Origin of the sequence: Gemmata palustris, from assembly GCF_017939745.1 — a bacterium.
In the GTDB taxonomy this organism is placed as follows: Bacteria; Planctomycetota; Planctomycetia; order Gemmatales; family Gemmataceae; genus Gemmata; species Gemmata palustris.
The window spans coordinates 7,474,437-7,532,107 of the sequence record NZ_JAGKQQ010000001.1 but is presented as its reverse complement, the minus strand read 5'-3'; the positions used below and the strand labels follow the sequence as shown (position 1 = coordinate 7,532,107).

Here is a 57,671-nt window from a genome sequence, read left to right as displayed (position 1 = left end):
CCGACCCTCGACCCCTTCGGGCACCAGCTTCCCGTTCGTCGGTTGACCGGAGCCGCCCCCGCCACCCTGCTGGTAGCGGTCCGCGCTGCCGGCCATCATCGCCCCGAGCGAACCCATTCCGCGGTACTGTTTGAACGACCGCCCGCGGTACAAAATGAGTTGCCCCGGGCTCTCGGCCAGCCCCGCGAACAACCCACCGATCATGCACGAGAACGCGCCCGCGGCGAGCGCCTTCGTGATGTCGCCGCTGTACCGGATCCCGCCGTCCGCGATAACGGGGATGCCCGTTCCGGCCAGCCCCTTCACCACGTTCGCGATCGCCGACATCTGGGGCACGCCCACGCCCGACACGATCCGCGTGGTGCAAATCGACCCCGGCCCGATCCCGCACTTCACGCCATCGGCCCCGGCGTCGGCCAGCGCCCGGGCGCCCTCGACCGTGGCGACGTTCCCGGCGATCACGTCGATCGCGTGCCGCTTTTTCAGCTCGCGCACGGTCTCGACCACGTTGCGGCTGTGGCCGTGGGCGGAATCGACCACCAGCACGTCCACCCCGGCCTCGATCAGCGACGCGGCCCGCTCGAAGTCGCGGACCCCGATCGCGGCACCGACCTTCAGCCGCCCCCGCGCGTCCTTCGCCGCGTTCGGGAACTTTTGCGTCTTGTCGATGTCCTTGATCGTGATCAATCCCTTCAGTCTGAATTGATCGTCTACGAGGAGCAATTTCTCCACCTTATTTTTCGTGAGCAGCTTTTCGGCCGCGTCGAGCGTGGTGTTCTCCGGGGCCGTCACGAGGTTCTTTTTCGTCATCACCTCTTCGAGTTTCTGCTCGTTGTCGTCGAGAAACTTGAGATCGCGCCGCGTGAGAATGCCCTTCAGTACGCCGTTCACGGTGATCGGCACGCCGCTGATGTGGTGATCCTCCATGATCTTGCGCGCGTGGCCGACCGTGTCGTCCGGCGGGAGCGTGATCGGATCGGTGATGATCCCGTTCTCGCTCCGCTTGACTTTGTCCACCTCGCGGGTCTGGAACGCGATCGTGAGGTTCTTGTGAATGATCCCGATGCCGCCCTCTTGGGCCAGCGCGATCGCCAGTTCGCTCTCGGTGACCGTGTCCATCGGGCTGGAAATGATCGGAATGTTAATCCGCACGTTCCGGGTCAGTTGGGTGCGGACGTCGGTGTCCTTCGGCACGAGGTCGCTGTACCCCGGTTCCAGCAGCACGTCATCGAATGTAATTCCCTGATACGCAATGCGGTCCTGCATGGCGGCTCCGTGGCGAAGGCGCGAAATGGTGGTGGTTTGGGATTATAGGGAGTTGAGTCAAACCGCGTCGGCGAAACTGCGCCGCGGGTGGTTGAAGGGAATCCCACCCGCAAGAGTAGCGGGTAGTCGGGCACCTGCTCGCGAAAGACGCGTTGCTCGACGGTGCTGTAGGTGAACCCCGCCCGCAAGGGCGGTGGGTACGTGACACAGCGCTCGGGTACCACAGCGTTCCCAGCGGGAGCCCGCCGCCCTTGCGGGCGGGTTCACCTGCGGGCACTCACCCTTGTTTCGGTGTGAGCACCAGGAGCATCGGTCCGTCCGAGACGACCACGCCGCCGACCGTTTCTTTTGTAACCGCAAACGCCTTCGCGTCCTTGACCGGAATGGGGTTGCGCACGCGCACGAGGATGGTTCCGTCGGGCTGCACATCAAATACCCCGCCGTCCACCGGCTCTTTCTTGGCGCGCCCGCCGTCCACGATCCAGAGCTGGTACTGTTCCCGGGTCGGGTCGAGGGGCGGAAGTCCGCGAACTTCGAGGTACCCTTCCTGTTTCGCCGCGCTCCACACGACTTCGCCGGTCGCACCGGCTTTCTCACCCGCGAACTTCTCCGCCTTCGCCACGGCATCCTTGACGAGCCGGTCACGTTTCCCGGCCAAGTCTTCGGGCCACTGGGTGTAAACGAGCACCCCGGCCAGGCACGCGGCCACGGCCCAGCCCGCCCAAATCGCCCACGCGGGCCGGGACCGGCTCGGTCGAGCCGGCGCGGGAGCGGCCGGAATAAATGCTGCGGCCGCGAGCTCGAGCCGCTCGGCCAAATGCGCGGGAAGCGGTTCCGGCGGCCCGCTGAGAGCCAGGTGAATCGCGGCCGCGGCGCGCTCGAGGGAATCCGGGTCTTCGTTCGGGAGCGCGGCGAGGAGCGCGTCCAGTTCCGTCACCTCGCCCGGGTTCAATCCCTGGGTGGCTTCGAGAGCGAGGAGTTCGTCCAGTCGATCGGGCCGGGGGTCGGTGTTCACAGCGCCCCTCCCCCGGCCGTCAGCCGCTCGCGCACGCGGATCAGTCCGCGGCGAATGTGTGTCTTCACGGTGCCGACCGGGAGCCCGGTCGCGGCGGCGATCGCTTCGTGCGTGAGCCCCTGGTACACAGCGAGTTGGATCACGCGGCGCTCGTCTTCGCGCAGTTCGCCGAGAACGGCGGCGGCTTTCGCGGCCTCTTCCTCGATGTCGATGCGCGCGACCACGGTCGGCTCCGCCGGTTCGTCGGCCAGTGTTTGCGCGGTCGGCGCGCGGCCGGTCCGTCGTTTCCGGTCGATCAACCGGCGGCGTGCGATCATAGTGATGTACGTGGGCTCGGACGAACGGGAGGGATCGTACCGGGCCGCATTCTTCCACAGCTCGATGAACACGTCTTGTACGGCGTCTTCGGCGTCAGAGGGGTTGCCCAGGAACCGCCGCGCCAGGGACCACACCAGCCCGCCGTAGCGGGCGATGCAGTCCGGCACGGCGGCCGGGTCGCCGGCCGCGATCCGCGGGAGCACGCAGTCCGTCACCAGTTCCGCCCCCTCGCTCGCGGCGCGCTGTACGCGACACCATTCGTCACGCGCGTGCCAGCGGATGCACGAAACGACGCGGCCCGTGACCGGAGCCACGGGCCGCGTCTTAATTCTTCGTTATAGGCAAACGGGACAGTTAGTACGCGGCTTCTCCACTGAAGCCGAATCCCTTACCGCCCGCACCAAACTGGCCCCCCTGACCGAAACCAATCTGTCCGAACTGACCAAATTGACCAATCTGCCCCCCCTGACCGAACTGACCAAATTGGCCCTGGCCAAATTGTCCGAGTTGGCCAAAAGCGCCTTGACCGAACTGACCCAACTGACCACCTTGACCGAAGCCAATCTGTCCAAACTGCCCGAATTGACCGAGCTGACCGCTTTGCCCGAACTGACCGAGTTGGCCGCTAAATCCCATCTGACCAAACTGACCAAACTGACCACTAACACCAGCCTGGCCGAACTGACCACTAACACCAGCCTGGCCGAACTGACCATTAAAACCAGTCTGACCGAACTGGCCAAAACCGCCGGTCCCGCTCCCCAGATAGCTTCCGATCGTTGGGAACATCACGATCGCCCCGCTGGTCCCACCACCCGTGTTACCGCTCTGTCCGAACTGACCCAACTGCCCATTTTGGCCGAGCTGACCGAACTGACCCAGTTGACCACCCGTACCGAACTGGCCGTTCTGACCGAACTGACCGCTCTGTCCGAACTGACCCAACTGCCCATTTTGGCCGAGCTGACCAGTGAAACCATTCGTATTCCCGCCGAACGCACCGTTGTTTCCCGTGTTTCCCGCGTTCCCAGTGTTGCCGACGTTCCCGTTATTCCCCTGACTGTTCCCTTGGTTATTTCCCGGGTTCCCCCCCCCAGGACGCCACATGCCCGGCGGCACGTAGGGGTAACTGACGGGGGATCGGTACCGGCCGCCCGGCGGTTGCGCTTTGAGGACGCCCGATAGGGGCAACAGGGCGAGAGCGCCCAGACCAAACGCCAACCAAGCTAACCGTTGTTGGAGAGATCCGAACATGACACCCCCCTCGCCTCAATGAAGATAATCCGCGGAAGTCTGCGTTCACTCACCGGACGCGGCGGTCCCACGCGCCCGGTGAGTGAACGCAGGTGCCCGAAGCGATTACTTCACTCGGGCACCCACCTTGGGTACTAAATGCGCCGATCCGACGGACTTGCGCGAGTGTTCGGGAATTCCTTCCGATTCCGTGCGCGCGAATATCGAGCAGTGGAAAATCGGTGGGAAGCGAAGTGGTTTCTTGAAGTGATTCCGCCTGCTGACACAGCGCACCACGGGTGCTTTACGATCCAGTAGCAGCAATCTCGGAAAATGAACGGACATAGCGCGTAATAAAAAGCCGCCCCGGAATAATCCGGGGCGGCGCAGGTAATCCAGAACAAATCTCAAAAGACAATACGGGTTAGTACGCCGCTTCTCCACTGAACCCGAATCCCTTACCGCCACCACCGCCAAAGCCGCCACCACCGAAGCCACCCTGGATACCGCCACCGCCAAAGCCACCGCCGCCAAAGCCGCCACCACCGAAGCCACCCTGGATACCACCACCACCGAAGCCGCCACCACCGAAGCCGCCCTGAATACCACCGCCACCGAAGCCGCCCTGAATACCACCGCCGCCGAAGCCACCCTGGATACCACCACCACCGAAGCCACCCTGAATACCACCGCCGCCGAAGCCGCCCTGGATACCACCACCGCCGAAGCCACCCTGGATACCACCGCCACCGCCAAAGCCACCCTGAATACCACCACCGCCGAAGCCACCACCACCAAAGCCGCCACCGATACCGCCACCACCACCACCTAGGTAGCTACCGATCGTCGGGAACTGCGAAATGTTACCTCCAATACCACCGATACCGCCGCCACCAAAGCCACCACCGATGCCACCGCCGCCAAAGCCGCCGCCGCCCTGAATACCACCGCCGCCGAAGCCGCCGCCCTGAATACCACCGCCGAAGCCGCCGCCCTGAATACCACCACCGCCAAAGCCGCCACCGCCGAAACCACCCTGAATACCGCCACCGCCGAAGCCGCCGCCCTGAATACCACCGCCGAAGCCGCCGCCGCCCTGAATACCACCGCCGAAGCCGCCGCCGCCCTGAATACCACCGCCGAAGCCGCCGCCACCCTGAATGCCACCACCCTGGATACCGCCACCCTGAATGCCGCCACCCTGGATGCCGCCACCCTGGTTATTCCCCTGAACACCGCCCAGAATGCTTCCCTGAATAGACCCTTGAGGGCGCCACGCACCCTGCGGTACGTAGGAGAAACTGGTGGGAGCGCGGTAGCGGCCGTTCGGCGGTTGCGCTTAAGGACTTGCGTCAGTGGCAAAAGAGCAAGAACGGATAAGCCAAAAGTCGCCCACACCAGGGAACGGTACAGCGAACGGACCATGTTCCGCCTCGATAGAGGTGTTCCGCGCGAGTCGTATCCGCCGGGAATCGCGGTGAAAACTCCCGGAGAATGATTGCCGTGAATTGCGTTCGCAATCCGGCGCCCACTGCGAGCCGACACCACAAAACTCACTCCCCGAGCCGCGCGCTTGAAAGCGCGAATGCGCAGCTCGGGGAGTGTGTATTGATCGGTGAAATCACCGACCGACTGAGGCGTCTATGGGAGTGTAACGGGAAACTCCAGAAATGGTTTGCATTTCTTTAGGATTCCGCTCGAATTTCCCGTGCGGCTCTACCCCAGGCTCCCCGACCTGGCTACTCGATTCGGAGACTCATCATGAGTGGTTCGCTCCGTTTCCGCTGGCGCGCGACGCAGGGCGCGATACTTGGGCTGCTCATCGCAATTATCGTTGCAATTGCCCCGTTCGGCACAACGCAACCTGTCTCCGCGCAACCACCCGCGGACAACTCCCGACCGAGTTACGGTACGTTCCGCACGACGCGGCACTCTTCCTGTACGCGGACGCCGCCAAAATCTGGACCCACGAAGCGACCAAGAGTTTCCGCGGCGCGGACAAGACCACGTTCGGCACTCGAAGACGCCGCAACCAAAGTGTCCGGCATGAAAATCACCGACCTGAAAACGGTCGTGTTGTTCTTCCCGAGCGTGAAGCAGCCGCAGGACAGCGACAAAGCCGGATTCGTCCTCACCTTTACCAAAGCGTTCGACAAAAGAAACTGGAAGACGGCCTCGCGGAACTGTTCCTCAAGAACGCGAAAACCAAAGTGTCCGCCCCGGACGAAAAGACGGCGCTGGTTCTCGTGGGGCTCGACGACGAGTACGCGAAGCCGCGCTTGCCCGCGGACGACGGCCCACTCATCGGCCATTAAAGCCGCGGCGAGCGGCAAACACACGCTCGTCGTGGGCACCACGTTCGCCAGTCTGCCGGACGAAATCAGAAAGGACGATCTCCCGGCCCAGGTGCGCGCGTTCCAGCCGATCTTCCAAGCCACCGCTCACGGCCACCCTCGACCTCGGCAAGTCCCTCGATCTCAACGTTCGCGTGAAGACCAAGCGCGGCCCAGGCCGTGGACGCGGAGAAGGCCCTCGCCGCGCTCTCGAAGCTACTCGGCGACGAACTCACGGGTGAACTACCGAACCTCGAAAAGGCGCGGCCGACAACGCGGGCCTGAAAGACGTGGTGAAGGTGCTGAAGGCGACCGTGACGGCCGCGAAAGGCGCGAAGTTCGAGGTGGACGACACCGAAGCCCGCATGACCGCGACGCTCCCGCTCACGGATCTTCCGCTCGCCACGGCTTACGGGGCCGCGGTTCAGGCGTTCCAACAACGAGCTGCCGTCAGCCAGTCGGCCAACAACCTGAAGCAGATCGGGCTGGCCATGCACAACTACCACGACACGAACAATGCGTTCCCGCCGGCCGCGGTGTGTGACAAGAAGGGCAAGCCGCAACTGAGCTGGCGCGTCCTCATCCTGCCGTACATCGAGCAAGACGCCCTTTAAAGGAGTTCAAGCTCGACGAGCCGTGGGACAGCGAGCACAACAAGAAGCTCATCGCCAAAATGCCCAAGGTGTACGCAATACCGGGCAAGTCGAAGCCGGGCGGCACGGACACGTACTACCGCGTGTTCGTCGGCAACGGGCCGGGTTCGACTGGCTCATGGGCACACCCATCGTCGGAATCACCGACGGCACCTCGAACACGTTCATGTGCGTAACCGCCGCGACCGCGGTGCCGTGGACCAAGCCGGACGAACTGGAATTCGACCCGGAAAGGACAACGGCAAGTTGATCGGGATGGTGGTGAACGGTAAGGCCCAGGTCACCATGTTCGACGGCTCGGTCCGCACGCTCTCGAAGCTGGCGGCGAAGGAAACGATCAACGCCCTCATTACCCGCAACGGCGGCGAAGTGGTCGGCGATTTCTAACCTCAACAACTCGGCGAACGGTCGGTGTCAGCCGGCCGGTGTGGGCTCTGCGGTTCGCTCGACCGAGCGGAGCCCACACCGGCCGGCTGACACCGACCGCTCATCCCATCCCCAAAGGAGCACCCTGAAATGCGATTCGCACTCCGAGCCGGCGGCTTCGCCGTCGTCGCGGCGCTGGCCGCCGCAGTCACGCTGTTGCAGCCCGGCGCGGCCCCGCAATCGAGCGCCCTCTCCGCCGCACAACCGGGCGACCTCCCGACGGACCTCGCACTCGTCCCGGCCGACGCGGTCGGGTTCGTCCACGTCCGGCTCGCGGAATTGTGGAAGAACGAGGTGATGGACGGGTTCCGCAAGACGTGGGAAAAAGCCGGCCCGAAGGCCCTCGCCGCGCTCGACACGCAGTTCGTACCCGCGCCTTCGACGATCGCGCGCGGCACCGCGTTCGTGATGCTGGACGACAAGAAGAAGCCGCAAGCGGTCGGCATTCTGGCGTTCTCCGCTGCGTTCGACCCAGCGCAGGTTGTGAAGATGTACCTGCCCAACAACACCACCGAGAAGGTGGGCGCGAAGACGGTGTACCGCACCCCGGACCACGAGATGGAGATGTACTTCCCCGACAACAAACACATCGTCGTCGGCTACGGCGGGTCACTCAACTACTACCTCTCCAAAGAACCCGCGAAGGACGGGCCGCTCGCACCGGCGATCAAGCTGGCCGCGTCCGGTAAGGCCGTGGTCGCGTCGGCCGACATCTCCGCGCTGCCGATTCCGCCGGACGCGCTCAAGGACGTCCCGCCCGAGGGCCGCGCGATCCTGCAGGCGAAGCAGCTCACGATCGCGATCGACCTCGGCGCCGACGCCCGGTTCGACGTGCGCGCGACCTACGCAGACGTCGCCGCCGCTCAGGACGCCGAGAAAGCCGTTAAAGCGCTGGCCGACCTGGGCCGCAAAGAACTGGCGAAGTCGAAAAAGGAACTGGAAGACAAACTCTACGACCCGAAGATCAAGGCCCCGCGCCCGCCGGGCGATCTCCCCGAGGCACTGGCCACGGTGTTCGGGCTCGGTGCGATCAACCGGCTCGACGAGATCCTCACCGACCCGAAGTTCATCACCCGCGACAAGGCGGAACTCGCACTGGCGGTGCCGCTGCCCAAGGAACTGCTCGTCGTCGGCAGCGGGTTCGTCGCACTCGGGGCCGCGCTCGTGGTTCCCGCGGTGCAGAAGGTGCGCGAGGCCGCGGCGCGCATGAAGAGTTCCAACAACCTGAAGCAGATCGGGCTCGCGATCCACAACTACGAGTCCGCCAACGGCCACCTGCCACACGACATCCTGGACAAGAACGGGAAGCCGATCCTGAGTTGGCGCGTCGCGATCCTGCCGTACATCGAGCAAGCCAACCTCTACAACCAGTTCAAACTCGACGAGCCGTGGGACAGCGCCAACAACAAGCCGCTCTCGCAGGCCATGATTAAAACCTTCGTCTCGCCGAACGGCGCCTTTCCCGATAAGCCCGAATTCGGGCTCACCCACTATCGCGCCGTGAGCGGCCCGGGCGCCGCGTTCGAGCCGAGCAAGAAACTCAAACTCGCCGATTTTACCGACGGGCTCTCGAACACGATCATGGTTATCGAGACCGCCGACGCGGTGCCGTGGGCGAAGCCGAGCGATTACACGTTCGACCCGAAGAAAGCACTCCCGAAGATCAATCCGGTGGGCGGTCAAAAGGTCTTTCAGGCGCTCTTCGGCGATGGCTCTGTCCGCGCGATCAGCACGTCGGTCGCCGAGAAGACGCTTAAGGCGTTCTTCACCCGCGACGGCGGCGAGGTCATCAACGAGAAGGATTAGCCCGACTTCCGAGTTACGAGCCGTGACCGCGAGGGAGCGGGAGACGTCCAGGGTTCTCGATGGTCACGGCTAGCACGGGAGGCCGCAGCCCCGCTCCCTCGCGGTCGCGGCTCGTAAAACGTTGCCGCTGGGTAAGAAGTGTTCGCTTTGCGGACGCCTCGGTATCGGCTAAACTTTGTGGAAGCCCGCGGCCCCGGTCGCGGGCTTCGCTCGATTTGCGAGTGCCCTCCGAACGAGTCCCACCCCATGCACTTCCCCCTTTCGCGCCGCGAAATGCTCCTCCGTACCGCCAACGGGTTCGGCGCCGCCGCGCTCGCAGCCCTACTGGAGCAAGACGGGCGCGCCGTTGATGCGGCCCGGTCCCCCAACGACCCGTTCGCCCCGAAGAAGCCCCACTTCGCGGCAAAAGCGAAGTCGGTCATCTTCCTGTTCATGGACGGTGGGCCGAGCCAGGTCGACACGTTCGACCCCAAGCCGGCGCTCGAAAAGTACCACGGGAAACCGTTCCCCACGAAGGTGGAACCGACGCAGTTCAACAACGTCGGCAACACGCTCGCCAGCCCGTGGAAGTTCAAGAAGTACGGCCAGTGCGGGATGCCCGTCAGCGACCTCTTCCCGCACGTCGGGGCCTGCGCGGACGACCTCGCCGTGATCCGCTCGATGGTCGCCAATTTCTCCGAGCACACCAACGCGAACTACTTCTGGCACAGCGGGCACGGCCAGCAGGGGCGCCCGAGTTTCGGCTCGTGGGTGACGTATGGCCTGGGGAGCGAGAGCCGCGACCTGCCGGGGTTCGTCGTCCTCGGGAGCGGCATGATCCCGCCCGGCGGCGCCGATTGCTTCGGCAACGGGTTCCTCCCTGCGTCGTACCAGGGGTCCGTCTTTCGCAACGGCGCGCACCCGGTCGCGGACATCACCCCGCCCGGCGGCGAGAGCGCGAAAACGCGAACCGCCAAGCGCGACCTGCTCCGCAAGCTCGATGCGGCGGCGAAGGATAAGTTCGGCGACAGCGACCCGCTCGACGCGGCCATCGCGAACTACGAACTGGCGTTCCGAATGCAGACCGCGGTGCCCGAACTCGCGGACCTGAGCAAAGAAACCACCGAGACGCAGAAGCTCTACGGGCTCGACGACCCGAAAACGGAAGTGTTCGGGCGCCAGTGCCTCGTCGCCCGGCGCCTCGTCCAGCGCGGGGTGCGCTTCGTGGAACTGCTCTGCCAGAACCTGGGCCACGACCGCTGGGACCAGCACTCGAACCTGAAGCGCGGGCACGAGGACAACGCGCGGGCCGTGGACAAGCCCATCGCGGGGTTGCTCACCGATCTGAAGCGCACGGGCTTGCTGAAGGACACGCTGGTGATTTGGGGCGGCGAGTTCGGACGCACACCCGTCGCGCAGGGCAGCGACGGGCGCGACCACAACCCGTTCGGCTTTACGATGTGGATGGCCGGCGGCGGAACGAAGGGCGGCACCATTTACGGCGAGACGGACGACTTCGGTTACCACGCGGTGAAAGACAAAGTGCAGGTCCACGACCTACACGCGACCGCACTGCACCTGCTCGGTTTCGACCACAAGAAACTGACCTACCGCTTCGGCGGGCGCGACATGCGCCTCACCGATGTTCACGGCGAACTGATTGAGAAAGTGTTGGCTTGAAAAGCAGAGAATGAAGGGCCACGGATCAACACAGATTAAAGGCACGATCCGAACAAAGCCGAGAGTCGAACCAACACACGCTTTGGTTCGGCTCTCGGCTTTGTTTTTACCACCTAATTTTTCTTCTGTCTGATCCGTGTTATCTGTGTTTATCCGTGGTGAATTTGCTTTCTTCCTACTTCCCGCTTCCGAAGTCCACGCGGACCACTTCACCCGGTGTGCCAGTCACCTCGCGGGACGCCTCCACCGTTTGCCCGCGCTCCAGCCAACGGGCTGTGATGGTGTACTTGTACGCCTGCCCCGATTCGAGCGGCGGGGACTCGAAAATGCGATCGGTGCCGGTCTGCGCGGTCTTCTTCCCGTCCACGAACACGTCGGCCGATGGCTGAGGTACTTTCACCGACAGGATGAGGCACCCACCGCTCTTCGCCGCGGGCACCGCAACCGGCCCACTGCTGAACTGCTCCACCGTGGGCCACACGGACACGTTCGGGTGGCGCGGGCGCGGCGACGCGGCGTAAATCCCCACCCACCCGTACCCGGCGAACCCGGGGGTGGCGCGCCACTGGCGCACGAGGTCGTTGTTACCGAACACCCCCGGGACCGGCCCGTACACCGGTACGGGCGGCCCGTAGAGGCTCAGCCCGTTCGACCAGAAGCTCCCGACACGCCCCGGGTAGCCGAAGTAGCCGGGGTACCCGAAGCCGTAATAACCGGGGTAACCGTACCCGAACCCGCTGGAGCCGTAACCGTAACCCGCAAACCCGCCGTACCCGGAGCGGAGCGGTACCGGGTACCCGACGAAGGGCCCGCCATAAAGCCCCGGGTACCCCCACGCGGGTGCGACCCGGGGACCGTATGGGTACCCGTGGGTCACCCCCACACCGAGGAAGACGTGCTGGGCGCTCCCGATGTTGGGTAGAACCAAGCACGCCACGACCGCCAAACCGAACGTGCGCATCTTCACGGTAGCTGCTCCTTCCGGCTTCCCCACTGAAATGGTTCGACCCGCTCTGGGCGCTGCGCTCAGAACGGGTCCGAAGGAAGCCGGAAGATTGGCGCGCGGTCACGGTCTCGGCGGTGCGGTTGGTGCGGTCGGCGCCGGCGGTCGCGCCGCCCCAGCCGGCGCAAACTTCGCGGGCGAATTTACCGTTTGTCCGGGAGAAGTGGTAATAACCATGCGGGCCTCACCGAGCCGCCCGTCGGCGGTGTGACCAGCGACCACGACCCGGTACCCGCCCAGCGCGTTACCGGGGTGGAAGTTCACAACCGTCCGCCCGTCCGAAGGAAGAACGATAACGGGCTGCCAGAGAACGGTGTCCGGGGCGTCGAGCGCTTCGGGAAACGGGGCCACGACGGGCCTGGGGGCCGCGTACTCGCGCACAACGAGGGGCGTGACGGGAGCCACGGTCGCGCGCACTTGTTGGAGCGCGAGCGCTTCGATCTTTTGCGCCATCTGCACCGCGTCGTTGGTAGTTTGCGGAAGCGAGTTTTCCAGTCCCACGAGAGCGGGCGCTCGCGCTGCGCGGTGCATGTTCATCGACTCGGCGAGCGCCCGCTGGCGCTCGCCCGCGTACCGTGCGGCCCGATCATTGGCCGCTCTCAGTGAGTCGATCCGTTCGTCGCTCACCACCGCGCCCGCAACGCCGGCCGAAAAGCTCGTAGGGCCGTGCGCCGCGAGATCTCCGACCGTAACCCCGCTGCGGCTCATCGGGTTCCATCCGGTCACACCACCGGGGGCAGCCCCCGACAGCGCGAGTGGTTTCGACTCGGGGCGCACGAGCGACGGAGGGGCGATCGCCCCTCCACTACCGTATCCCCCCTTCACTTCCGGCATGCGACCCATATTCGGCGGAACAGTGGGAGGAACTATGCCAAAGGGCTGAGGTGTGGGAAAGGCCGCGAAGCCGCCCGGCTTGGGTGCCACGAATCCGGTCACGGGCGCGTCGCCCGCGGGACCGCCACTCGCCGGAACGGGTCCGGGCGCGGGCAAAGTTGGGCTCTCGCGCCCGTCGTTCTTCTTCGCTCCGAAGTTGCTCAACTGGGCGGTTGCTCCCGCCACGGCTGCGTCGAAATCAGGCGGGGGCGCTTTCACGCGCGGTTGGGGTGCGGGCGCAACTTCTTTAGACGCGAACTCGAGGCCCAGCGCGACCTCGCGCGGCGCGTCTTCCTGTGCCCGTGCTTGTGCTTCTTCCCCCCAACCGGCGGCGACGAAGAGGAACGCGGCCAACCCGAAAGAACCGATCGTGCTCGCCCCGAGCGGGAACCGCGTCTGTGGGCGGGCCAGCGCGACCCCACCGCACAGTAAAGCGAGCCCGGCGAACCCGGCGAACCCGTACCACACCGCCGAGCGGAACTGGCGCACCGGTCCGCGTGCGGCCTCGGCGCGCTCGCGCGTTTCGTCGGCGGCCTGTGCCGCGACTCGTGAGCGCTGCTCCGCCTCGCGGATCGCGAGCGTGTCGCGCGTTTCTTCGCGGGCGATGTCTAGCCCGGTCCGCGCCCGCGCGACCGCTTGAACCGCGACCTCGTAGAGTGGGGCGTAGGTCTCGGCGATCTTGCGGAACTCGCGCGCCGCGGTCGGTTCGGCGAACACCTGATACTGACCGTTCTGCACCATCATTCGGTTCAGTTCCGGGCTTCGCGCTGCGTACATCTTGCTCGGCACGCGCGCCTGTTCCGCGAACCGGCGCCAGCCCTGCGTGCCGAGCACGAGATCGAGCGCTTCGCCCGCGTGCTTGTGGTCGGTCAGTAGGAAGTCGGCGAACTCCAGTTCGTCGGGGCTCTTCACGTCGCCCGCGAGGAGGAAGTGCGTCGGCATCGTCCGGTCCCGGGGACCGGGGGCGACGCCCGTGTTGACCACCGCGGCCCACAGCACCGCGGCCACCGGGTTGTTCTTCTCGTCGGTCGCGGCGATCGTGCAACTCACTCCAGGGTCCGCGGCAGTCGCGCGCTTCTGTACCCCTTGCGGCGCGGCCGGCGCTGCAGTCGCGGCCTGCGTGCTGGAAGTGATTCCGAGCGCCAGATTGAGGAATTCACCGGGGCGCCGGAACACGAGGCGTTCTGCCACCGGTTTCAGGTCGGGCTTCGCTTCGCCACTTTTCACGTCCTTGGCGTCCACTTCCTCGAACGCGGTAATGCGCACCACCCCGCCCCGCCCGCCGGTGAACGGGTCGGTGCCGGCCATCAGCTTTACTTCCGCGAGTTGCTCGGGTTCGACGACCACCTTCTGCGTGTCGCAGAGCCGCCCGCGGATGTACGCCCCGACAACGAGCGTGCGCGGCTGCCCGACCGAGTGCAGGTGAACGCGGATCGGTTGCCCCGGTGCCGTGATGGTGTCCGGTACGCTCATCACCACGCCCTCGAGTTGCGGGGCGGGGAGCATGAACCCGGTTCGAGCCGCAACCGCACCGGGACCGCCCATGAGTGCGACCGACGCCGTGCGCACCGGGCCGTCCACGATGGGCGCGTAAATCGTGTTCGGCGCGTCGAGCTTCAACCACGTGCGGGTTCCGGCCTGCGGCGTGAAGGTGAACGAGGCCAGCCCGCGGTTGGCGCCGGGCGCCCCTTCGTCGCGGAGCGTTTTGACGGTCGCGAGCGTTTCCTTGCCGTCGGTGATGATCCCGCTGATGTCCACCGGTTGGCCGGCGGGCGTGGTGGCGCGAACGTACACCTTGCACGGCACGCCCGCGACGATCGTGTCGCCGCACTCCGGGAAGAACTCGACGACGAGCCGCCGGCCGACAACGGGCACGCGGTCCGCGACCATTTCGTTGTGACCCCCGGCACGGAACGCGACCTTCAGGCGCACGTCGCCGTTCGCCAACTCTTCCGGCAGCGCGAACCGGACCTTCGCGCGCCCCAGCGCATCGGTCCGCGGCGCCACCTGCACTCCCTCAAGGGGAACGCCGTCGGCTTCGACCGCGACCGCGGTCACTTCCGCGTCCGCGACGGGTTTCTCCTGAAAGCTCAATTCCGCCCACGCTTCCACGGTGTCACCGGGGCAGAAGGATTTCCCTGCGAACCCGATCAGTTTGCCGTAGTGCTCCACCGCGCCCGCCCGGACCTTTACGGCGCGCGTGACCGGCATCGGGAGCGTCGGCGCGAACCCGCCCGAGGGCGAAGAGAGTTCGTGGAGAACGAGCGTGTAGTCACCGTCCGCGAGGTCCGCGGGCAGCACGAACTCACCGCACCCGACCCCGCGAACCGGCTGTCCGGCGGCGGTGCGCACCGGTTCAACGCGGCCGTTCGCGTCGCCGCTCACGCGCACGAGTTCGGTGCTACCCGTCGCGGTGAGGCCGGGAACGGGGCGCCCGCGCGCGCCGACCCCGGCGACGAGGTCGTAACGGAACATCTGTTCGCGCTGCGGGGGCCGGAGCGTGACGCGATCGAGCGTGAGCGAGCGGAAGAAGAGCCGCTCGCCGGGCCGGTACGACGGCTTGTCGGTGACGAGCAGCGTGGTGAACACGGGGCCGGCGAGCCGCACTTCTTGCAGCGGCGTGCGGGCGTTGGTCTTCTCGTCCACCTGCGCGACGACGAGCGTCAGTTCGTCGTCCGGTTTCACCTTCGTCCACACGCTCGCGGGCAACCGGATCGCGTGCGTGTTCCCCTTCTTCTCGTGGTCGAGATCCTGGGTGAAGAGGACCGCGTCGCTGCTGCGCACCTCGGCGACCATCTTCCGGCGCGAGGCCCACACGTCGCGCTCGTCGCGCACGACGAGGAGGAAATCGTTGGGCGCCCCGGGCTGAACGGTCGCGGGCTTCTGGATGTCAATGGTGAGTTTGCGGGTGGCGGCCGTCTGCACTGCGGCCTTCTGCTCGTCCACCCATCTGTCGAGGAGCGCGGTCTGAGCTTGCTCCGCGGTCGTGAGTTTGAGCTGCGCGTCACTCAGCCGGCTCTCGCGGGCGTGCTCCACATTGGCAAATGCAAGACGTGCGTCATCGGCATCGCGCCCGGCGAGTTCGGCCCCGCGCTGGGCAACAGTGGCGCGGTCGAAAATGTTCAGAACCGGTACGACGGTGCCCGGGACCGCGAGCAGCACCGCAGCGGCGACCGCCCACGGGAGCGCGACCGCGACGCGGCGCAAAACGCGCCCGCTACGAGTACCGGAATTCGCCGGGAGTGCGACCGAGATTGACGGGGCAAGCGCCGGGGTGTGCGTGTGCGATTTCTGCGGCGCTGGAACAGGCGGCTCGAACTTCGTGTTCGGGAACGCGGACTTCGCGGCGCGGGCGAACAACCCCTGAACGCGCGCGGTGTCGGCACGCGCGGCGCTGCACGCGGGGCAGTTCGCGAGGTGCGCATCGACGCCCGCGGCTTCGGCCCCTTCGAGGAGACCGTACAGGTGATCGAGCAACAGGGTTTGGCAGTGTTCGCAGTTCATCGTCGTCTCGTCCCGGCGGGCGGGTCGGGTCTGTTTTGTCCTTATCACGCGCTGGGGCGGGGCTCCCCCGACCGCCAGCGGCTAACTTTGGCTAACATTTTGGCCCCTCCGGGGCAGACCTCCGAGCGCACTCCTTAGCTCGTTATTGATACCCGTTGAAAACCATCCGTTTAAAACACGCGAACCATTTCGCTCGGCGGGTGCCACTAATTCTTGAGGCGCTCGAAGCGCCGCGGCTCAGGAAGCTCCGCGCACTTGAACACGAGAAGCGCCTCGTCCACCCTCACGAGCGGCACCTCAACCGTCTTCCCAACGAGCTCCTCGTCGTCGGCTTGCGTGCATTTCCAAACCAGAACCGGCGCCCGCGCGTCTCCACGAATCGCCCACTTTCCACTGCTGACGTTCGCCACAGGGCCGACGTCCCTCCACTCGTATGTCCCGTCCGCCCGGAACGCGAGCCGGCCTTCGCACGGCCCACCGCGCCATTCGCCCTGTAACTTCGCGGCCAGAACCGCCTGTTCCTTCTCAGCTTTAGCACGTTCGGCCGGTACGGGCGCGGTGGCTCCGGGTGCGGCGGAGAGTGCAACAAAGAAGGCCGCAAAAGCGACCCGGGTTATGTTCACGAACACGGCTCTTCCTCGGTGGCCCCGGCCGGGTTTAGTACCTTGCGGAGTTTGATGAGGGCGGTGCGCATTTGGGTCTTCACGGTGCCCACAGGGGCGCTCCGAATTTCGGCAATCTGCTCGTAAGTTAGATCGCCGTTTTGCCGCAGCAGGAACACTTCCTTTTCGTCCTGGCGCAACTGGGCGATGGCCTGGCGGAGCCGGTCGAGGGATTCCTGGTCCTCGGCGACTTGGCCCGGCGCATCGTCCCGCGTGGGGAGCATCACGTCGTCCTCCGGGAGCGGGCGGCTCTTGCGGTTCCAGGCGCTGCGCTGGAAGTCCTTGGCGGCGTTCAGCCCCACGCGGAAGATCCAGGCCCGCAGGTTCTGCACGTCGGGCACCGAGCTCCGCGCCCGCCAGCACTTCAGGAACGCTTCCTGGGCCGCGTCCTGGGCGTCGTCGGCGTTCCCGAGCAGGTACAGCAGGGTGCTGACGAGTTCGTCGCGTACCTGGTTGAAGGTGGCCACGAGCGTGTCGTCACTGGGCCGGTCCGCCGTTGGGGGCGGGCCGACAAGGGGTGCGTCCGGGGCGGGGTCCGTGCCCGCGATCGGTCGCGAAATCGGGGCCGCGCCGGATTTGGCCATATCCTCCTACCAATTAGACGACGCCCGAACCCGAACCGATTGGCGAAATGCCGAGAGACTGAGAGAGGGCACCAACGCATGGTATCGGCGCCCGCCGCGCAACGGCAAGCGGAAAGGAGTGGCCAGGGGCGGTGATGGGGCGTTCTACTCGCCAACACGCTCTAGCGAACGTCGCCGGGCAGAGTTACGCTTTTGGCATGGCGCTTCGGTTTGCGTTGAGGCGCGTCGGGAGTTTGTGCGTGAAGTCCGCCAGGGGTGGAGCAACGCGAATACTCGTTCACGGCCTGAAGTGTCATCGTTGTTCCGCTCGTAAGCAAGCACCTGGGCCGTTCGTGCAGTCACGTGAGCCTATGCCTCGAATGATCCTCCGCAACGAGCGGCTACCTTCGCAGCAATGGTCCGGTTCTTTGTTACGAAAACGAGTTTACCGCCGTCGGAGATAAATGTCTCCGGCTTAAGTCTCGCCAGTTGCTCCCAAAAACGGCTCTGCATCTCCCTCACCCAATTCACTGCCCCGGCCCACTGGGCCAGATCGTCCCCAGGCTTAGCTGCACCGACGATCTCCTCGGGATCATAAAGGCCGAAATTGCTGTAGTTGACGAAGACCTCATGACCTTTGAACAGTTCGGGAGCAGGGCGGGCTGGGAATAGATACCATTCATCCCACTCTGCCGAAGGCGGGATACTCGTCATGGGGGGGATAAATGCAACCCCCGTCTCGGAATCCCAACCTAATTCCCTTTCGTCTTCGGACAGGATCAATGGCCCGCTGTCGAATGAAGTGATGGCGATAAACTGGTTGTGGAAATAGGCCCGGCACTCCTTGAGCAAGTCTGGTAAATGGACTAATCCAGACTCACACCACCAGTAACCGTCTCGCGTTCCCGATGGAGGCATGGTTGTTACCGTCCCTGTCTCACAAGTCGCTCAGTTGAGCGACTTGTTGCCGAAGGGCTTGCAACCACTGCTCATACTGCTGAACGAGGGCCAGCATCACCACCTAGTGCAGCTTCAGGCGGATAGTTGTGCGAGCGGCTCCAGGTGCTCGCATCCGTAGTAGTCGCACACGCGGGTTCGGACCTCGACTGCTGCCAGCAGGCGGTCGGGTTCGACGATGGCCCTCTTGCCGTGCGCCCACTTGGGCTCGATGGGGTTGAGCCACGGGCTCTTCACCGGCAGGAAGCACGCCACGATCCGAACCCCGCCCTCCGCACGAGCCTTCCGGTTGTGGCCCTTGATCCACACCCGCACGCGCTTACTGACGTGCCACGCCGCGTTGTCCCACACCAACAGTAGCGCCTTCTTCCCCTCCGCCTTCAGCCGCTCGCACACCCAACCCAAGTAGTCCTCCGTCACTTGCGAGACCGGGCGGCCCGACACGAACCGCAACATCATCCGGCCCGTGTCCCCGCGCAACAGCCCGTAGCACGACAGCGCCTTCGGGTCGGTATCGCCCTTCGGCACCTCGCGCTCGACCAGCCGCAACGGGTCGTCGGACCAGGCGTGCATCGCGGGGAGGGCCAACCGGCTCCACCAGCACTCGTCTTGGTACCCCAGCACCCACTCCGGGTGCGACGCCGCCAATCGGATCAGCCGGTCGCGCGCTTTTTTTTTTCGCGCGTAGGCGGGGTCGGGACTTGTGATCCACTGCTTGGCCCGCTTCCACCCGTGCCCCAGGCGCTTGACCGCCTGCCGGACGGCCTCGTGGGAGAGCCGGCGCGGGGGCAACTCCTGCTCGAAGGCGACTTCGGCCAACAGATCCAGGGTCCAGGTGCTCCGGGCCTTGCCGAAGCGGCGCGGGGACTGGTGGAGGATGCCCTTGAGCGGATCGGCCTTCGCCTCGTCGAGGATCGGCTGGGCATCCTTGGGTCCGCGCTTCTTCTCGGCCAAGCAGCCGGCCCCCTCCTTCTCGAAGGCATGGATCGTGTTGCGAACGGTTTGCGAGGCGCAGCCGACCCGGCGCGAGATCTGGGACGGGGTTTGTTGGTCGGCGCTGGCCAGCAGGATCTGGGCGCGCCGGAGGGTAAGAACTTCCCGGCTGCGGAGGCCCTGTCGGAGCGCCCCGCGCTCGGATTCCGTCAACTCACGAAGAAACAGTGCTTTCATGAACCATTATTCGCAACCAACTGACCCCTCACAACAAACCGAATGACTCTCCACTAGGCAGCAGGCGGCGCCTGGTTCCAGAGTTCAACAAGAATCAGCGGAACAGGCTGCATACCTGCATTTTACGTTCGTTGGAGGCTCGGACAAATTCAGGGCATAAACGGCTACCACCGCGAAACCCTGACGGACTCCACGCAAACCCGACGGCTTTCTTCCCCGCCCTTCCCCTACCCCGCCTTCTTCAGACTCGCGGGGGCGTCCGGGGCGTTGTCCGCGACGTGTTTCAGCAGCTTCTCCCAGGCGTCGTCGCTGAAGGGTGTGTCGCGGGCGATGCGCTGAAGGTCGGCGAGCAGTTCCGCCGCGGACTGATAGGGCTGCGCGGCCGCAACCGTATCCGCCATCGGTGGTTCCGCGTCCGCTTCCAGTCGGCGGATCACGCCCCACAGCGATTCGGGGAAGCCCTTCGTCTTCGCGACGCGCTTCTTGCCGGCCAACTGCGACCACCCGAACGCGACCTGCCCGAACGCCCGCAAGTCGGCCGCAGACGTGGCCTCGCTCGCTTCCGAACCGGCCGGGCCGATCAACCACGACGGCTCACCGAAGCCGGTCACCTTCAGCACACCGTCCGACGTGAGCACGAACGAATCGGATGTCAGTCGACCGTGAACCAGCCCCACGCGGTGGGCCGCATCGAGTGCGCTGGCGGCCATCGTCGCGAGCCGGACCCAGCACCCCGGGTGCGCGGCGAACGCGGGCCAATCGGCGCTGAACAAGCCCGTCAGCCACTCTTGGAGTACCGCGGGCCGACCGTTGATCTCCAGCACTTCGACGACGCCCGCGAGGTTCGGGCTGGCGGCGTCGCGGGCGGCCGAGAAGCGCTGCCGGAACTCGTCCGGGTGAACGGCGTCCTGCATCTCGGCTTCACTGAGGTGTCGCAAGAGATACAACCCGCCGGACTTCTCGCCCGTGCGCTTCGGGTCGTGAACGCGGTAAATCGCTTCTTTCTGCGAAACGCGCAGCCGGTCGATGACTCTCAACCGCCCGAGCATCAGGGCGTCGAGTGTCCCCGCTTCGATGAGAGCGAGTTGGTACAGCGTGATGGCACCACTCGCGAGCAACACCTGGCGCAGCGTGCGGCGCTGTCGGGTGGCGTCTTCCCACAACGCCGTGAGCGTGTCGGGATCGACCAACCCCGATGAACGCAGCAGTTCGCCGAGTTGCCGGTCGCCCGGCTCCAGTTCTTCGAGCACTGCCCCCGAATTGTGGAAGGCGTCCCCAGAAGCAACCACCGGTGTGCCGTCGCCCGTATCCGCGAGGCGCGGGAGCGTCGGCTCGGGCTCCAGTTCCGCCCCACGAGTGCCGCGTTCCGCGTTCCCGCGAGCGAGTTCCCGCAACTTCTTCCGGTACCATTCGCGCATGTCGGAGAGATGGCGCTCCATCTCCGTCCGGCGCGCGGTGAACTCCTCGCGCTCGCGCCGGAGCCGGTCGGTTTCCTCCACGAGCTTCTGCGTCGCATCGGCGGCAGCAGTCGCGGCTTCGGTCGCGGCAGCTTGCTTCGCGTCGAGCCGGGTTTCGCTCGAACTCAGGAGGCGCCGCATCTCGGCCACGGTGCCCTGCCACTCGATCAACTGTTGCCGGAACGCCGTGACCGCGAGCCGGTGCTCGTCCTTCGCGCGGTCGAGGGCCTCGTTCTTCTCGCGCAGGCGCTCGGATTCTTCGCGAATCTGAACACGGGCGGCTTCCAAATCGGTGCGACTCGTGCGGGCGAACTCGTTCAGTTCGTTGAGGTGCCCGCGGAGCATGTCGCGCGCGCCGGCGAGCCGTTCGAGGGCAAGTTTCGCCTGATCGTCGAGTTCCGGGGCTTGCACGCGCAACGCTTCGAGGTCCGCTTCGACTTGCGTGCGGAAGTTCGCCAACTGCTCGCGCGCGGTTTGGTCGGCTTGCATCGCTGCGGCGCGATCGGCCTCCCACGTCGCACGTGCGGCGGACAGCGACTTGCGCTCCGCGGCGACCGCGGCGCCCACATCTTTGAGTCGCCCCACCTGTCGTGCGAGGGCCAGCTCCTTATCGGCAAAATCGACCGCCTGGCGCTCCACGCCCGCGGTCCGGGCATCGAGCTCCAACCGGCGCGAAGCGAGTTCGTCTTCGGCCGCCTGGCGCGATACTTCGAGCGCGGCCCGGGCTTCGTTCACGGACGCGCGCTCGGCGGCCAGTTGGCGGGCCAGGTCGTCGATCGCCTTCCCGCGCGTGTTCAGGTCTTCCGCGCGCCGGCGGAGTTGCTCTTGAAGTGCTTGCCGGGCCTCTTCGGACTGCGACAGTGCGGCTTCGCGCTCGCGCACCGCGACGCGGTCGGCTTCGAGCCGGCTCTGCAGATCGACCGCCTGCGTCATGCGGCCCTTGAGCATCCCGGCCTGTTCCGCGAACTCGGCCGATCGGGTGTCCAGTTCCGCTTCGCGCTCCTGAATCCGCTTCGCTTCGACCGCGAGTGCTTCCTTCTGAACGCGGATCTCCTCGAGCCCGGCCGTCAGGAGCGAATCGCGCTCGTCGAGGCGCTGGCGCTCCTGGTCCGCGTTCTCCTGGACCGCGTTGAGAGCGGCGCGAACTTCTTCCGCTTCTTGAATGCGCCGGCGGAGTTCGGCCATCGACTCGTCTTCGCGGGCGCGGGCGGCCGCGAGTTGCCACGCCTCGCGCTCCATGTCCTGCCGGCTGCGATCAAGTTTCGCGCGAAATACTGCGACCACCGCCTGTTGCGCTTCGAGTTGCCCCCCGCGCTCGGTGAGTGCGGCGGTTTGTGTATCGAGTTCCGCCTTCTGGCGGTCGAGCCGTTCGGCCTCGGCCCGGAGGCGCTCCTGTTCGCTCGCCGCGAGCCGGACCGTTTCCTCCCACTCGGCCGCGTCGCGCTGGAGTTGCTCGAGCCGCGCGTCCACTTCCTGCGTGCGAACGGCCAGATCGCGATCGGTCTCCTCCGCCGCGGCCATTCGGCGCTCGAGCCGGACGAGATCGTCCTGAAAGCGCGCGCGTTCCACCTCGAATTCGTCGCGTGCGGCGCGAACCAGTTCTTCGCGGTGCGTTACCACCTGCTCGCGCACGTTGAGATCGGTTTCCCACGAGGTCAGACGATCCGTTTCCGCAGCGCGCCGGGCCTCAAAGGTGTCATTCGCCCGCTCGAAGATGTCGCGATCCGCAGCAAACAGCTCCCGCTGACGCGACAATTCCTGCACCTGCGCTGCGGTGCGGGCCTGTTCGTCACGAAGTGCCTGCCGTTGGGGTTCAAAGGCCGTGCGTTCGGCCTCGAATGCGTCGCGCTCGGTCCGAAACTCCTCGCCCTGGCGAGCCAGTTCGTCGCGCTGTTTGCTGCACTCGTCCGTCCACTGCGTTCGTAGCGCGAGGAGTTCGTCGCGTGCGCGGGTGAGTTCGGCCTCTCGCGCCGCGGCTTCTTCCGCGCGACGATCGGCGAGCTCCTGTTCGATCGCGCGCCGGCGCTCGTGCCAGATCGCGCGGTCCGCTTCGAGTTCCTCGGCATATTGGTCGAGGTCGCGGCGCCGGCGGATGAGTTCCGCGTCGCGCGCCTCCCACGCGGCCCGGCGGTCGGCTTCTTCTGCGTCGAGCGCCCGTTTGCGCGCGTCGAGGCGCTCGTATTCGGCCGTGAAGTCGGGGGCGGACGGTTCGGGTTCGTCATCGATTGGGGACGCGAGCGGCACGTCGTCGAACGAAGCGAACTTCGGCGAGAGGTACGTAGCTGCTGGTTCGGTAACAGCTTGCGTCGGAATCTGAACCGCGATCACCACGCCCGCGACGTGAATCGTGTCCGCGTGTTGAAGTGCGTAAGTGGTGCCGGCCGGAATCGGTGCGCCGTTGAGCAGCACCGGCATTGCGGCGGTGACGCGCCGAATTCTGACACCGTCGAGCCCACGCGTGAGTTGCACCACGACCGGCGGCGCGCCGGGGACGGCCAACCGCAGATCGCACCCGGCGGCCCCGCCGATGAGGAACTCTTCGCCGGCGATTTCGTAGTAACTGACCGCGCGCCCGGTGCCCGTGCGCGCGTCGAGCCGGACCTTGGGAAGGTCGGGCCGGTCGCCGGGTGCGGGATTCGGCAGCGGGGCCATCATGGTGAAGGTTCCGTCCCTCCCGGAGTCATTCCGGGCGCGCTTTCCTATGCGTGCGGATTCAGAGATTATGGAGATTGGAACCCATTCCGGGACCGTTGACAAGCCGAACTGCGCGACGCCGTTTCGGAGACCGTACCGTATTGCATTGTGCAATACACTCGAGTAGACTCAGTGCCATCGGAGGCTCCAATGGCAAAAGCGCATTCAAAAGCCGCCAGTCCACTCATGGTTCGGCTTGATGAAGAGAGCAAAGGCGTGCTGACCCGTGCAGCGGAACTGCGCGGTATTAGCGTGAGTGATTACGTTCGGCAGGTGACCGTTGCACAAGCCCGCAAAGAAGTTACGGCGGCCCACGAGCAAACCATTGCCATGACACCGGACGAACAACTCGCGTTCTGGACCGCGCTCAGTACTCCCGTCAAATTGACCGCGGCGCAGAAGGCGCTCGGCAAACTCATGCGAGGTGAATCGTAACCCACCTTCACAACAAAATCCCACTGCTCCGAATAGAAGGGTCGAGAGCATGAGCGATGTGCGGTTCCCGATCGGGTTCCGGCTCGAACGGTTGGCGAAATCTCACCCCCGAAAAGCGTTCGCGAGCGGTCAGACCGACGTGGACGACTGGCTCGCGACAAAGGCGCTTCAGAACCAGGACAAGCACCTTTCCGCAACGAAAGTGATTCTCGACGAATCCGGGGGCATCGCTGGCTACTTCACGCTCGCGACCGGTCAGGTCGATTTCGGCGATCTCCCGGCCGAAGCTGCCAAGAAACTCCCGCGTCGAATGCTGCCGGTTGCGGTGCTGGCGTGGCTCGGCGTGGCGGTCGACCGACAGGGACAGGGGTTGGGGCGGTTACTACTCGCACAAGCCCTACGCGACTGCTATCAGGCCGGGCAGACGTTCGCCTTCATCGCGGTCATTCTCGATTGCATCGACGACACTTCTAAAGCATTTTACCAACACTTCGACTTCACCGAACTCCCCGGCCGCCCCTACCGCCTCTTCCTCACCGCCGCCCAACTCGAAGCCATGATGACGGAATCGTAGATAGCGGAACGTGCTCCGAACCGCGTGTCGTCGTTCACGTCGGGTGCATTCCCGTAGCCACACGCACGAGCCGCCCGCCCGCGCGCCCGGGATTCGGCCGCCCCGCGGCACCGAACTACGGCCCCTGCTTGACCGTACATGTGGGAGAGCCTAGCGTGATACCACGTCCGCCTTTGCGCCATCATTGATGAGGTCGTCGTGAAGCTGTCCGTTCCGCCGCCACCGCCGCCACCGCCCCCCAGTGACGGAACCCCCGAGGGACCGAACGAACAGCCCGATCCCACCTCCAGCGCGGACGCCTCCAGCGTGCCCGCGGCCGCCCCTCAGCCGAAGCTCGCCACGTGGCCGAACTGGTTCGGTGGCGTGGACGCGGCGCTCGTCGGTCTGGTGCTGTTACTCGCGTTCGCCGCGGCATCGTTCGCCGCCCGCAACTCGGACCTGTGGGTCCACCTCGCGACCGGCAAGCGCCTGTTCGCGGGCGAATACTTCCCCGGCGGGAGCGACCCGTTCAGTTACAGCGCCGAGGGGCGCACCTGGGTGAACCACAGTTGGCTCGCGGACGCCCTCATGTACCCCCTGTACGGGGGCGATGGAGTGGTGCTCGTGGTCGCGAAGGCGCTCCTCGTCGCGCTCACGTTCGGCCTGTTGATCGCGATCCGGCGGCCGAACTTCTCGCTCTGGCCGTGGGCCGCGGTCGCGTGCGTGGGGGTGCTCGCGGCGGCCCCGCAGTTCACACTGCGCCCGTTCGTCGCGTCCGTGTTATTACTCGCGGTTACGCTGTTTCTACTGTTCCGCGTGCCGCACAAGAAGGACTCGTGGCAGTTCCCGATCGCCATCGGAATCACATTCTGGGTGTGGGCGAGTTGCGACCAGTGGTTCTTCATCGGGCCGCTCGCGCTGGCCCTCATCCTCGTCGGCGACCTGATTCAGAAATACGGGTTCAATTCGCCGGACGAGCCCGAGGGGAACGCGGGTACCGACACCCTCGGCCGGTTGCCCGACACCGCGACCCTCGCGAAGGCCCTGGGGATCGGACTTCTGGCTTGTACGCTGACCCCGAACCACGTCCGCGTGTGGGAGCTCCCGTTCGAGCTGGTCGGCGCGCCCGGCGCGGAATCGGACCCGCGCCTGCGGCAAATGCTCTACGCACCTTACGACAACATCTACGTCGATAACGCGGGGCTCGGCTACAACGCGAACGGGCTGGCCTACGTCCTCCTCTTGGTGCTCGGCGCCACGGTCATCGGGTTGGCCGGCAGCTTGGGCGTCGGCCGCATCCGCCTTTCGCACGTCACGCTGTGGCTCGGCTTCGCAGTGCTGAGCTTCCTGAGCATCTACGCCATCCCGTTCTTCGTGCTCGTCGCGGTACCACTGGTGGCATCACAGTTGAACGCATTTAGCGGGCGCGCCGAACTCAAGACCTGGGGCGACCCGCTCACCCGGCTGCTACTGATCGGCTCGTCCGGCGGGCGCGTGCTTTCGGTCCTCGCGGTGTGCCTGTTGTGCGTTCTCGCGTACCCCGGCTGGGTTCACCCGGACGCGAACAACCCCGCGAACGCCCGGCGCCTGGTCTGGGCGGTGGAACCCGACCCGGCGCTGGTTCAAGCGTCCGAGCAACTCAAAACGTGGCGCACGGACGGCGGGCTGCCGGCCGACGCCCGCGGGGTCATCACGAGCACCGACCTGGCGAACTACGTAGCCTGGTTCGCGCCGCAGGAAAAGGTGCTCCTCAACGGGCGGTTCAACCACCACCGCCGCGAACTGGCGGATTACCTCGCGATCCGCAAGGGGCTGGGGCTGATCCGCGTCGGCGACGAACCGCCGGTGCCGCAAGACGCGACCGACGTGCTCGCGCGCCGCGGCGCCGAGTACCTGGCGCTCCACTCCGGCGCCAGCGAGATTAACAGGTTGCGGTTACTGACCCAATTCGCCACGCAACGATTGTACATGCAGTGGGGCGAGTGGTCCGCGTGGTACACGGACGGGCGCACCGCCGTGTTCGGTTGGCGCCCGGGGCCGAGCGGGGGCAAGCCCTCGTTCGCGAACCTGCGCCTGGACCCCGGCCTTCTGGCATTCGGAGCGGGGGTTAAAAAAATTCCCGAGCCGGTGCTCCAACAACCACTCGCCCCCGCCGGGTGGGAGGAAGCGTTCGTGCGCACCCCGCGCAACGCCCCGGCCGGCGCCGCTGAGGCGATCGGGTGGCTCGTTTACAAGAGCGCTCTGACCGAGCGCGACAGGATCCGCCACGCACTCGTCCGGCCCCTCACCCTCGGCTGGTGGGCGGCGGACCGGCACGCACTTCACCATTTCGCGCTGCGCACGGCGGAACAGGCGAAACTGCTGCACGTCGCGCCGAACTACGCGGGCGCCGAATCCGATGATGCCGCGATGCGCGCCATCCCCCTACTGGCGATCCGAGCCGCGCGCCGGGCCATCGCCGAGGACCCGGATCACCCCGACGGGTACTACGCACTCGCCCAGGCCCTGGCCGACCCGGACCTGCCGCTCACCGACGGCGAGCGGGCCTTGGGGCGGGTGACCGCGTACCGCCAGTGCCTGGTGCGGCTCCCGCGGCCCGACCAGTACAAGCGCGGCCAGTTTGCCGCACCCGCGACCGCCGTGGCCCTGGAACTGAGCGAAGCGTACCTCGGCACCCCGCTTCGGTGGCGCGACCCACGGGGTAAGGAAATGGTCGAGTACAGCGGGCTCATGGTGGACGCCGGCTCGGCACTGATCCTGCAAGGGCTCAGCCAGCCGATCTTCGCCGACCGCGGCAACGGCGCGGTGGCGCGAGCGGCGAGCGCGACCCCCAACATGGTACCGATCAACAACGGGGTCCCGTTCGTGCTCGCCATCGACGCGGCCCACGACGCGCTCCGGAAGGCCCTCGAATACGCCCCGATTGATTTCGCTGAGATGTCGGGCGAAGATCAAAAAAACAACATCAAACAGGTCGAAAATCGCAAGGTGGAAATTGAGAACACTCTGATCCGATACAAGGAGCGGTACGAAACGGGTAAGGGGCCGGCACCGAAACTGTCTACCGCCTTTCAAAGCGCTATTCGGAACTGCATGCTCAGCGAAGCGCTGGAGCTACTAAAAGACGCTGATTTCGACAAAGAGTTCGGGGAAAGTGCGGTCCGCGTTTTCGCGCTACAGGTGTCGCTCGCGCTCGCGACCGGTCGAATCGAAGACGCGGCCGACTTACTTAAGGTTTTAACCGACCCGGACAGGGCCGACCGAATCGCCCAGGCACACGTGGTGCCACTGGTGCAAATGCTCAAGTATCAAAAATCGGTCCTCGCCGGCGAATACAAGACCGCCGGCGACGTGTGGGACGCACTCAACCCCGACGTCGGCCAATTGGAGAAATTAAACAAACCGCCCGGCCCCGAAGTCCCCAGGGATTACATCAACCGTGCGGCTCGAGGGGCCAATCCCACGAAAGACCCGACCCAAGTCGTACACACGATGATCGTCCCGCCGTTCGCACTCGTGCCCGGTCACGACCAGGTGCTCCGATCGTACCTCTGGCTCAGTTCGTGGGACGTGCTGCGCGTAATGATCCAGCGGGGTGCCATCGAGAACTTAAATTCCGAAGCCGACTTCTTCTACCGCCGCGGCGTTCTGTTCCTTTTGGAGGGCGACATCCCGGCCGCGAAGGAGCGGTTCAAGGAGTCGCACCGCAAGCCGCCCGCCGGGTGGGGGCTGCCCTCGGTGCGCCCGCCGCTCGCGGAGCAGTACCTGCAGTTGATTGAACGGGCCGAGAAGCAAGCCGCCAAACCGTAGGCCGGCGGTCCGCGCGGGGTCATTCCGCGCGGGCGCCAGGTGAGGGTACCCGATGTCGAACTGGACCGTGGCCGGCGTGCAGATGGACTGCGCGCTGGGCGCTCTCGCTGCGAACCGCTCCGCCGTCGTCGCGAACTTGCGCCGGGCCGCCGCGCGCGGGGCGAAGCTCGTCGTGTTCCCCGAGTGCGTGCTCTCCGGGTACGGGTTCACGTCGCGCGCGCACGCCCTGGCTGCCGCGGAACCGCTCCCCGGCCCGAGCACCGACGTCGTCGCGAAAGCGTGCGCCGAATTAGGCGTGTGGGCCGTCTTCGGGCTGCTCGAATCCGCGCCCGACGGCAAGCTCTACAACTCGTCCGCCCTCGTCGGGCCGCAGGGCTTCGTCGCGGGTTACCGCAAACTACACCTGCCCTGTCTGGGCGCGGACCGGTTCACCGATCCGGGCGACCGCCCGCTCGCGGTCCACGACCTGGGTGGGCTGAAGATCGGGATGAACATCTGCTTCGACGGCAGCTTCCCGGAATCGGCGCGCGTCCTCACGCTCCTCGGAGCCGATCTCGTCGTGCTCCCGACCAACTGGGCCACGAACGCCCGCAAGATGGCCGAACTGGTCTCCGCGGCGCGCGCGTGGGAGAACCACATCTACTACCTCGCGGTGAACCGCGTCGGCGACGAGAGCGGGTTCCACTACATCGGGCTGAGTTCGGCCGCGGACTACCTGGGTAACGTGCTGCATTTCGCCCCAGAGGGCGAGGAAGCGATCTTTACCATCGAAGTGAACCCGACGGCCGCGGCGCAGAAGCGCGTGGTGACGTGCGTCGGCGAGTACGAGATCGACCGCGTGAATTGGCGGCGCCCGGAAATGTACGGCCCGCTGGTCGCGAACCCCGGCGCGTTCACCGGGCACTTCAACAAGTGATTTTGGAGGTTGGGTCGCCCACTCGCGGCGAAGACCTACCGCGGTACGGAAGGCGCTTCGGCGGTTGTGGTGTGGCCGTTTTGTAGGGTGGGTCGAGCCGGCTCAGCGGCGAAGGCCCACCACCGCCCGCGACAAAGAGCGCGGGGATTGGCCCCCGAAAGTGGGGCTTCGTGGTCCGTGGTTGGGGCCGTTTATGTAGTCGAGCCGGCTCTGCGGCGAAGGCCCACCACAGAAAGTCGAGCGCCCAGACGTGCCTTCGCGGTTAACGGTTGTGGTGGGCCTTCGCCGCAGAGCCGGCTCGACCCACCCTACATAAACCGTAGCCACCGCCTCACCCTACTTCTTCCCGAACACGTCCCGGAGCACGTTCAGCACCTGCTTACCGCCGGCGATGACCTGTTCACCGATCTTCTCGTACTTCCGCGCGCCCGCTTCGTCCTCGAACGCCTTCAGAACCGCGGCGCCCCGCGCGTGGTCGAGGTGAGCCACGACCGCGGGTATCAACCCCTCAACGATCCCGAACCGCTCGCCCTCGCGCCCGCAGACCGGCACTACGTCCGTTGCGTGCGTGCCCAGTTGCTCCCGCACCACGTCCAGGCACTCGCGGATGTTGACTTCCTTCGGGCGCTGGCCGGTCTTCCAGTCGTAGGGCGGCGCCCACTCCGCTTTCGGACTGAGTAAATCGATGTGCGAAACGACCACCACCACCGGCGGCATGCGCAGGTGCGGCTTCTCCGCGAACCACGCCCGCAGCCGGCCGAGCAGGTCGAGGTCCGGCTGGCGCCCGGGAACGGTCGCCTGCGTCACGAGCAAAATCAGGTCCGCGTCACGCGACGCCTCCACCGCGGCAGCAAAATCCTCGTCGGTCGGGCCGTCCTGCCCGTAACCGCTGGTGTCGAGGATGCTCACCGGTTGGCCCTCCGGCAGCGTGTAGTCGTACCGCACCCCGGCCGTCACGGGCAGTCGGTCCACGGTGGCGGCGCTCTTGCCGAGGAGCGCGTTCACCAGGCTCGATTTCCCCGCTTTCACCGAGCCGAGGATGCTCACGGTAATCGCCTTCGGGCCGGTCGCAGTGTTGGCAGCGGCGGCGACGGTCGCGTCCGCGCTCTCTTCGGGCGAAACGGGCGGGCGTGTGCCCGGGTCGTCGATCGGCGGCGCCTGGTGCTGCGCGAGTAGTTCGCGGTAGCGCTTCACGCCGACCCGGAGCCGCCCGCTGTTCAGTTCGACGAGGTACCGGCCGAGGTGGTGAATGAACGCGGTGTGGAACCACAGAATCACGTTGCTCTGGAGCCTATCGAGCAGCGTGCCGAGGGCGGCCTTTGAAGCGAAATAGCGCAGCGCCGTCTGGAGCGGGTCCACGATCGCGGCACCGGCCCAATAGATGTTCTGCCCGACCTTGTAATACTCCACCGCCTTCCGCGCCCGTTTGATGTCGCGGATGCGGAGCAGGTGCGACCCGGGCACGTACTTCTGCACCAGTTCATCGAGATCGGCGGACGCGAGCTCAATGCACGCGAGCACTTCCGGCAGCGTGAGGTGGTCGAACGGGTCCGTCGCGCCGGGGTTGTACAGCTCCGCGACCTGTTTCGCGAGGTCGAGCGCGAGGTCGCTGTAATGTTTGGGGTCTTCGAGTTGTTTGGCGGTGATTGCCTCGAACGACTTCGCCTTTTCGGTGACCCGCGCCCACGCCGCCTTATCGCGATCGGTCCAGTACCCGGGCCGGTCGTCCGTGGGCGGCAGGGTGGGGCGCTTGGTCCACCGCCACGCGAAGAAGTACGCGAGGGCGATGCACAGCACCATCGGCCCCCACGTCCACACCACCCACCCGGTCGACCACAAGTGGTACCCGCCCGCGCCCATGAGGAACACGAACGGGGCGGCGAAGAGCACGATTAAAAGCGCGATGCGGAGCCGGGTCATGCGGGAATCCTGTTCGCGTCGAGAGAACCTACCCCCCTACCCCCTCCCTAAAGGGAAGGGGAGGAAGCAAAGACAGAGCAGCCCAAATTTCTTGCGTCTGCTCCCCGTCCCCTCGGAGGTCGAAGAGTTAGGTGCTTTTCGTCTCGCCCTTCGGGTGATCGACCTTCCACTGCTTCTCGGCGGCGTCGTAGTGCTCGTGATAGAACTTCCGCAGCGCGTCGGGCGTGGGCACGTGTCCCTCGCACACCGCCTCAAAATAGAAGCACAGCGCGCGGCCGAGCGCATACGTCGAGGCCGCGGCCACGGTCGCGCCCACCGCCGACCCGACGACGGGGATGAACTTCACCACCTGCCGCACCAGTTGGCGCGAGATCATGCCCACGCCGATCGCGGCGACTAGTTCCCGCAAGCGTTCCGGGGTCATGGGCTGGCCGTAGATCTGGCCGATGTGGTGCGCCATCCGGACCTGAATGCCGGGTAAGAGCACCATGTCCGCGAACGGCACCGGCACCGCCCCTGCAGTTCCGGCCAGCGACGTGTAGCCCAGAATGATCGGCTCCGCGTGGCGCTGGTGTGCGTCTTTCAGCGCGTCGGTCGCGTCCTTGAGGCGCAAGAGCGTCTGTCTATACGCGGACGGGAGCACCTTCAGGAGCGCCTGCTTCACCTGCTCACCGCCGTAGTTCGGTTCGGCGAACCCGTCGTCGGATTTGGTGAGATCCACAGGAACGCACAAATCGAACAGCCCCACGAACGCCCGCTTGTGCTCCTCGATGCACGCGCGGAGGTGTTCTGGGACGCCCTCTGGTACGGGCGCGTTGGGGTCGGCGATCATCGCCCCAAAGGGATACGGATCGGGGTGCGCCTGCCGGGGGATCGCTTCGTGGAGGCACGTAATCACGAGTACGACCGGCCGCGACCGGCTCACCGCGCGCACGCGCTCGAGCGCGTGCCGCACGTTGCCCTGGGCGAAGTCGGTCGCCTTCGCGGTCACGACGACGACGTGCGCCTTCGGGTCGAACGCGGCGATGTCCTCGGTGGGGTCGTAGCCCGGTTCGTCGACGCCGCGGGTGTCGAGGAAGTTGAGCAGCGGCGCGTCCGGCGTGGGGAACTGGTACAGGCGGGACGTTTTGGTACACGGGCGGAACCCGGACCCGATCGCGGCGTCTTCGGCCCCGGTCAGGTAGCGAATGAGCGACGTCTTGCCGGACTGTGTTTTGCCGAGGAGCCAAAACATCGGGGCCGGGTTTTTGGCACGCGCGCTGGCGAGCGCAGCCTCAATGTCCGGCGGTGGACTGGCGTCGCCGGTCACCGTTCGCTTCACCGCATCCCAGAACCGGCTCATAGTTCCTCCGCTTCGACCGGACGCAATCCCCGGGCGGTCTCGCTCGCACTTGACCCGCTCCGCTTCCCACGCTATCAGCGTGCGGTCATCTTACCCGGAGCCACTGTGGTGTGCGCGCTATGGAAAGCGGGTTCGCGAACTTAAAGTTGTTCGCGGTCGAGTCTTCGGGCTCGGCCGAACACGCCACGCCGCTCCCCATGCCAGCGCCGGCCGCGCCACTGGCCCCGGACCCGCACGTCGCGGCGACCCACGAACTGATCCGCCCGCACACGGTACGATCGACCCGACACGGGTGCGAACCGTATTCGGCGGCGTGGTTCGATGAATTAGAGCAAAAAAGGTACCAGCGCCACGGGCACTGGCTGCCCCGCGCACTGGAATTCGGCCGGCACCCCGGCGAATCGCTCCTCGTCCTCGGTTGCGGACTCGGTACCGACGCAGCAAGTTATACCCGTACCGGCACGAACGTTACGATCGCGACCACCCCGGACGAACACGCGCATTTGGTTCAGGACAACTTTGCCCGACACGGCCTGTCGGCAGACTTCGTTCCGCTAACGGGCGGGCGATTGCCGTTCGCCGATGGCGCGTTCGATGTGGTGACGTGGAACGCCCTCTACGACGCGACCGAACCGGCCTCGGCCCGCATTGATGAACTGTTTCGCGTACTGAAACCTGGTGGGAAGGTGATCGGGCTGTTCCCGGCGCGCTTCGATACCGCGTTCTGGCAGAACGTCCTGCTCCCGCTCCAGCGCATCTACTGGCGGTGCCCGCCGGCCCCCGCGACCGCTCCGAAGACCACCGCGCGCGAACTGCGACGGGTATTTTCCCGCTTCGGGGAACACCGCGTCATGAAGCGCCACCTGCGCCGCGGAGAACTCCCGCACGCCTGGCGCATTCTGCCGCTCATTTTCCTCGAACGGTTCATCGGCCGCGTGTTGGTGCTGAAAGCGAAAAAGCCCATCCTCGCCGCGCGCCTTCAGGTCACTCAAGTCGATTTGGGGCGAATCGCCGCGTAACCGGCCCTCATTGCGTTGATGGTCCTCATTTTTGCTCGTGCCACGAGCAGCACAACGTGAGTCGTTATTTGCGGCCTCGCATTGCATCAAAAATCGAAACGCGACGCGGGCCGGGATCTGATCCCGGCCCGCGTCGCGTTTCTACCGTTCAGAAGTTTGGTCTTACAGATGGATTCGGAGCAGGCGCTCGCCCAACTGGTCCATCAGCGACTTCGCGCTGACGGCTCGGCTCACGACCAGATCGTAACCGGCAGCGCGTGCTTGCTCTTTGCGGATATCGCCGTCGGTTACCGCGACCAGGAGCGGGTGGCTTCCCGGTGCGTAGTAACGCTCTTTTTCTTCTCTCATTGTTGGCTCGGCGACGATCACGGCATCCGGTTGAATGTGATCGTCCGCACTCATATCACCCGCGAACCGAACTTCGGTCTCGGCCCCGTAAGCGTCGAGAGCTTCGGCCAGAGCTACGGCGTCACCGCTACGGTTATCGGTCGCGACGACTAACAAGCGCGGCGGAGTCGCGAACCGGGATTCGGCACGAACTTCAGAAATCGCTCGGCTATTCGTTCTCATCGGAAACCTCGATCTGGGGCGAGAACCCCACCGCGATTGCGGGAAAGACAGGCGAAGGAGGAGTGCCGGCGTCCGGTCACGTCCTGATAGCTCTACCGTAAACCACTCATCGACCTTTCACAACTCCTTTTTCTCTCATAAATGACAGATCTGTGAAAAAAGTCCGCCCCTTACACAAACCAATAGACCGCGCCACCGGTTGATGGTTCCGGTTGCGGCCCTTGAACTTTCGTTCCGAATTCGTGTCCTTTTCGATAACCGGCTCCGGGGACCGACCGTCATTCGGAGCGCCAAACCACGAGTTCTGTCATGCTCTCTTCCAGCGAAATCCGCCAGCAGTTCATCGACTTCTTTTGCAAAAAGCACGGACACACAAACATCGTGTCGTCCCCGGTGGTGCCGCACGACGACCCGACGCTGCTGTTCGCCAACGCGGGCATGAACCAGTTCAAGCCGTACTTCCTCGGAACCGAGAAGCCGCCGCACGTCCGGGTCGCGAACACGCAGAAATGCATCCGCGCGGGCGGCAAGCACAACGACCTCGATGATGTGGGCAAGGACACGTACCACCACACGTTCTTCGAGATGCTCGGGAACTGGAGTTTCGGGGACTACTTCAAGAAGGAAGCGATCGCGTGGGCGTGGGAACTGCTCACGCAGGTATGGAAGCTCGACGCGACCCGACTACACGTCACCGTGTTCGAGGGCGACCCGGGCGCGAGCATCCCGCGTGACGACGAAGCGGCGGGGTACTGGAAAGAGGTCGGGGTGCCCGAGTCGCACATTCACCTCGGCAACAAGAAGGACAACTTCTGGGAGATGGGGAACACCGGGCCGTGCGGACCCTGCACCGAGGTGCATTACGATCACACGCCGGATAAGAGCGGCGGGCCGCTCGTGAACGGAGGAACGGACAAGGTCATCGAGATCTGGAACCTCGTGTTCATCCAGTTCAACCGGAACGAGGACCAGAGCCTCACCCCGCTCCCGGCGCAACACGTCGATACGGGCATGGGCTTCGAGCGGATCACGAAGGTGATCCAGGGGAAGAACAGCAACTACGACACCGACGTGTTCATGCCGCTGTTCACGGCGATCCACAAAGTGACGAAGTGCGACACTCCCTACGGTGGCGTACTCGAAGACCTGAAAGACACCGCGTACCGCGTGATCGCGGACCACATCCGGACACTCACGTTCGCGCTCACGGACGGCGCGACCATCGGTAACGTCGGCCGCGATTATGTGCTGAAGCGCATCCTGCGCCGGGCTGAGCGCTACGGCTACCAGGTGCTCGGCACGACCGAACCGTTCCTGTACCAGCTCGTGCCGACGGTGGTCGAGCACTTCGGCGATGCGTTTCCGGAGCTGAAGAAGAACCCGCACAAGGTCATCGACCAGATTCGCGATGAGGAACTGGCGTTCCTGCGCACGCTACGCCGCGGGATCACGCTATTCGACCGCATCGCGGGGGAGATGAAGAAGACCGGCCGCACACAGGTAAGCGGCAAGGAAGCGTTCAAGCTCCACGACACCTACGGCGTGCTCATCGATATCACGCAGCAGATGGCTCAAGAGCAGGGGCTGACGGTGGACGTGCCCGGGTTCGAGAAGGAGATGGAGGATGCCAAGATCAAGTCGCGCGAGGGTGGGAAGGAGTTCGTGGTGACGGCCGTGCAGGGCGATTTGCCCGCAACGGACGATCTGCCCAAGTTCGGTAACGCTCCCGTGAGTGCGAAGGTACTCGGCTGGGTACAGGACAACGCGGTGGTGACGTCCGGCAAGCTTGCCGCGGGCGAAAACGTCGCGCTGCTGCTCGACCGCACATGCTTCTACGGCGAACAGGGCGGACAGGTCGGTGATACGGGTACGGTTCGTTCGGCGGGCACCGACTTCGAGGTGGAAAAGACTCAGCGACTCGGTGACACGGTTCTGCACATCGGGACACTGCACGAGGGCGAATTGTCGGTCGGGGACACGGTCGAGGCCATGCAGACGACCTCGCGCCGCATCGACATCATGCGGAACCACACCGCCACGCACCTGTTGAACCTCGCACTGCGTGAGGTTCTGGGGCACCACGTTGAGCAAAAGGGCTCACTCGTGGACGAGTCCAAGACGCGCTTCGACTTCAGCCACGACAAACCGGTCACGGCGGAACAACTCCAGGAGATCGAGCGCCGGGTCAACCGGCAGGTCGTGCTCGATCAGCCCGTGGCTGCGGTCGTGCTGCCGCTCGCGGAGGCGCAGAAACTGCCCGGCGTGCGCGCGGTGTTCGGCGAAAAGTACCCGGACCCGGTTCGTGTGGTGATGATCGGCGCCGAATCGCCGGACAAGCTGAAACAGGACAACTCCGTGGAGTTCTGCGGCGGCACGCACCTGCCGAGAACGGGCCTCATCGGGTACTTCAAGATCTCGGCCCAAGAGGGTGTCGCGAAGGGCATTCGGCGCATCACCGCGGTCACGGGCAAGCCGGCCTACGACGATGTCCAGACCCGCAGCGCGATCGTGGACGAACTCGCCGGAGCGTTCCAGTGCCGGCCCGACGAACTCCAAACGCGCGTGAGCGCCCTTCAGGATCAGGTGAAGGCGCTTCAAACTCAACTGAAGAAGGCCGTCGGCGCAGCACTTACTGGAGTGGTAGATGAACTGATCGCGTCCGCGCCAGAAGTGGGCGGCGCGAAGGTCGTGGTCGCGAAACTGCCCGACGGCGCGAGCAACGAAACCGTGCGCACGCAGATCGACCGCGTGAAGCAGAAGTGCGGATCGGCGTTCGTGGTGTTCGGCTGGTCCGAGGGGCCGGACAACGCCTCCATCATCGCCGCGGTCACGCCGGATCTCGTGAAGAAGGGGCTGAAAGCCGGCGACGTGGTGAAGCAAGTCGCCCCGGTCATCGGCGGGGGCGGCGGCGGTAAACCCGACATGGCTCAAGCCGGCGGTAAGGAGCCGGCGAAGCTGTCCGAAGCGCTCCAGAAAGCTGACCGCTTGGGGCGCGAGTTGCTGGCGAAGTAAGATTGGTTCACCCGCTCGTGGCCTCGCGGTTCGCCCGGAGATGTCTTGGCGAACGGCCGGTGTGAGCCGGCCGGTGTAAGCTCAAAACCAACCACGGAGCCAATTTGGTGAACCCCGCAAGAGCGGGTGAGAACACGAGGGGCAATCACCGAGCAAGGTGGGGATCGAACGACCACCGCCCTTGCGGGCGGGGTCACGACGCCTCGACACACGCGCAACAACCGGCCACCGCATGTTCCACCGGCCGGCTCACACCGGCCGTTCGCCGGGCTCCTGGAACCGCGAGGCCACGAGCAGGCGATCGCTTGGTAACGCTACTTGGTTGGCGCCGCGCTCGCAGCCGACGTAACGGGGGCCGGCGGTTCAGCCGCGGGTGCTCCCGCCGGCGGAACGGCGGTCACGGCCGCGACCGCTGCGTCGGGCGCCTTCCGCCCGTCACGCCAGTGCTTGAACCCCTTCCACACGATGGGCAGGATCGACAGGAACACGACCACCACCACCACCTTGTCGATGTGCTTCGCCCAAGTGAAGTTCGGGTCGCCGAGGAGTTTCTGACACAGCGGGTCGGCGAACGGCAGAAGATAGTATCCGATCAACAGCATACTCGCCACCCACCCGATCCCGCCGAACACGTTGTAGAGGAGGAACGTGCGGTACTCCATCTTCGTCGCCCCGGCCACGACCGGTACGAACGTCCGAACGATGGGCACGAACCGCGCGATGATGATCGTCTTCCCGCCGTGCTTCTCGTAGAAGGCTTTCGCTCGGAGGAGGTACTCCTGCTTGAAGAAGCGGCTCGACGGCCGATTAAAGATCGCCGGTCCCGCACGCTTCCCGATCCAATAGCCGACCGCGTCGCCCACAACCGCCGCGACACTCAGGCACACGAGGAACGGCAACAGGTTCCACCCGGTCAGGTGAACGAAAATACCGAGCACCACCAGAAGCGAATCACCGGGGAGCAGGAACCCGATCAGCAGGCCGGTTTCCGTGAACACGATTAGCGCGACCGCACACAGCACCACCCAAAACACGCCGGCCCCTGCAAACGCGGCGCGGAACCGGTCCGGATCGCGGAGGTTTCGCGGGTCTGCGACGACCAGAACAATGTTCCAGACTTGCACGAAGAACTGGCCGACCTGCGAGAAAAACTCTTCCATGTCGCGCGGTGTCCCGAATGGTGAATCACACAAACACGGGGTTCCCACCCCGTGTTAAAGGGGCACAGGATTCCCGCCCTGTGCTAAAAACGCCGGCCGCTCCGCGGCGTGAAAGGCATTGAAGGTGTTAGTCTTCGCCCCGGAGGGGCCGTCTTCCGTAGCACAGGGAGCCCTGTGCCTCCTGTAACGAGCCGCGACCGCAAGGGAGCGGAAGGCGCTTCCGCTCCCTTGCGGTCGCGGCTCGTCCAACTGCGATTCCTCCATCCCGGATCACTTCTTGCGGAGCAGTTTGATGACCGTGTCGTCTTCGCCCTGGCCCTTAAAGTCCTTCGGGCGCTCGCCCTTGCCGTTACCGCCCCGCGTGAACGCGATGGTGAGTTCCAGCCCCTTGTCCGTTTCCTTCACTTCGTAAATCCCCTCGACCTTCATGTCGTTCTTGGCCGTGAGATCGATGTGGGCCGGTTTCTTGGACGGATCGAGCGTGAACTTCGCGACCTCGTTGCGATTCTCCATTTTGATGATGATCTCGCCGTCCTTGATCTCGAACACCTTCACTTCGTCCTTCTTCGCGTCGGGTTTCCCGCCGACGAGGACGTCCACCACCTCGTAGGTGCCTTCGAGCTTTTTGGCCGCGTCCTTCGGCTCGTCCGCGGCCCGGGTCGCGAAACCGGCGAGCGCGAGAACCACAACAGCTACCAGTGGGCGCATCGGTTGGTACTCCGGTCGGGGTGCGTGGGGCGGTCGCGAACGAATTCGTGACCGGGGCGATTACTTCTCGGACTTCTTGAGTTTCAGCAGGATCACGTCTTCGTCCGACTTGAACTCCTTCGGCCGGTCCGTCTTCTCGGTGAACGCCAGCGTGAGTTCGCCCTTCTCGAATTTGTAGATCCCGGGGAACGTCTTGCCCTTCTCGGCGCCCTCGGTGGGGCTGAGGTCGATGGTCGCGGGCTTGGCGTCCGCGGTGACCTTGATCTTGGCCACTTTCTTGTCGTCCGCGCCGAAGGCGATGGTCAGTTCGTCGCCCTTGATCGTCACGGTGGCCGTGTCGGTCAGCTCCTTCGGGGCCGCTTTGCCGCCCTTCTCGGCGACGGTCATCTTGTACGTTCCTTCCAGTTCCTTGATGGCCTTCTCGTCGGCGGAAGCCGCGCCGACGAGCGCGAGAGCCAGTACCGTGAGGGCGCCAGCGAAGCGTTTCATGGGGGCCGTTCTCTCAAATGAATATCTGGTGGTGAGCGGGAACGCAGCGGACAGTTTACGCCGGGCCGCGCGCGTTGGAAACGGCGAATCGGCCCGGCGCGCCCGCGCGCCTTGACCGCGACCGTTATCGGTGCCTACAACGAACGAGTCGCCTTCGTGGGAACCCGCACCGGGTACTGCCATGACGGACGAATTGGCCGAGGCGCTGGTCGCACTGTTCGAGCGCCTCGGGCCGTATGTCCGCTCGGACCCGCACCTGCGCGACGCGGTCCACGGTCTGGGGCGGGCCATCGCGACCTGGGCCGACCAGTTCGCCCCCGCCCCTACCACTCATGTTGTCGAGCAGGCTGACCCCGCGGGCGCGGTTCTGCCGCCCCCTCCGGTCGTTATCCCCGCGGACTTTTCGCTCGCGCGCCCGCCGGCCCCGATCCGCCCGCTCGTGTTCGCCGACGACGAGGGTCGCGGGCTCGTTCCCGTCGATCTCCCCGTTATCGCGCGCCGGTGCCACCTGAAGGCCGAAGCCGCGCGCGTTGTCGCCGCCCGCAAGCGCGGGGGCACGGCGCCCGCGCCCGATGACCTCGTTCGCCTGGCTAACGAACTCCCCGACTGCGACCTGTGGATGCTGCACCCCGGTGACTACGTGGACGCGCCGAAGGCGTGGGAGGATTTGGGGGGAGCGTTCGCCGTCGGCGCGGAAGCGGCCAACTTGCTCGCGATCCTCCAAACCCTGCCCGACGCGCTCGCCGAGCGGCACCGCGAGCGCGTCCTGTACGCGGGGGCCGAAGCCCAGGCACTGATGTGGGCCGGCGTACTCGATGTTCACCGGCGCGTGGACAACGATCAGGTTCACCTGTTCGTCCACGTCCGCGAGTTCGCTCGCAACTCCCAGATCTACATCAACCGGTATCTGAAGAAGGAAGACCGGGTGTCCGCGGACCAGTGGCCGGACCTACTGAGCCGGCTCGCGGTGCTGCGCGACGCGCTGGCCGAGGCCCGCGGCAAGGCGCGCACCCGCGATAAGGGGCTCACCAACCTCAAGTACAAGTTGCGAAAGATGGCCGAAGCGCCCGCGAGCGCGGCCCCGGAATGGCCCCGTGTTTTGGAACTGCTGGAGGGGGTGGTATCGGCCGGCGTACCCGCGAGCAACGCCGACATCCGCGAGTTACTGCTCCCGGTGCTGGACACGCTGCCGGAAGATCAGGAGCCGGGCCCGAATGCGGAACGGGTATTCAGCGCGGTCAACGAGTACCTCGCGACGCGACCCGCGCCAGCGGACGATACGGGAACGGAGAAGCCGGCGGCGGAGATTTGCGCCGTGGCCGAACTGCTCCGCGGTCGGCAAGCGGTGCTAATCGGTGGGGTCGAACGGAACGCGGCACGGCGCTCCATCGAGCAAGCCTTTGGGCTGAACGAACTGAACTGGGTGTCCACGCGCCCGCACGAATCGGTCACCATCTTTGAACCCGCTGTCGCGCGCCCGGAGGTAGCCGTGGTGCTGCTCGCGATCCGCTGGGCGAGTCACAGTTACGGCGACGTTAAGGCCTACTGCGAAAAGTACGGCAAACCGATGGTGTACCTCACCGGCGGTTACAACCCGAACCAGATCGCCCACCAGATCCTCGCTCAGGTCGGCGACCGCCTGCGGTCACTGGACCGCGCAGGGTGATTGGTAGATGGCAGAGGGAAGACGGATTGGCCACAAAAAGGCACAAAGGGCACAAAAAGAAGAGGCAGAAGGCAGAACCGCAGATAACACAGATTACGCGGATCGGACAACAGAAGGCGTACTTGGTTAGCCCCGTGAGGGGCTCCAAACAAACTCTGTTCTTCGCCTTCTGATCTCTGCTCTCTGTCTTCTGATCTCTGCCTTCTTTTGTGCCCTTTGTGCTTTTTTGTGGCCAATCCTCTTTATTTCAGCACGCCGAGTTGCTTGCCGACTTCCGTGAACGCGGCGATCGCGCGGTCGATTTGCTCCGTCGTGTGCGCTGCGGACACTTGCATCCGAATGCGCGCCTGGCCGTGCGGCACCACCGGATAGCTGAAGCCGATCACGTAAATACCGCGTTTCAGCAACTCGTTCGCCATGTTCGTTGCGACGGCCGCGTCGCCGAGCATCACGGGAAGGATCGGGGTCGGGCCGGGCTTGATCGTGAACCCGGCCGCTTCGAGGGCGCTGCGGAGGCGAGCTGTGTTTGCCTTGAGCTTCGTGCGCAACTCGGTCGCGTTTTCGGCCAGTTCCAGCGCCTTCATCCCGGCCGCGACCAGTGCCGGCGGCACGCTGTTCGAGAACAGGTACGGCCGCGACCGGTTCCGCAGCCAGTCCACGATTTCGGCGCTGGTCGCAGTGAACCCGCCGCTCGCGCCGCCGAGCGTTTTGCCGAGCGTACCCGTAATGACGTCGATGCGGTCCAGCACGCCCAACTCTTCCGCGCCCCCGCGCCCCGTTGCGCCCAGGTGCCCGGTCGCGTGGCAGTCATCGATCCCCACCGCGGCCTTGTACTGGTCGGCGAGTTGACAGATGTCGGGCAGTTTGGCGAGGTCGCCGTCCATGCTGAACACGCTGTCGGTGAAGATCATCTTGAAGCGACAATTCTTCGCTTCTTCCAGCTTCGCCTTCAGGTCCGCCATGTCGTTGTGCTTGTAGCGAAAGCGCTGGGCCTTGCAGAGTCGGACGCCGTCGATGATGGAGGCGTGGTTGAGTTCGTCGGAAAGAATCGCGTCCTGTTCCGTGAGGAGCGGCTCGAACAACCCGCCGTTGGAGTCGAAGCACGAAATGTAGAGGATACTGTCGCCCTTGCCGAAGAAGCGGGCGATCTGCTGTTCGCAGCGCTTGTGGATGTCCTGCGTGCCGCAAATGAATCGCACGCTGGAGAGGCCATAGCCCCACTTCTTCAGCCCTTCCTGGGCCGCGTCCACGATTTCGGGATGGTTCGCGAGGCCGAGATAGTTGTTCGCGCAGAAGTTGACGACCTCCGCGCCGTTCACCGTGATGCTCGACATTTGCGGCGAGGAAATTCGGCGCTCGGCCTTGTACAGTCCCTTCGTTTTGAGATCGTCGAGTTGTGTGCGAAGGAACGCATTGATGTCGTCGGCCGGCATGTCCGAAACTCCTCGTGTGGAATGCCGGAATTGTATCGGCGGAACCGCGAAAGGTCGTGTGGAGTGACTCGCCGGTGAGTAGAGCCCGGCGAACGGCCGGCGTCCGTCGGCCGGTGAAACCAAGAAGATATTTGACAGAATTAACAGGACCGACAGGATTTAGACGCCTCCAACCGCGCGTGCCAACGAGCGGTTGGAGGCGTTCGACAGAGCGGCGTGCGCGGCACAACGAGGTGCCGCGCACGCTGAGATCATTTGCGCCGAGTGCCGTTAGCCGGCCGTTTGCTTCGGCTCCAACTGCTTGAGGAGCTCTTTCGCCTTGGCCGCGGTCTTGGCCTTCGGCTTCTGTAACTCGGCGAACCCTTGCTCCAGGATCTTGGCCCGCGCCGGGTCGGTTTTGCGAACCTCTTCGATGATGTGGGTGAACGAGGTTACCTCGCTGCCAAGAGCTTGCCCCTTGGCGTAATTATTGAGGTACTGCTTGGCCTGTTCCAGGGCACTGTTTTCCTTGACCTCAATGGACTGCTCCTGCACCCGGCCGGACGGCCCGCACCCAATTGGGCTACAGGCCGCCGCGAGGAGGGCGGCTACGGTATTGCGATAGCGCACTATGTGCCTCCTCCGAGTTAGAAGTTACCCAGCACTTGGCCGTCGGACCGGTTGCCGAGGCGCTGGAACGTAATGAGGTCGATGCTGTTGTTCAGGAACCGAACGGAGCCGTCGCCGAGGAGCCCGTTCACCCCGCCGGTGTGCATGCTGCGGGGCGGAACGATGCCGTAACCCCAGTCGTGCGCGCCGCCCGGGCAGCAGTCCGCGCCCGCGGTCGGGTACTGCCAGTTCGGTGTGGCGGCCGTGTTGAGTGTGGACTGGCCGGCGGAGTACCACGCCCACATGGTGCCGTTGTTCGACCGCATGCCGCTCGGGGACGATTGCGCCAAGCTCCCGATGGCGGTCAGTTCGGACGCTGTGGGGAAGTTCTTGTTCGCGACCGAATCGAACACGCCGTTGTTGGTGTAGAACACGTCGTAGGGGTACTTACCGGCGGTACCACTCGCGTTCGATCCGGACAGCAGTTCCGAGGCCAGCAGGGTGTTCGACAGCCCGTCGGTTACGTCCCCGAATTTCCGGTCGCTCTGGTAGGACACCATCCCGTTGAACCGGTCGCCGGCCCACACCGTCTCGACCGAACTACCCGTGGACCAGCCGTAGTTGGACCCCGGGCCGTCCCACCCCGCGGGGTTGCTCCCGCGCGCCGGCGCCGCCGGCGACGACGGGCACAGGAACACCGATAACTTCGTGTTCATGAGCGTGTTGTACGTGGTGCCCCAGTCCGCGCGGCTCGCCTCGAACAGGCGGTACAGGTTGTCCTGCTCCACGTAGGGCAGCACCTCGACGTGGGCGCTGGTCGCTTCCCACGCGTTGCCCCCGACCTGGCGGTAGTTCCGCGGGAACTTCCCGTTCGCGTCGTGGTACGTGTGCATCGCGAGGCCGAGTTGCTTCAAATTGTTGCTGCACTTCATGCGCGAGGCGGCCTCGCGCACCTTCTGAACGGCGGGCAGGAGGAGCCCGATCAAAATGGCGATGATCGCGATCACCACCAACAGCTCGATCAGCGTGAATCCACGCCGCGAGCGCGGGAGAGGGGAGAGATACATGAACGACCCTTAAAGAGAGAGTACCGACCAACTAAACCTTGGCCGAGCAGTGTGTGACGATTGAAACAGGAGAAACACACTCGCTCCTCACCCTATTTACACGATACGATGTGTCTGTTCTACCTGGTTTTTACAGAAACTCATGTGTCGCTCATCATAGCTGCGTTTAATGTCTCCGCGTGCAGATTTGGTATTGACTGCGATTTGTGAGAATGTGAAAGCGGCGTTCACGTTAACCGTTTTTGGGAGCTTGATTGGCCCCGAAATCGGTTGACGTGAACGCCGCAAGAGCTTAAATTGACCGCTTTTACCACTTAAAAACAGACGCGCGATCCATCGAGAGAATCAGCGCCATTGGGCAACCGCTTCGGCGCCCAGGAGCGGCGCTCGGCAGGCGAAATTCTCACACACGAACACCGTTACCGTGCCGTTCGCGGCTTCCTTGCCCTCGAATAGTGGGGCCAGTTGTGCGGGCGGGGAGCCGTCCGCCGGGTCGTGGAACGCGATCACGCGGTGCGGGATAAATCGGCCATAGATCGCGGCGAGTGCCCGGCCCGTCTCCGCGTCCTGTGGCGGGCCGACGATCGCGATTTGCTGAACCGGCCCCAGGAAAAAGTCGAGCGCAACGAGCATCTGCCCGGATGCGGCCGGGTGCTCGGCCATCGTCTCGCGGTACCCGCGCAGGGCGCGCTCGGCCGGTTCCGCGAGGTCGCGCCGGCCGGTGAGCGCCGCGAGCCGCAGGAGAACGGTGACGGCCATCGCGTTGCCGCTCGGCGTCGAGCCGTCGTGCAAGTCCTTCGTGCGCGCGATGAGCTGCTCGTGGTCGTCCGCGGTGAAGAAGAACCCCGGCCCGTCCTTGTCCGCGAAGTGCTTCAGCATCACCTCAGCGAGTTCGATTGCCGCCCGCAGGTACTTCACGCTGAACGTGGACTCGTAGAGCGCGACGAGCGCGTCCGCAAGGAACGCATAGTCTTCGAGATAGCCAGTCAGCTTCGGCGGTTGGCCCACCCCCGCGGTGCGATAGAGCCGGCCGTCGGGGGTACGCATGTTGTCCAGGATGAAATCCGCGGCGCGTGCGGCGCTGCGAAGGTACGATGGCTCGCCGAGCGCGGCCCCCGCTTGGGCGAACGCGGCGATCATCAGCCCGTTCCACGCGGTCAAAATCTTCTCGTCGCGACCGGGCCACACGCGCTTCGATCGCGCTTCGTAGAGTTTCTCTTTCACACTCTTTAGTTTCGCCTGGAAGTCCGCGAGCGACAGCCCGTGCGACTTCGCCTCGTCCTCATCGGATAACGTGCGAAACAGGATGTTGTGCCCCTCGAAGTTACCCTGTCGCGTTACGCCCCAGACCTTGCACGCGAACTCCGCGTCATCAGCGCCGAGCACCGCGCGCAGCCCGTCCATGCTCCAGACGTAAAACTTGCCCTCTTCGCCCTCACTGTCGGCGTCTTGAGTTGAGAAGAACGCGCCGGTACTCGCGGTCATCTCGCGCTGAGTGTAGTCGAGCGTTTCGCGCACGATCTGCTCGAAGAACGGGTCGCGGGTTTTCTGGAACGCTTCCACATACGCGCTCGTGAGCAGCGAGTTGTCGTAGAGCATCTTCTCGAAGTGCGGTACCAGCCACTTCGCGTCGACGCTGTAGCGCGCGAACCCGCCGCCCACCTGGTCGTACATCCCGCCGCGGGCCATCATCGCGAGCGTGTGTTTCACCATGTCCAGTGCAACGGGGTCGTTGAACCGAGCGGAAAGGCGCAGGAGTAGCTTAAGCTCCAGCGCGTGCGGGAACTTGGGCTGGGAGCCGAAGCCACCGTACCTGGGATCGTAACTCCGGCGGAGCGCGTTCAGCGCGCCGAACAGCAATTCCGGTGACACCGTGGCGTCGCTCGCTTCCAGCCCGCCCATTCGCTGCAGGTCCGCAACGATGCTGCTCCCGATCTCGTGAACGCGGTCGCGCTGGGTGAGCCAGGCGTTGTGAATCCCCGCGAGCAGTTGCTTGAAGCTCGGTCGCCCGTGGGCCGCGTACCGATCGTCCGGCGGGTAGTACGTGCCCGCGAAGAACGGCTTGAGATCCGGCGCCAGGAACACGGACAGCGGCCAACCGCCGCCCTCGCGCGTGAGCATGTGGAGCGCGTTCATGTAGATCGTGTCGAGGTCCGGGCGCTCCTCGCGGTCGACCTTAATGCACACGAAGTGTGAGTTCATCACCGCCGCGGTAGCCTCGTCCTCGAAGCTCTCGTGCTCCATGACGTGGCACCAGTGGCACGCCGAGTAGCCGATCGAGAGAAAAATGGGGCGATCGAGTTCCTTCGCGCGAGCCAGTGCCTCCGGTCCCCAGGGGTACCAGTCAACCGGGTTATTGGCGTGCTGCTTCAGGTAGAGGCTCGTCTCGGCGGCGAGACGGTTCGGTGTGCGCGCGGATGACATGGCGTGTCTCGTGGTGCGTCGGGCGATAGGATTGTACGAAACCGCACCTCCTGACCCGTGAGTTCCCATGACTCTATTCTACTTGGCGACCTGCGCCGGTCTGCTCGCTGCGCCGGCCGGGGCCGACGAGCCGCCTAAAAAGGCGGTTGTGCCGCTGGCTCGAGCGCACGCGCACAACGACTACGAGCACAAGCGGCCGCTGTTTGACGCTCTCGATTGCGGCTTTTGCAGCGTGGAAGCCGACATCTGGCTCGTGAAGGGGGAGTTGCTGGTCGGGCACACGCCGTTCCAACTCAAGCCGGAGCGCACGTTGGAAAAACTCTACCTCGATCCGCTCCGCGCGCGGGCGAAGGCCAACGACGGGAAGGTGTACCCCAAGGGACCGGCGTTCTACCTGATGATCGACATCAAGACGGACGCGAAAGAAACCTTCACCGCGCTCGCGAAGGTACTGGAGAACTACGCGGACCTGCTCACGGTCACGCGCGACGGCAAGACCGAGGTGAAGGCCGTGACGATTGTCATCAGCGGGAACCGCGACGCGAAAGCGGTCGCCGAGCAGAAAACGCGATTCGCCGCGCTCGACGGGCGCCCGGCCGACCTCAACGGCGACACTTCGGCCGCGCTCGTGCCGTGGGTCAGCGAGTCGTGGCGTGTGCTGTTCAAATGGGACGGCACCGGTGCGATGCCCGACGAGGAGCGCAAGAAGCTCCGCGAACTCGTCGCGAAGGCACACAAACAGGGGCGCAAGGTCCGGTTCTGGGCCACACCAGAGAAAATCGAAGTGTGGAAGGAACTGCTCGCCGCGGACGTGGACTTCCTGAACACCGATAACCTCGCGGACCTGGAGAAGTTCTTGAGGGGAACGGGGAAATAGAAGAAAGAGCCACGGATAAACGCAGATGACACGGATCAAAACCGAAGAAAGAAAGAGCATTCGACAGGGCCGACAAGATCAACAAGATTTGAATTTTAATCCGGTTGATCCTGTTAATCCTGTCAAAAACTCTTCTCCTTGTCTTGATCCGTGTTATCTGCGTATATCCGCGGCTAATTCTTACTTAATTTCCTCAATGTTTCTCGCGTTTCGGGCGCGCCTTGATATCGAAGAGCCCGAAGATTTCGTCCTCGTTGAGGCCGAGCGAGGCCGGCTTTTCGGCTTGCGAGAGCAGGTCGTTAAACACCTGGCGCTTCGCGTCGAGGATATCCGCGATGCGCTGTTCAATGGTGCCGCCGCTGAGGAACCGCGTGACCGTGACGGGGTGCTTTTGGCCGAGCCGGTGCGCGCGGTTGATCGCCTGGTCCTCGACCGCGGGGTTCCACCAGCGGTCGAACAGGAACACGTAGTTCGTGAACTGGAGGTTCAGGCCCACACTCCCGGTGCCGTAGCTCATGAGGAGCACGTGTGCGTCCGGGTCGGCCTTGAAGCGGTCCAGGATTGGCGTCCGCTGGTTCTGCGGGATCTTCCCGTGGTACTGCAGCGGGTTGTACCGCGACAGCGCCTTGGCCAGCACTTCGAGCGGCTCGACCCACTGCGAAAAGATGATCGCCTTGCGCCCGCTCTCCGCCACTTCCTCCATGTCCGTGAGCAGTTGCTCCAGTTTCGCACTCTCGCCGGTGAGCGGATCAAAATTGCAAATCTGCTTCAGGCGCATCACGAGCTGGAACACGTGCTGCACGGTGATGGTGGCGCCGAGTTCGTTCAGGTGAACGACGCCGTCGTCTTCGGCACGCGAGTATGCCGCGCGCTGAGCCGGGGTGAGTTCCACCTCAAGGTCTCGGACCATTTTCGGCGGCATGTCCGTGAGCACGTCGTCCTTCGTGCGGCGCAGGATCGAATCGGACGTGTACTGCGGGATGCGGCGCGGCGGCGTGCCCGAGGGAATACGATCGGGATCGACGAAGCTGAAGATGTTCACCAGGTCGTCGGGGTGGTTCTCGATCGGCGTTCCCGTGAGCGCCCAGCTCCGTCCGCGGTTCAGCGAGCGGACCACCTGGGCCGTCTTCGAGTCCTTGTTCTTGATGCGCTGCGCCTCGTCTAGCACGACTGCGTCGAAGTAGATGCGCTTGTCCGAAGCGAGATCGCAATCGCGTGTAAGTGTTTCGTAGTTAATGAGCTTCAGCGGGCAGTTGGAAACGAGCCACGTACTGCGGCGCTGGTCCGGGTCGCCATCAAACGTCTCGAACGGTACGTCCGGCGCCCACATCTTCAGTTCGCGCCCCCAGTTGTGCATGAGCGGCTTCGGGCACACCACCAGGGCCTGTTTGATTTCGCCCGAGTGGAACAGCAGGCGCAACGTGAGAATCGCCTGGGCCGTTTTGCCGAGGCCCATTTCATCCGCGAGGAGCGCGTGATGCCGGGGCATCAGGAACGCGATACCCTCGAGCTGGTACGGGTACGGCTCGAACGGCACTTCGAGTTGTTTCCCATCGAACAGCCCGTCGAGCGGCGGCTGAAGGAGGTAGAGCAAGCGGTCTTTGAAGAGCACCGTGTCCGCCGTGGGCTTGGGGCGGATGCGTGCTTTCGCGCTCTCCTGGTTGTCGGGCAATGCGGGCGCCGGGAGATTCACCGAATGGCGCCCGACTTTCGGCTCGGTCGCGGTGCGAGGCGGCGGGGTGTACTCCGCGGGCGGTGCGGGGAACTTCCAGCCCTCGGTGGTCACGATCAGGTCCAACCGCCCGAGCGACCGTACCCACGGCGCCTCAGTGAGCAACCTCGCTTCGCGCACGCTCGGTTCGAGCGGGTGATCGAGCTTCGGTAGGTCGCGGGTTTCCAGATCGAAGGTGACGGGGAGATCGAGAAGACCTAGCCCCCCGTCCCCCCTCCCTGAAGGGAAGGGAGCGTCCGCAGAACCTACCCCCCCCGCCCCCATACCTGAAGGGAAGGGGGAGAAAGAGTTCTCTGGGTTAGGTAACGCGGTTTCAAGCACAATGGGCGCGCGCGCCAGCTCCCCCTTCCCTTCAGGTATGGGGGACAGGGGGGTAGGTTCTGCGCGTTCCGCGTCAAGCCGCACGGTTCGTCACTCCCATTTTCCGGGCTTCGCCCACGGCCTCGCGAATGCGCGCGAACGGTTCCGTCAGATCGACCGCCGAATCGACTCGCTCGAGCAACTGCGCCACCAAATCTCGGTCCGCCGCGGACCGCGCCGGGAGGAACAACCCGCCCGGGGTGCGCGCGTGAGGGAACGGGATGGCGTCCGGTGCTAGTGTGGCGCCTTGAGCCGAAATCGCGACCACCGGAATGTCGATTCGCGACCGCAGCGCCAGCACGGACGGTGAGTCTGTGACGATTAGATCGGGTTTCGTGCCCGTCTTCTCTACTAGCGTCTTTCCGATCACGTCGGCATGGATGTATTCCGTTAACGTGGGACCGTAGAGGGCGGTTTGCACCCGGTTCGGCTGCACCGCCGTCGTGAGCCGGAATTCGAGCGGTCGACCCCAACCGTTGGTAACCAGATACCCGCCGAGCCAGCCGGTTTGGTCTTGGAGCACCGCGAGGAAGCCGAGCGCGAGCGAACCGGGAGGTTTGGGTGGTGCGGCCTGTTGTGTCACGGTGAGCGGTCCTGACAGTGAGTGATACCATGTGGCACCCCCCACATCGGCGCGAAGCGCGTGCGCGGTTTATGCTGGTTCGCGCCGAGTGGGGTAAATGGTGCCCTTTCAGGCGCGGCAGCCGGAACCGGTTGCGCAACTTATCAAGTGCGCCCAGATGAACGTTGAAATGTGCCGCCACGCGACCCGCGAGCGTCCCGACTGCAGCATTTCTGCGGGCGCCCGAATGAGCAATCCGGGAGTGAACGGTAGTGATTCATTCAAGCCGATCGGGTACTTGTGCTCCCGCAAGAGCAGCGCGAATCAGTCAGTTCGCGAATGAACGTTCGCCGAAAAGTGGGCTTCCGAATCGGCCGATAAGAAGTAAAACAACAGGTATAGATCCCGCGAAAATCACCGCACAGGTTCCGAGATGTCTGACGAAACTGCACCGAAACTGTCCCCGGTCGAAGGGCACAAGGTCGAGGGCCGCTACCTCCGCGGTACGCTCCCGGAAGAACTGGCCGATCCCGCGATCGACCACTTGAGCGACGCCAACAAGAGCCTCATCAAGTTCCACGGCAGCTACGAACAAGAGGACCGCGACGCCCGCAAGAACCGCGGTAAGGCCGGCGTGGGCAAGGCGTACATGTTCATGATTCGCCTCAAGCTCCCGGGCGGGAAGCTCACGGCGGACCAGTACCTCGCGCTGGACGACATCGCGGGAGAGTTCGCGAACGGCACGCTCCGGCTCACGACCCGGCAAAGCATTCAGTTCCACGGCGTGCTGAAGGGCAACCTCAAGGCGACGATGGCGGCGATCAACGCATCGCTCGTGACCACGCTCGGCGGGTGCGGCGACGTGAACCGCAACGTGCTGTCGTGCCCGGCGCCGCTCCCGGACCCGACCCGCGCGCGGATGATGGCCGACTGCGTCGCGGTCGCCGAGCACCTCGCGCCGAAGGCCGGGAAGCAGAGCTATCACGAAATCTGGCTGAACGGCGAGCCGGCGCAGTTCCCCGATGACGCCAGCGTCGCGGAGCCCATCTACGGCAAAACGTACCTGCCGCGGAAGTTCAAGGTGGCGTTCGCGCTGCCGCACGACAACTGCACGGATTTGCTCGCACAGTGCCTGGGGTTCCTCGCGATCACCGAGAACGGCAATCCGGTCGGCTACAACCTGTTCGCGGGCGGCGGGCAGGGCCAGACCAATAGTAAGCCGGACACGTACCCGCTGCTCGCGCAGCCGGTGGGGTTCATTGAACCTGATGAAGTGCGAGCGGCGTCCGAGGGCATCATCAAGCTGTTCCGCGACCACGGCAACCGCACCGACCGCAAGCGGGCGCGGCTCAAGTACGTGATGAAGGATTGGGGTGTGGAGAAGTTCCGCGACGTGTTCTACCGCGACTACTTCACCGGGGCACGACGCGCAACGCGCGACGCGGAGATCACCGGCCTGGACCTGCACCACGGCTGGCAGGGCATGGGCGGCGGGAAGCTCTTCCTGGGCCTGTCCGTGGAGAACGGCCGCATCAAGGACGATGGCGCGATCCGGCTGCGCTCGGGGCTCCGAGCTATTGTTGCGAAGTACCGCCCGGACGTGCGCATCACGGCGCAGCAAGACATCATGCTGTGCGGGCTGACGATGGACGATCGCGCCGGCGTCGATTCGATGCTGAGCGAGTACGGTATTCCGCGCCCCGAAACGCTCTCGCAAGTGCAGCGCTGGAGCATGGCGTGCCCCGCGGTGCCGACGTGCCCGCTGGCCATCACCGAGAGCGAGCGGGCGCTGCCGGGGCTGGTCGGTCAACTCGCGGGCGTGCTCACGGACCTCGGCTTGGCCGAGGAGCAGATCAGCGTGCGCATGACGGGGTGCCCGAACGGGTGCGCCCGGCCGTACCAGAGTGAGGTCGGGATCGTCGGGCGCGGCGGTACGAAGTACACGCTGTACATCGGCGGCGACAGCTACGGTCGGCGCCTGAACACCGAAATCCAGGACGGCGTGCCGATCGACCAGATCGCGCCGAAGCTGGGTAAGGTGTTCGCGGCGTTCGCCTCGGAGCGCACGAAGGGCGAGCTGTTCGGCGACTTCTGCTCGCGCGTGGGCCTGCCGAAGCTCAAGGAACTGCTCGGCGCGCCGGCGTAACCCGGAGGAATCGCCCGTGGCGGAGACCGAAAAACCGTGGGAATCGGCGTTTAGGCGAGTACGGGCGATTTATTCGCCCGAGTATCGGTATCCTCCGAGAGAGACGGTAGCTGAACTGGATGCTGCTGAAGAAAAGCTCAGTTTCAAGTTCCCCGTAAGCTACCGCGCTTTTGCGCAAGAGTTTGGCTTGGACGGTGAGCTTCACGGAGGACTGCCGAATGTGCTTCCGTTGACTCTGCGGGAGTCCGAGACAGAGGATGAATGGTGGCGTTCCGTCGTAAGCGCCAGTCATTTTTTTCGTACCTATGAGTGGAGGTGCGACGCTGAATCTCTCACTTTTCTTCGTCGCGTTGTGGTGTTTGCGATAGATTCTGGCTACCACTACTGGGTTTTTGACCCGCTTGATGTGACAAATGCGGATTTCGGAGAGTACCGCATCTACGACGTGAATCGATCGATGGACGCGACGCCCATCGCGACATCTTTCGGTGAGTGGTTACTTTGGATCGATGAACACTACCGATTCGAGCGGGAAGAAGAGGAAGATCCCAAAGAGCCGGAATTCCCACCTGTTTTCAAGCCCGATTCGGTTCACCCAAATCCGATGTACTACGCGAGGCATTCTCTGCCGCCACCTAAAAAAGCGCCAGAGCAATCTGACATTCCCCTGTTGCTCTCATTCAGCAATCACACGGTCCGTGACCTCGCGCGTTCGATCCGAAACGAGGGCCGCACGGAGGCGTTTCCCATTCTAGCCGATGCACTCCAAGAAGCGGGTTGCACGAACGCGGACCTGCTTGACTCGTGTCGCACGGGCGACCCCGACATTGATGGCGCCTGGGTGCTTCAGGTACTCTTGGGCAAAGCTTGAACGCGCTGAAGGGTGGTTGCATGTCGGCGGATGGCACGATTGATCTCGTTCAGCAAGTGCGGGCACACCTAGAATCGCTCCACGCGGCCGGGGTGCTGTTCGCGCCGCGCGGTGAACGTATCGCGCCGCGCCGAATTGCTGCACAGCCCTCGTTTACTGCGCCCGTCGAGGTCGCGCCAGAAGCTCCCGACCCGCTCGAAACTCGGCGCCAAGAACTTACCGTTCTCGCGAAAGAAGTCGAAGGCTGCGACAAGTGCAGCGAACTGTTCGCGACCCGCACGCAGCCCGTGTTCGGAACCGGGCCGCTCGACCCGGAAGTCGCGTTCGTGGGTGACGCGCCGGGTTCCGACGAAGACGCGCAGGGCGAGCCGTTCGTCGGCAAGGGTGGGCAACTACTGCGGCGCATCATTGCCGCGTGCCAGTTGCCCTCTTCGCAAGAGTACCTGCTCAACATCATCAAGTGCCGGCCACCGAAGAACCGTGCCCCCTCAATGGCGGAATGCGCCAACTGTCGCGATTTCTTCCGCCGACAGTTCGAGGCCGTAAAGCCCAAATACCTTGTTGCGCTGGGGCTCACTGCCTCGAAATTGCTCACGGGGAAGAGCCTTGCGATGAGTGCCCTGCGCGGACAGGTTCACGAGTACCGCGGGGTACCGCTTATTTGCACGCACCACCCGAACGACATCGAGAAGGACACGACCGATCGGGTTAAGCGCGAGACGTGGGAAGACATGAAGCTGCTACTGCGCACAATGGGCAAGCCGGTGCCGGGCGCGAAATAAGATACGCGCCCCTCGGTGCGACGCGGAGGCGCGTATCGCTCAGGCGTACTGGAGCAGGTACTCGAGTTCATCGTCGCTCAAGTTGTTCCTGAACGCACACCCGTGAATCCAGTGGCCGGCACTTTCCGGCTCGATGCGCACCACGCGGACCTGGAGCCGCGTCACGTCCGACGCACCGGTCAGGAACTCGATCGTCAGTTCGGTGCCCGGCTCGAACCGGCGCGCGAGGAGCACCCCGAGCCCACCGACCGACACATCGCGGACCACCAACGGCCACATCTCCTCGCTATCCGGGTTCCCCTCACCGGTGGCCGAGGTATCAATCACGCCACACGTGCCCATATCCAGTACGTGCCGAACACAGGCGCGGCGGTCGCTCGGCCCGGCCGATTTCTTGTACTGGAGCGTGCTGAGGTCCGGCACGTCGGCATCAAACTTCGACCGGACGGTGAGCAGCTTGAAGAACTCCAGGCACGATTGGGGCCGCAGGTCCGGATCGACTTGTAGCGCGCTCTGAATCGCCGCGTCGAGTCGTTCGCTGAGTTCGGGCACCACGGATCGGACCGAGAGTGTCTCTTTCTCTTTGCGGGCGAGGATCGCGAGCGGGAACTTCGCGTGGAACGGGAGCTTCCCGGTCACCGCGTTGTAAAGCGTCGCCCCCAGCGCGTACACATCGCACCGGGCGTCGGCGCATTTCGCGTTCCCGAACTGCTCCGGGGCCATGAAGTTCGGCGTGCCCAGCGCGCTGGCGTGGCTCGTCAGGTCGAGGTCGTTGTTGTAATCCTTCGCCAGCCCGAAGTCGGTGAGTTTCGCGCGGCCGTCCGGCAGCACGAGGATGTTGTCCGGCTTGATGTCGCGGTGAACGACTTGGCGCAGGTGCGCGTAGTGGAGCGCCTGCGCCACCTGCGTGATGATTTTGACCGCGTCGGGTTCCGCGATCTTGCCCGCGGACAGAATCCGGTCGCCGAGGTTCGCGCCCTCGACCAGTTCGTAAACGAGGTAGCTGATGGAGCCGTCGATTCCGATATCGAGTGCGCGAACGATGTTCGGGTGTTCGAGTTGAGTCGCGGCGCGGAACTCCTGGAAGAGGCGCTGGTGAACGGAGTGGTTCTCGGAGATCTTGCTCCGCAACACCTTGATCGCGACCAGACTTTTCGTGGTGCGGTCCAGGGCTCGGTACACGGTCCCCATGCCGCCGGAACCGATCGCGGCACCAAACTCGTAGCGAGCCAATGATGGTAAACGAGCGGCCTTGATTGTCGCGGGCGGCATGAGCTGGCTCCGCGCGCAGTGGCGCGTTGTGGCGGCCCACATTCGGGGCGGAAGGAATGATCGCGGTCGATCCCGCCTAAACTCTGGGACCGCTTTGGGGGCTTGTCAAATTCCCGGACCAGCGATTTCATTTCCGGCAATAAACGCCCAATAGGTTGCATTCGGGATAGCGCAACGCCACCTTTCGCAGCGCGTTCCGGGCCACCAATTCCACCGTGTTTAGGAGCGGAAAGCGCGAGAGCGCGGAGCAATCATCGACCCACGCGAACTCCGATTCGCGGAACCCGCCGCGTGCGAAAAGTCGCTTGAGGTCTCGGCGCGAGTTCATCAGGTACGCGGTCGGGAACGTGTCCTTCTCTTCACCACCCCAAAGCAGCTTCTTCACGGGGTAGTGCAGGTCGAACGGGACCACACGCGACACCACCGTAATCGGTGACCACAAATCGACCGTGAACACAATCGCCAGACCACCCGGCTTCACCAGGCGCGCGAGCGCGCTCACAACTGAGTCCGGGGACGTGACGTGCTCCGCGACCATCCGCAGCGTCGCAACATCGAAGGGCGCGGGCGAAGTGTAATCCTCTATGAACGCTTGGTGTTTCTCGCGCGTGTACGGGTTGTCGAAGACGTTCGCGCTGGGATCGACCCCCACGAAGCGGTTCGCACGGGCGGCGAGTTCGCTCGCGAGTTTGGGATTGTCGGGAAACGGGCTCGTTCCGCCGCCGACGTCGAGCCAGTCGCAGCCGGGAAACACGGCATTCGCGACGGTCGCTTCGTACACGTCCGCGGGCAGGAAGTAGTTGTGTGTGTGTCGGCGCCGGGGGTTCGGCCCCGTGGTGGTGGGATCGCCGTATTTCAGTGCGAAGAGCCGCGCGAGATCGGCGGCCGAGGGGAGCACGCGGTGAGTCATGGAGTGAACGTAGGACATTCCCGCGCCCGCTTGCAAGGGCGGGCGCGGGTTCACCGAACTGTGGTCACTTACCCGCGATGCCCGTCGGCGCGGGGCGCCAGTTGAGCGGGGACGGGGCGGCACCGATGCGGTCGTGGTCGATCTTGCCCATCAACTCGTTGTACACGTGCTTCACGCTGTCCTTGTTCATGTCCGTTTCCACCACGTTTACGCCGGTCCACTCCTTGTACCAGGGGAAATCCAGCCCCTTCGTGATCTCTTCGACCGACTTCTTGTCCTCAATGCCCTTCTTCACCGCGGCGCGGAGCTCGGTGAAGTACCGCGTCTCCTTCGCGAGCAGGTCTTTGCGGGCCACCTTTCCGTGCCCGGGGCAGATGAGATCGATTTCCAGTTTGCCCATCGCGTCGAGGCACTTGATCCAACTCGCGGAATTGGAGTGGCCCATGTAGTTGAACGCGCCGTTCACACACGCATCGCCGGTGCAGAGGATCTTGTGCTTCGGCAGGTACGCACTCGCGTCGCCGGACGTGTGGCTGTGGCCGAAGTGCATGAAGACGACGTGCTGCGTTTCGTCCTTCAGCTCGTACTTGTCGTCGAAGGAGATGTCCACCTGTTTGAGTTCGTTGTCCTTGATGTCCTTGCGGTCCTTCGCGGCATCCTCCCACTGTTTCGGGCCGTTCGCCTTCAGCAACCGGGCAGCGTTCTTGTGTGCGACGATCTGCGCGCCCTCCTTCGCCCAGATGGTGTTGCCGTAGGCGTGGTCGCCGTGGTGGTGGGTGTCGAGCACGTACTTGATGGGCTTCTTCGTGGTCTTCTTGATGTCCGCGATCACGTCGGCGGCTTCCTTCGGGAAGTTCGCATCAATCACCACGACGTAGTCTTTGAAAACGACCCAGGTGTGGTTACTCCCGCCGAACGGGATCTTCGGGTCGTTGGCGGCGATGGACGAGTAGCGGAAGAACACGCCCGGCGCGATCTCTTTGACGTCGTTGAACTTCATCTCGGGTACGGGTAACTGTTTCGACTCGTCGGCCGGCTTGTCCGCGGAGGCGTACACGACAACGGCGAACGCGATAGCGACCGACGCGAGCAACGCGATGCGTTTCAACATGGGTTGAGATTCCCGAGGTGAGTAGGAGACGTGAAGAGCGTAACCGGCGAAATGAGAAAAAGAAAGCCCCTCCCCGTCCCGCCTCCCCGCCCCAAAAGCACCGGGGGCTGGCCCCCGCTGACTACTCACTCGCGTCCGCGGTGCGGGTACCATCCGTTCCGGGCGAAGAAGAATCGTTCTTCTTGGTCCCGGAAGTCGGCACCTGCTCACACCGCGAACTGTGTTCAGCACAATTCGCGGGGTGCGGAGGGAGTCAGTAGCCAGTGAGCGCCAGCCCCCGGCAATTATCAATTACTTAGCTTAGTAGCGGCCGCCGCTACCACCACGGCCGCCGCCGCCACCGC

Annotated in this window: 46 protein-coding genes (2 of these 46 cut by a window edge); 17 read left to right on the top strand and 29 right to left on the bottom strand. The window is 64.7% G+C overall.

Going from position 1 to position 57,671, the window contains the following annotated elements; all coding sequences use genetic code 11:
- From guaB to J8F10_RS31190, 3 genes are all read right to left on the bottom strand, one after another.
- Window positions 1-1,266 carry the 5' portion of an IMP dehydrogenase gene (gene guaB / locus J8F10_RS31200; protein WP_210660496.1) on the bottom strand. It extends 228 nt beyond the left edge of the window, so 1,266 of the gene's 1,494 nt are visible here — the first part of the coding sequence; the start codon lies at window positions 1,264-1,266; its stop codon lies off the left edge, out of view.
- 277 nt (window positions 1,267-1,543) lie between these two features.
- Window positions 1,544-2,281: an anti-sigma factor gene (locus J8F10_RS31195; RefSeq protein WP_210660494.1), complete on the bottom strand. Its 738-nt coding sequence runs from the start codon at window positions 2,279-2,281 to the stop codon at window positions 1,544-1,546.
- Entirely contained in the window at window positions 2,278-2,913 is a 636-nt protein-coding gene (locus J8F10_RS31190; RefSeq protein ID WP_315854191.1) for a sigma-70 family RNA polymerase sigma factor, read from the bottom strand. Before J8F10_RS31190 ends, J8F10_RS31195 begins: the two co-directional genes overlap by 4 nt.
- Between J8F10_RS31190 and J8F10_RS31185 the strand changes: the two genes are divergently transcribed.
- A complete protein-coding gene (locus J8F10_RS31185; protein ID WP_210660493.1) occupies window positions 2,900-3,784 on the top strand; it encodes a hypothetical protein in 885 nt (294 codons plus the stop codon). The two genes, J8F10_RS31190 and J8F10_RS31185, sit on opposite strands and share 14 nt — an antisense overlap.
- A gap of 174 nt (window positions 3,785-3,958) precedes the next feature.
- Here J8F10_RS31185 and J8F10_RS31180 read toward each other — a convergent pair whose 3' ends face one another.
- From J8F10_RS31180 to J8F10_RS31170, 3 genes are all read right to left on the bottom strand, one after another.
- Window positions 3,959-4,651 carry a hypothetical protein gene (locus J8F10_RS31180; protein WP_210660492.1) on the bottom strand — a complete coding sequence of 231 codons (693 nt, stop codon included), beginning with the start codon at window positions 4,649-4,651 and terminating at the stop codon, window positions 3,959-3,961.
- Window positions 4,652-4,660: 9 nt separating this feature from the next.
- On the bottom strand, window positions 4,661-5,257 hold the full coding sequence (locus J8F10_RS40050; RefSeq protein ID WP_210660491.1) for a hypothetical protein: 597 nt from the start codon (window positions 5,255-5,257) through the stop codon (window positions 4,661-4,663).
- 479 nt (window positions 5,258-5,736) lie between these two features.
- Window positions 5,737-6,270, bottom strand: a complete 534-nt coding sequence (locus J8F10_RS31170; protein ID WP_210660490.1) for a hypothetical protein — start codon at window positions 6,268-6,270, stop codon at window positions 5,737-5,739.
- A 188-nt stretch (window positions 6,271-6,458) separates the two neighbouring features.
- Between J8F10_RS31170 and J8F10_RS39420 the strand changes: the two genes are divergently transcribed.
- The 5 genes from J8F10_RS39420 to J8F10_RS31155 all read left to right on the top strand — a co-directional run bounded on the left by J8F10_RS39420 (window position 6,459) and on the right by J8F10_RS31155 (window position 10,709).
- Window positions 6,459-6,779 (top strand): DUF1559 family PulG-like putative transporter, encoded by a 321-nt coding sequence (locus tag J8F10_RS39420; protein ID WP_315854190.1) that lies wholly within the window; start codon window positions 6,459-6,461, stop codon window positions 6,777-6,779.
- 157 nt (window positions 6,780-6,936) lie between these two features.
- Window positions 6,937-7,068: a hypothetical protein gene (locus J8F10_RS40045; RefSeq protein WP_261363099.1), complete on the top strand. Its 132-nt coding sequence runs from the start codon at window positions 6,937-6,939 to the stop codon at window positions 7,066-7,068.
- Window positions 7,069-7,073: 5 nt separating this feature from the next.
- Complete coding sequence (locus J8F10_RS40040) at window positions 7,074-7,205, top strand: H-X9-DG-CTERM domain-containing protein (RefSeq protein ID WP_261363098.1); 132 nt, start codon at window positions 7,074-7,076, stop codon at window positions 7,203-7,205.
- 129 nt (window positions 7,206-7,334) lie between these two features.
- Window positions 7,335-9,050: a DUF1559 domain-containing protein gene (locus tag J8F10_RS31160; protein ID WP_210660489.1), complete on the top strand. Its 1,716-nt coding sequence runs from the start codon at window positions 7,335-7,337 to the stop codon at window positions 9,048-9,050.
- A gap of 246 nt (window positions 9,051-9,296) precedes the next feature.
- A complete protein-coding gene (locus J8F10_RS31155; RefSeq protein WP_210660488.1) occupies window positions 9,297-10,709 on the top strand; it encodes a DUF1501 domain-containing protein in 1,413 nt (470 codons plus the stop codon).
- Between the two features lie 175 nt (window positions 10,710-10,884).
- Here the strand turns inward: J8F10_RS31155 and J8F10_RS31150 are convergent, their stop codons facing one another.
- From J8F10_RS31150 to J8F10_RS31120, 7 genes are all read right to left on the bottom strand, one after another.
- Entirely contained in the window at window positions 10,885-11,670 is a 786-nt protein-coding gene (locus J8F10_RS31150; protein ID WP_246524549.1) for a TIGR03000 domain-containing protein, read from the bottom strand.
- Between the two features lie 105 nt (window positions 11,671-11,775).
- On the bottom strand, window positions 11,776-16,089 hold the full coding sequence (locus J8F10_RS31145) for a zf-HC2 domain-containing protein (RefSeq protein ID WP_210660485.1): 4,314 nt from the start codon (window positions 16,087-16,089) through the stop codon (window positions 11,776-11,778).
- Between the two features lie 206 nt (window positions 16,090-16,295).
- Window positions 16,296-16,718 carry a hypothetical protein gene (locus J8F10_RS31140; protein WP_210660484.1) on the bottom strand — a complete coding sequence of 141 codons (423 nt, stop codon included), beginning with the start codon at window positions 16,716-16,718 and terminating at the stop codon, window positions 16,296-16,298.
- Entirely contained in the window at window positions 16,709-17,335 is a 627-nt protein-coding gene (locus J8F10_RS31135) for an RNA polymerase sigma factor (protein WP_210660483.1), read from the bottom strand. Before J8F10_RS31135 ends, J8F10_RS31140 begins: the two co-directional genes overlap by 10 nt.
- A 348-nt stretch (window positions 17,336-17,683) precedes the next feature.
- A complete protein-coding gene (locus tag J8F10_RS31130; protein WP_210660482.1) occupies window positions 17,684-18,166 on the bottom strand; it encodes a hypothetical protein in 483 nt (160 codons plus the stop codon).
- 180 nt (window positions 18,167-18,346) lie between these two features.
- Window positions 18,347-19,441: an IS630 family transposase gene (locus J8F10_RS31125; RefSeq protein ID WP_210653416.1), complete on the bottom strand. Its 1,095-nt coding sequence runs from the start codon at window positions 19,439-19,441 to the stop codon at window positions 18,347-18,349.
- A 227-nt stretch (window positions 19,442-19,668) separates the two neighbouring features.
- The gene (locus J8F10_RS31120; RefSeq protein WP_210660481.1) at window positions 19,669-23,553 is read right to left on the bottom strand and encodes a hypothetical protein; all 3,885 of its coding nucleotides are present in this window, start codon (window positions 23,551-23,553) and stop codon (window positions 19,669-19,671) included.
- Between the two features lie 189 nt (window positions 23,554-23,742).
- On the opposite strand from J8F10_RS31120, the gene J8F10_RS31115 reads away from it, so the two are divergent.
- The 4 genes from J8F10_RS31115 to J8F10_RS31100 all read left to right on the top strand — a co-directional run bounded on the left by J8F10_RS31115 (window position 23,743) and on the right by J8F10_RS31100 (window position 29,306).
- Complete coding sequence (locus J8F10_RS31115) at window positions 23,743-24,027, top strand: type II toxin -antitoxin system TacA 1-like antitoxin (RefSeq protein ID WP_210660480.1); 285 nt, start codon at window positions 23,743-23,745, stop codon at window positions 24,025-24,027.
- Window positions 24,028-24,076: 49 nt separating this feature from the next.
- Window positions 24,077-24,601 (top strand): GNAT family N-acetyltransferase, encoded by a 525-nt coding sequence (locus tag J8F10_RS31110; RefSeq protein ID WP_210660479.1) that lies wholly within the window; start codon window positions 24,077-24,079, stop codon window positions 24,599-24,601.
- 198 nt (window positions 24,602-24,799) lie between these two features.
- On the top strand, window positions 24,800-28,390 hold the full coding sequence (locus tag J8F10_RS31105) for a hypothetical protein (RefSeq protein WP_210660477.1): 3,591 nt from the start codon (window positions 24,800-24,802) through the stop codon (window positions 28,388-28,390).
- 52 nt (window positions 28,391-28,442) lie between these two features.
- Window positions 28,443-29,306 carry a carbon-nitrogen hydrolase family protein gene (locus tag J8F10_RS31100; RefSeq protein ID WP_210660475.1) on the top strand — a complete coding sequence of 288 codons (864 nt, stop codon included), beginning with the start codon at window positions 28,443-28,445 and terminating at the stop codon, window positions 29,304-29,306.
- 336 nt (window positions 29,307-29,642) lie between these two features.
- Here J8F10_RS31100 and J8F10_RS31095 read toward each other — a convergent pair whose 3' ends face one another.
- Both J8F10_RS31095 and J8F10_RS31090 read right to left on the bottom strand, forming a co-directional pair.
- Window positions 29,643-31,226, bottom strand: coding sequence for a GTPase family protein (locus J8F10_RS31095; RefSeq protein WP_210660473.1), 1,584 nt, complete (start codon window positions 31,224-31,226; stop codon window positions 29,643-29,645).
- A gap of 127 nt (window positions 31,227-31,353) precedes the next feature.
- A complete protein-coding gene (locus J8F10_RS31090; protein WP_246523676.1) occupies window positions 31,354-32,568 on the bottom strand; it encodes a YcjF family protein in 1,215 nt (404 codons plus the stop codon).
- Window positions 32,569-32,687: 119 nt separating this feature from the next.
- Here J8F10_RS31090 and J8F10_RS31085 point away from each other — a divergent pair, with 119 nt between their 5' ends.
- Entirely contained in the window at window positions 32,688-33,587 is a 900-nt protein-coding gene (locus J8F10_RS31085) for a class I SAM-dependent methyltransferase (RefSeq protein ID WP_246524548.1), read from the top strand.
- A 162-nt stretch (window positions 33,588-33,749) separates the two neighbouring features.
- On the opposite strand, the gene J8F10_RS31080 is transcribed toward J8F10_RS31085, so the two are convergent.
- Window positions 33,750-34,157 carry a hypothetical protein gene (locus J8F10_RS31080; protein WP_210660468.1) on the bottom strand — a complete coding sequence of 136 codons (408 nt, stop codon included), beginning with the start codon at window positions 34,155-34,157 and terminating at the stop codon, window positions 33,750-33,752.
- Window positions 34,158-34,466: 309 nt separating this feature from the next.
- Between J8F10_RS31080 and alaS the strand changes: the two genes are divergently transcribed.
- Complete coding sequence (alaS, locus tag J8F10_RS31075; protein WP_210660466.1) at window positions 34,467-37,169, top strand: alanine--tRNA ligase; 2,703 nt, start codon at window positions 34,467-34,469, stop codon at window positions 37,167-37,169.
- A 314-nt stretch (window positions 37,170-37,483) separates the two neighbouring features.
- Here alaS and J8F10_RS31070 read toward each other — a convergent pair whose 3' ends face one another.
- The 3 genes from J8F10_RS31070 to J8F10_RS31060 form a co-directional block, all read right to left on the bottom strand.
- A complete protein-coding gene (locus tag J8F10_RS31070; RefSeq protein ID WP_210660464.1) occupies window positions 37,484-38,329 on the bottom strand; it encodes a DedA family protein in 846 nt (281 codons plus the stop codon).
- A gap of 270 nt (window positions 38,330-38,599) precedes the next feature.
- Complete coding sequence (locus J8F10_RS31065) at window positions 38,600-39,037, bottom strand: TIGR03067 domain-containing protein (RefSeq protein ID WP_210660462.1); 438 nt, start codon at window positions 39,035-39,037, stop codon at window positions 38,600-38,602.
- A gap of 60 nt (window positions 39,038-39,097) precedes the next feature.
- Entirely contained in the window at window positions 39,098-39,526 is a 429-nt protein-coding gene (locus J8F10_RS31060; protein ID WP_210660460.1) for a TIGR03067 domain-containing protein, read from the bottom strand.
- Window positions 39,527-39,707: 181 nt separating this feature from the next.
- Between J8F10_RS31060 and J8F10_RS31055 the strand changes: the two genes are divergently transcribed.
- Window positions 39,708-41,192, top strand: a complete 1,485-nt coding sequence (locus J8F10_RS31055) for a hypothetical protein (RefSeq protein ID WP_210660458.1) — start codon at window positions 39,708-39,710, stop codon at window positions 41,190-41,192.
- Window positions 41,193-41,434: 242 nt separating this feature from the next.
- Here J8F10_RS31055 and kbl read toward each other — a convergent pair whose 3' ends face one another.
- The 4 genes from kbl to J8F10_RS31035 all read right to left on the bottom strand — a co-directional run bounded on the left by kbl (window position 41,435) and on the right by J8F10_RS31035 (window position 46,704).
- Window positions 41,435-42,625 carry a glycine C-acetyltransferase gene (gene kbl, locus J8F10_RS31050; protein ID WP_210660456.1) on the bottom strand — a complete coding sequence of 397 codons (1,191 nt, stop codon included), beginning with the start codon at window positions 42,623-42,625 and terminating at the stop codon, window positions 41,435-41,437.
- A 270-nt stretch (window positions 42,626-42,895) separates the two neighbouring features.
- Window positions 42,896-43,234: a hypothetical protein gene (locus J8F10_RS31045; RefSeq protein WP_210660454.1), complete on the bottom strand. Its 339-nt coding sequence runs from the start codon at window positions 43,232-43,234 to the stop codon at window positions 42,896-42,898.
- 17 nt (window positions 43,235-43,251) lie between these two features.
- The gene (locus J8F10_RS31040) at window positions 43,252-44,280 is read right to left on the bottom strand and encodes a DUF1559 domain-containing protein (protein WP_210660452.1); all 1,029 of its coding nucleotides are present in this window, start codon (window positions 44,278-44,280) and stop codon (window positions 43,252-43,254) included.
- A 345-nt stretch (window positions 44,281-44,625) separates the two neighbouring features.
- Window positions 44,626-46,704 carry a thioredoxin domain-containing protein gene (locus J8F10_RS31035; RefSeq protein WP_210660450.1) on the bottom strand — a complete coding sequence of 693 codons (2,079 nt, stop codon included), beginning with the start codon at window positions 46,702-46,704 and terminating at the stop codon, window positions 44,626-44,628.
- 67 nt (window positions 46,705-46,771) lie between these two features.
- Here J8F10_RS31035 and J8F10_RS31030 point away from each other — a divergent pair, with 67 nt between their 5' ends.
- Window positions 46,772-47,581, top strand: a complete 810-nt coding sequence (locus J8F10_RS31030; RefSeq protein WP_210660448.1) for a phosphatidylinositol-specific phospholipase C/glycerophosphodiester phosphodiesterase family protein — start codon at window positions 46,772-46,774, stop codon at window positions 47,579-47,581.
- A gap of 193 nt (window positions 47,582-47,774) precedes the next feature.
- Here J8F10_RS31030 and J8F10_RS31025 read toward each other — a convergent pair whose 3' ends face one another.
- Window positions 47,775-49,433 carry a DEAD/DEAH box helicase gene (locus J8F10_RS31025; RefSeq protein ID WP_315854189.1) on the bottom strand — a complete coding sequence of 553 codons (1,659 nt, stop codon included), beginning with the start codon at window positions 49,431-49,433 and terminating at the stop codon, window positions 47,775-47,777.
- 274 nt (window positions 49,434-49,707) lie between these two features.
- Window positions 49,708-50,256 (bottom strand): hypothetical protein, encoded by a 549-nt coding sequence (locus tag J8F10_RS31020; RefSeq protein WP_210660444.1) that lies wholly within the window; start codon window positions 50,254-50,256, stop codon window positions 49,708-49,710.
- A 412-nt stretch (window positions 50,257-50,668) separates the two neighbouring features.
- Between J8F10_RS31020 and J8F10_RS31015 the strand changes: the two genes are divergently transcribed.
- The 3 genes from J8F10_RS31015 to J8F10_RS31005 are packed head-to-tail and all read left to right on the top strand — an operon-like array spanning window position 50,669 to window position 54,034.
- A complete protein-coding gene (locus tag J8F10_RS31015) occupies window positions 50,669-52,381 on the top strand; it encodes an NADPH-dependent assimilatory sulfite reductase hemoprotein subunit (protein ID WP_210660442.1) in 1,713 nt (570 codons plus the stop codon).
- A gap of 16 nt (window positions 52,382-52,397) precedes the next feature.
- Entirely contained in the window at window positions 52,398-53,252 is an 855-nt protein-coding gene (locus J8F10_RS31010; protein WP_210660441.1) for an SMI1/KNR4 family protein, read from the top strand.
- Window positions 53,253-53,272: 20 nt separating this feature from the next.
- The gene (locus tag J8F10_RS31005) at window positions 53,273-54,034 is read left to right on the top strand and encodes a uracil-DNA glycosylase (protein WP_210660440.1); all 762 of its coding nucleotides are present in this window, start codon (window positions 53,273-53,275) and stop codon (window positions 54,032-54,034) included.
- A 39-nt stretch (window positions 54,035-54,073) separates the two neighbouring features.
- On the opposite strand, the gene J8F10_RS31000 is transcribed toward J8F10_RS31005, so the two are convergent.
- The 4 genes from J8F10_RS31000 to J8F10_RS30985 all read right to left on the bottom strand — a co-directional run.
- Window positions 54,074-55,306, bottom strand: a complete 1,233-nt coding sequence (locus tag J8F10_RS31000) for a serine/threonine-protein kinase (RefSeq protein ID WP_210660439.1) — start codon at window positions 55,304-55,306, stop codon at window positions 54,074-54,076.
- A 127-nt stretch (window positions 55,307-55,433) separates the two neighbouring features.
- Entirely contained in the window at window positions 55,434-56,234 is an 801-nt protein-coding gene (locus J8F10_RS30995; RefSeq protein ID WP_210660438.1) for a class I SAM-dependent methyltransferase, read from the bottom strand.
- 46 nt (window positions 56,235-56,280) lie between these two features.
- Entirely contained in the window at window positions 56,281-57,327 is a 1,047-nt protein-coding gene (locus J8F10_RS30990) for an MBL fold metallo-hydrolase (protein WP_210660437.1), read from the bottom strand.
- Window positions 57,328-57,627: 300 nt separating this feature from the next.
- Window positions 57,628-57,671, bottom strand: partial view of an RNA recognition motif domain-containing protein gene (locus tag J8F10_RS30985; RefSeq protein WP_210660436.1) — the 3' end only. Its footprint extends 349 nt past the window's final position; only the last 44 of its 393 coding nucleotides appear in the window; the start codon falls outside the window, past its right edge; the stop codon is at window positions 57,628-57,630.

Excerpts from the sequence above, each read along its gene's own strand:
- J8F10_RS31155 (WP_210660488.1), top strand. The coding sequence starts at position 9,297 with ATGCACTTCCCCCTTTCGCGCCGCGAAATGCTCCTCCGTACCGCCAAC.
- J8F10_RS31080 (WP_210660468.1), bottom strand. The coding sequence starts at position 34,157 with ATGAGAACGAATAGCCGAGCGATTTCTGAAGTTCGTGCCGAATCCCGG.
- J8F10_RS31030 (WP_210660448.1), top strand. The coding sequence starts at position 46,772 with ATGACTCTATTCTACTTGGCGACCTGCGCCGGTCTGCTCGCTGCGCCG.
- J8F10_RS31090 (WP_246523676.1), bottom strand. The coding sequence starts at position 32,568 with ATGAGCCGGTTCTGGGATGCGGTGAAGCGAACGGTGACCGGCGACGCC.
- kbl (WP_210660456.1), bottom strand. The coding sequence starts at position 42,625 with ATGCCGGCCGACGACATCAATGCGTTCCTTCGCACACAACTCGACGAT.
- J8F10_RS31125 (WP_210653416.1), bottom strand. The coding sequence starts at position 19,441 with ATGAAAGCACTGTTTCTTCGTGAGTTGACGGAATCCGAGCGCGGGGCG.
- J8F10_RS31060 (WP_210660460.1), bottom strand. The coding sequence starts at position 39,526 with ATGAAACGCTTCGCTGGCGCCCTCACGGTACTGGCTCTCGCGCTCGTC.
- J8F10_RS31120 (WP_210660481.1), bottom strand. The coding sequence starts at position 23,553 with ATGATGGCCCCGCTGCCGAATCCCGCACCCGGCGACCGGCCCGACCTT.
- alaS (WP_210660466.1), top strand. The coding sequence starts at position 34,467 with ATGCTCTCTTCCAGCGAAATCCGCCAGCAGTTCATCGACTTCTTTTGC.
- J8F10_RS31065 (WP_210660462.1), bottom strand. The coding sequence starts at position 39,037 with ATGCGCCCACTGGTAGCTGTTGTGGTTCTCGCGCTCGCCGGTTTCGCG.
- J8F10_RS31040 (WP_210660452.1), bottom strand. The coding sequence starts at position 44,280 with ATGTATCTCTCCCCTCTCCCGCGCTCGCGGCGTGGATTCACGCTGATC.
- J8F10_RS30995 (WP_210660438.1), bottom strand. The coding sequence starts at position 56,234 with ATGTCCTACGTTCACTCCATGACTCACCGCGTGCTCCCCTCGGCCGCC.
- J8F10_RS40050 (WP_210660491.1), bottom strand. The coding sequence starts at position 5,257 with ATGGTCCGTTCGCTGTACCGTTCCCTGGTGTGGGCGACTTTTGGCTTA.
- J8F10_RS31005 (WP_210660440.1), top strand. The coding sequence starts at position 53,273 with ATGTCGGCGGATGGCACGATTGATCTCGTTCAGCAAGTGCGGGCACAC.
- J8F10_RS31085 (WP_246524548.1), top strand. The coding sequence starts at position 32,688 with ATGGAAAGCGGGTTCGCGAACTTAAAGTTGTTCGCGGTCGAGTCTTCG.
- J8F10_RS31015 (WP_210660442.1), top strand. The coding sequence starts at position 50,669 with ATGTCTGACGAAACTGCACCGAAACTGTCCCCGGTCGAAGGGCACAAG.
- J8F10_RS31150 (WP_246524549.1), bottom strand. The coding sequence starts at position 11,670 with ATGCGCACGTTCGGTTTGGCGGTCGTGGCGTGCTTGGTTCTACCCAAC.
- J8F10_RS31035 (WP_210660450.1), bottom strand. The coding sequence starts at position 46,704 with ATGTCATCCGCGCGCACACCGAACCGTCTCGCCGCCGAGACGAGCCTC.
- J8F10_RS31160 (WP_210660489.1), top strand. The coding sequence starts at position 7,335 with ATGCGATTCGCACTCCGAGCCGGCGGCTTCGCCGTCGTCGCGGCGCTG.
- J8F10_RS31000 (WP_210660439.1), bottom strand. The coding sequence starts at position 55,306 with ATGCCGCCCGCGACAATCAAGGCCGCTCGTTTACCATCATTGGCTCGC.
- J8F10_RS30990 (WP_210660437.1), bottom strand. The coding sequence starts at position 57,327 with ATGTTGAAACGCATCGCGTTGCTCGCGTCGGTCGCTATCGCGTTCGCC.
- J8F10_RS40045 (WP_261363099.1), top strand. The coding sequence starts at position 6,937 with ATGGGCACACCCATCGTCGGAATCACCGACGGCACCTCGAACACGTTC.
- J8F10_RS31115 (WP_210660480.1), top strand. The coding sequence starts at position 23,743 with ATGGCAAAAGCGCATTCAAAAGCCGCCAGTCCACTCATGGTTCGGCTT.
- J8F10_RS31055 (WP_210660458.1), top strand. The coding sequence starts at position 39,708 with ATGACGGACGAATTGGCCGAGGCGCTGGTCGCACTGTTCGAGCGCCTC.
- J8F10_RS31100 (WP_210660475.1), top strand. The coding sequence starts at position 28,443 with ATGTCGAACTGGACCGTGGCCGGCGTGCAGATGGACTGCGCGCTGGGC.
- J8F10_RS31095 (WP_210660473.1), bottom strand. The coding sequence starts at position 31,226 with ATGACCCGGCTCCGCATCGCGCTTTTAATCGTGCTCTTCGCCGCCCCG.
- J8F10_RS31070 (WP_210660464.1), bottom strand. The coding sequence starts at position 38,329 with ATGGAAGAGTTTTTCTCGCAGGTCGGCCAGTTCTTCGTGCAAGTCTGG.
- J8F10_RS31135 (WP_210660483.1), bottom strand. The coding sequence starts at position 17,335 with ATGGCCAAATCCGGCGCGGCCCCGATTTCGCGACCGATCGCGGGCACG.
- J8F10_RS31110 (WP_210660479.1), top strand. The coding sequence starts at position 24,077 with ATGAGCGATGTGCGGTTCCCGATCGGGTTCCGGCTCGAACGGTTGGCG.
- J8F10_RS40040 (WP_261363098.1), top strand. The coding sequence starts at position 7,074 with ATGGTGGTGAACGGTAAGGCCCAGGTCACCATGTTCGACGGCTCGGTC.
- J8F10_RS31145 (WP_210660485.1), bottom strand. The coding sequence starts at position 16,089 with ATGAACTGCGAACACTGCCAAACCCTGTTGCTCGATCACCTGTACGGT.